General features: G+C 68.2%; 49 protein-coding genes and 2 pseudogenes (1 of these 51 running past the window's edge). 25 read left to right on the plus strand and 26 right to left on the minus strand.

What is annotated here, in order from left to right; all coding sequences use genetic code 11:
- The 4 genes from GGQ63_RS21845 to GGQ63_RS10355 form a co-directional block, all read left to right on the plus strand.
- On the plus strand, positions 1-215 hold a 215-nt coding region (locus GGQ63_RS21845; RefSeq protein WP_210308467.1), incomplete at its 5' end, for a hypothetical protein.
- Positions 216-256: 41 nt separating this feature from the next.
- Positions 257-2,530 (plus strand): AAA family ATPase, encoded by a 2,274-nt coding sequence (locus GGQ63_RS10345; RefSeq protein WP_183855465.1) that lies wholly within the window; start codon positions 257-259, stop codon positions 2,528-2,530.
- Positions 2,527-4,377 (plus strand): UvrD-helicase domain-containing protein, encoded by a 1,851-nt coding sequence (locus GGQ63_RS10350; RefSeq protein ID WP_183855466.1) that lies wholly within the window; start codon positions 2,527-2,529, stop codon positions 4,375-4,377. Before GGQ63_RS10345 ends, GGQ63_RS10350 begins: the two co-directional genes overlap by 4 nt.
- 70 nt (positions 4,378-4,447) lie before the next feature.
- Positions 4,448-5,728, plus strand: coding sequence for a hypothetical protein (locus tag GGQ63_RS10355; protein WP_183855467.1), 1,281 nt, complete (start codon positions 4,448-4,450; stop codon positions 5,726-5,728).
- A 168-nt stretch (positions 5,729-5,896) separates the two neighbouring features.
- Here GGQ63_RS10355 and GGQ63_RS10360 read toward each other — a convergent pair whose 3' ends face one another.
- The 7 genes from GGQ63_RS10360 to GGQ63_RS10390 all read right to left on the minus strand — a co-directional run bounded on the left by GGQ63_RS10360 (position 5,897) and on the right by GGQ63_RS10390 (position 14,683).
- Positions 5,897-7,660 carry an ABC-three component system protein gene (locus tag GGQ63_RS10360; protein ID WP_183855469.1) on the minus strand — a complete coding sequence of 588 codons (1,764 nt, stop codon included), beginning with the start codon at positions 7,658-7,660 and terminating at the stop codon, positions 5,897-5,899.
- Complete coding sequence (locus GGQ63_RS10365; RefSeq protein WP_114076052.1) at positions 7,657-7,902, minus strand: ABC-three component system middle component 6; 246 nt, start codon at positions 7,900-7,902, stop codon at positions 7,657-7,659. Before GGQ63_RS10365 ends, GGQ63_RS10360 begins: the two co-directional genes overlap by 4 nt.
- Positions 7,899-8,813: an ABC-three component system protein gene (locus GGQ63_RS10370; RefSeq protein ID WP_183855471.1), complete on the minus strand. Its 915-nt coding sequence runs from the start codon at positions 8,811-8,813 to the stop codon at positions 7,899-7,901. The genes GGQ63_RS10365 and GGQ63_RS10370 overlap by 4 nt, the downstream gene beginning before the upstream one ends.
- Complete coding sequence (locus GGQ63_RS10375; protein ID WP_183855473.1) at positions 8,806-9,186, minus strand: XRE family transcriptional regulator; 381 nt, start codon at positions 9,184-9,186, stop codon at positions 8,806-8,808. The genes GGQ63_RS10370 and GGQ63_RS10375 overlap by 8 nt, the downstream gene beginning before the upstream one ends.
- Before the next feature lie 576 nt (positions 9,187-9,762).
- The gene (locus GGQ63_RS10380; RefSeq protein WP_183855475.1) at positions 9,763-10,299 is read right to left on the minus strand and encodes a GNAT family N-acetyltransferase; all 537 of its coding nucleotides are present in this window, start codon (positions 10,297-10,299) and stop codon (positions 9,763-9,765) included.
- A 77-nt stretch (positions 10,300-10,376) separates the two neighbouring features.
- On the minus strand, positions 10,377-13,487 hold the full coding sequence (locus GGQ63_RS10385; RefSeq protein WP_183855477.1) for a multidrug efflux RND transporter permease subunit: 3,111 nt from the start codon (positions 13,485-13,487) through the stop codon (positions 10,377-10,379).
- Positions 13,488-13,498: 11 nt separating this feature from the next.
- Positions 13,499-14,683, minus strand: a complete 1,185-nt coding sequence (locus tag GGQ63_RS10390; RefSeq protein WP_183855479.1) for an efflux RND transporter periplasmic adaptor subunit — start codon at positions 14,681-14,683, stop codon at positions 13,499-13,501.
- 160 nt (positions 14,684-14,843) lie between these two features.
- Between GGQ63_RS10390 and GGQ63_RS10395 the strand changes: the two genes are divergently transcribed.
- Both GGQ63_RS10395 and GGQ63_RS10400 read left to right on the plus strand, forming a co-directional pair.
- Complete coding sequence (locus GGQ63_RS10395; protein ID WP_183855481.1) at positions 14,844-15,527, plus strand: response regulator; 684 nt, start codon at positions 14,844-14,846, stop codon at positions 15,525-15,527.
- Between the two features lie 2 nt (positions 15,528-15,529).
- Positions 15,530-16,603, plus strand: a complete 1,074-nt coding sequence (locus GGQ63_RS10400; RefSeq protein WP_183856156.1) for an ATP-binding protein — start codon at positions 15,530-15,532, stop codon at positions 16,601-16,603.
- Positions 16,604-16,641: 38 nt separating this feature from the next.
- Here GGQ63_RS10400 and GGQ63_RS22220 read toward each other — a convergent pair whose 3' ends face one another.
- Positions 16,642-16,773 (minus strand): hypothetical protein, encoded by a 132-nt coding sequence (locus GGQ63_RS22220; protein WP_281380137.1) that lies wholly within the window; start codon positions 16,771-16,773, stop codon positions 16,642-16,644.
- 160 nt (positions 16,774-16,933) lie between these two features.
- On the opposite strand from GGQ63_RS22220, the pseudogene GGQ63_RS10405 reads away from it, so the two are divergent.
- A pseudogene (locus GGQ63_RS10405) lies at positions 16,934-17,113 on the plus strand (helix-turn-helix domain-containing protein); the annotation flags it as partial.
- Here GGQ63_RS10405 and GGQ63_RS10410 read toward each other — a convergent pair.
- Positions 17,112-17,243 (minus strand): annotated as a pseudogene (locus tag GGQ63_RS10410) (transposase); the annotation flags it as partial. The pseudogenes GGQ63_RS10405 and GGQ63_RS10410 overlap by 2 nt on opposite strands.
- Positions 17,244-17,646: 403 nt before the next feature.
- Here GGQ63_RS10410 and GGQ63_RS10415 point away from each other — a divergent pair.
- Genes GGQ63_RS10415 through GGQ63_RS10430 form a run of 4 tightly spaced genes read left to right on the plus strand, consistent with a single transcriptional unit; the run spans position 17,647 to position 21,126 of the window.
- Complete coding sequence (locus GGQ63_RS10415; protein ID WP_246429742.1) at positions 17,647-18,528, plus strand: metal ABC transporter substrate-binding protein; 882 nt, start codon at positions 17,647-17,649, stop codon at positions 18,526-18,528.
- Positions 18,525-19,436 (plus strand): manganese/iron ABC transporter ATP-binding protein, encoded by a 912-nt coding sequence (locus GGQ63_RS10420; RefSeq protein WP_183855485.1) that lies wholly within the window; start codon positions 18,525-18,527, stop codon positions 19,434-19,436. Before GGQ63_RS10415 ends, GGQ63_RS10420 begins: the two co-directional genes overlap by 4 nt.
- Positions 19,433-20,290 carry a metal ABC transporter permease gene (locus tag GGQ63_RS10425; RefSeq protein WP_183855487.1) on the plus strand — a complete coding sequence of 286 codons (858 nt, stop codon included), beginning with the start codon at positions 19,433-19,435 and terminating at the stop codon, positions 20,288-20,290. Before GGQ63_RS10420 ends, GGQ63_RS10425 begins: the two co-directional genes overlap by 4 nt.
- Entirely contained in the window at positions 20,287-21,126 is an 840-nt protein-coding gene (locus tag GGQ63_RS10430; RefSeq protein ID WP_183855489.1) for a metal ABC transporter permease, read from the plus strand. The genes GGQ63_RS10425 and GGQ63_RS10430 overlap by 4 nt, the downstream gene beginning before the upstream one ends.
- Here GGQ63_RS10430 and GGQ63_RS10435 read toward each other — a convergent pair.
- Both GGQ63_RS10435 and GGQ63_RS10440 read right to left on the minus strand, forming a co-directional pair.
- Positions 21,123-21,623, minus strand: coding sequence for a GNAT family N-acetyltransferase (locus GGQ63_RS10435; RefSeq protein ID WP_183856159.1), 501 nt, complete (start codon positions 21,621-21,623; stop codon positions 21,123-21,125). The two genes, GGQ63_RS10430 and GGQ63_RS10435, sit on opposite strands and share 4 nt — an antisense overlap.
- Before the next feature lie 20 nt (positions 21,624-21,643).
- On the minus strand, positions 21,644-22,198 hold the full coding sequence (locus tag GGQ63_RS10440) for a GNAT family N-acetyltransferase (protein ID WP_183855491.1): 555 nt from the start codon (positions 22,196-22,198) through the stop codon (positions 21,644-21,646).
- A gap of 110 nt (positions 22,199-22,308) precedes the next feature.
- Between GGQ63_RS10440 and GGQ63_RS10445 the strand changes: the two genes are divergently transcribed.
- The 4 genes from GGQ63_RS10445 (at position 22,309) to amaB (ending at position 27,466) form a co-directional block, all read left to right on the plus strand.
- Positions 22,309-23,235 carry a LysR family transcriptional regulator gene (locus tag GGQ63_RS10445; protein WP_183855493.1) on the plus strand — a complete coding sequence of 309 codons (927 nt, stop codon included), beginning with the start codon at positions 22,309-22,311 and terminating at the stop codon, positions 23,233-23,235.
- 54 nt (positions 23,236-23,289) lie between these two features.
- Positions 23,290-25,095: a translation elongation factor 4 gene (gene lepA / locus GGQ63_RS10450; protein WP_183855494.1), complete on the plus strand. Its 1,806-nt coding sequence runs from the start codon at positions 23,290-23,292 to the stop codon at positions 25,093-25,095.
- Between the two features lie 157 nt (positions 25,096-25,252).
- On the plus strand, positions 25,253-25,792 hold the full coding sequence (locus GGQ63_RS10455; RefSeq protein WP_183855496.1) for a DUF2231 domain-containing protein: 540 nt from the start codon (positions 25,253-25,255) through the stop codon (positions 25,790-25,792).
- A gap of 123 nt (positions 25,793-25,915) precedes the next feature.
- Positions 25,916-27,466 carry an L-piperidine-6-carboxylate dehydrogenase gene (gene amaB, locus GGQ63_RS10460; RefSeq protein WP_183855499.1) on the plus strand — a complete coding sequence of 517 codons (1,551 nt, stop codon included), beginning with the start codon at positions 25,916-25,918 and terminating at the stop codon, positions 27,464-27,466.
- Positions 27,467-27,488: 22 nt separating this feature from the next.
- On the opposite strand, the gene GGQ63_RS10465 is transcribed toward amaB, so the two are convergent.
- From GGQ63_RS10465 to efeU, 6 genes are all read right to left on the minus strand, one after another.
- Entirely contained in the window at positions 27,489-28,442 is a 954-nt protein-coding gene (locus tag GGQ63_RS10465) for a fumarylacetoacetate hydrolase family protein (RefSeq protein ID WP_183855501.1), read from the minus strand.
- Positions 28,439-29,362 carry an NAD-dependent epimerase/dehydratase family protein gene (locus GGQ63_RS10470; protein WP_183855503.1) on the minus strand — a complete coding sequence of 308 codons (924 nt, stop codon included), beginning with the start codon at positions 29,360-29,362 and terminating at the stop codon, positions 28,439-28,441. The genes GGQ63_RS10465 and GGQ63_RS10470 overlap by 4 nt, the downstream gene beginning before the upstream one ends.
- A complete protein-coding gene (locus GGQ63_RS10475; protein WP_183855505.1) occupies positions 29,359-30,330 on the minus strand; it encodes an acetamidase/formamidase family protein in 972 nt (323 codons plus the stop codon). The genes GGQ63_RS10470 and GGQ63_RS10475 overlap by 4 nt, the downstream gene beginning before the upstream one ends.
- Before the next feature lie 239 nt (positions 30,331-30,569).
- Positions 30,570-31,832, minus strand: coding sequence for a Dyp-type peroxidase (locus GGQ63_RS10480; RefSeq protein ID WP_183855507.1), 1,263 nt, complete (start codon positions 31,830-31,832; stop codon positions 30,570-30,572).
- Complete coding sequence (gene efeO, locus GGQ63_RS10485) at positions 31,832-33,088, minus strand: iron uptake system protein EfeO (protein ID WP_183855509.1); 1,257 nt, start codon at positions 33,086-33,088, stop codon at positions 31,832-31,834. The genes GGQ63_RS10480 and efeO overlap by 1 nt, the downstream gene beginning before the upstream one ends.
- On the minus strand, positions 33,078-34,733 hold the full coding sequence (gene efeU / locus GGQ63_RS10490; protein WP_183855511.1) for an iron uptake transporter permease EfeU: 1,656 nt from the start codon (positions 34,731-34,733) through the stop codon (positions 33,078-33,080). The genes efeO and efeU overlap by 11 nt, the downstream gene beginning before the upstream one ends.
- A gap of 634 nt (positions 34,734-35,367) precedes the next feature.
- Here efeU and GGQ63_RS10495 point away from each other — a divergent pair.
- The 8 genes from GGQ63_RS10495 (at position 35,368) to GGQ63_RS10530 (ending at position 43,833) form a co-directional block, all read left to right on the plus strand.
- A complete protein-coding gene (locus GGQ63_RS10495; RefSeq protein WP_183855513.1) occupies positions 35,368-36,153 on the plus strand; it encodes a UTRA domain-containing protein in 786 nt (261 codons plus the stop codon).
- Positions 36,150-37,058, plus strand: coding sequence for a carbohydrate kinase family protein (locus GGQ63_RS10500; RefSeq protein WP_183855516.1), 909 nt, complete (start codon positions 36,150-36,152; stop codon positions 37,056-37,058). The genes GGQ63_RS10495 and GGQ63_RS10500 overlap by 4 nt, the downstream gene beginning before the upstream one ends.
- A 49-nt stretch (positions 37,059-37,107) precedes the next feature.
- Complete coding sequence (locus tag GGQ63_RS10505) at positions 37,108-38,268, plus strand: SIS domain-containing protein (protein ID WP_183855517.1); 1,161 nt, start codon at positions 37,108-37,110, stop codon at positions 38,266-38,268.
- Entirely contained in the window at positions 38,265-39,071 is an 807-nt protein-coding gene (locus GGQ63_RS10510) for a BtpA/SgcQ family protein (protein WP_183855519.1), read from the plus strand. Before GGQ63_RS10505 ends, GGQ63_RS10510 begins: the two co-directional genes overlap by 4 nt.
- A gap of 61 nt (positions 39,072-39,132) precedes the next feature.
- On the plus strand, positions 39,133-40,188 hold the full coding sequence (locus tag GGQ63_RS10515; RefSeq protein ID WP_183855522.1) for a BMP family lipoprotein: 1,056 nt from the start codon (positions 39,133-39,135) through the stop codon (positions 40,186-40,188).
- 63 nt (positions 40,189-40,251) lie between these two features.
- A complete protein-coding gene (locus tag GGQ63_RS10520) occupies positions 40,252-41,820 on the plus strand; it encodes an ABC transporter ATP-binding protein (protein ID WP_183855524.1) in 1,569 nt (522 codons plus the stop codon).
- Positions 41,810-42,910 carry an ABC transporter permease gene (locus GGQ63_RS10525; RefSeq protein WP_183855526.1) on the plus strand — a complete coding sequence of 367 codons (1,101 nt, stop codon included), beginning with the start codon at positions 41,810-41,812 and terminating at the stop codon, positions 42,908-42,910. Before GGQ63_RS10520 ends, GGQ63_RS10525 begins: the two co-directional genes overlap by 11 nt.
- Positions 42,911-42,912: 2 nt before the next feature.
- Positions 42,913-43,833, plus strand: coding sequence for an ABC transporter permease (locus tag GGQ63_RS10530; protein WP_183855528.1), 921 nt, complete (start codon positions 42,913-42,915; stop codon positions 43,831-43,833).
- 64 nt (positions 43,834-43,897) lie between these two features.
- Here the strand turns inward: GGQ63_RS10530 and GGQ63_RS10535 are convergent, their stop codons facing one another.
- From GGQ63_RS10535 to atzD, 7 genes are all read right to left on the minus strand, one after another.
- Positions 43,898-44,797: an allantoinase PuuE gene (locus GGQ63_RS10535; RefSeq protein ID WP_183855530.1), complete on the minus strand. Its 900-nt coding sequence runs from the start codon at positions 44,795-44,797 to the stop codon at positions 43,898-43,900.
- Complete coding sequence (locus GGQ63_RS10540; RefSeq protein ID WP_183855533.1) at positions 44,797-45,711, minus strand: carbohydrate kinase family protein; 915 nt, start codon at positions 45,709-45,711, stop codon at positions 44,797-44,799. The genes GGQ63_RS10535 and GGQ63_RS10540 overlap by 1 nt, the downstream gene beginning before the upstream one ends.
- The gene (locus GGQ63_RS10545) at positions 45,708-46,895 is read right to left on the minus strand and encodes an SIS domain-containing protein (RefSeq protein ID WP_183855535.1); all 1,188 of its coding nucleotides are present in this window, start codon (positions 46,893-46,895) and stop codon (positions 45,708-45,710) included. The genes GGQ63_RS10540 and GGQ63_RS10545 overlap by 4 nt, the downstream gene beginning before the upstream one ends.
- Positions 46,896-46,964: 69 nt before the next feature.
- Entirely contained in the window at positions 46,965-47,873 is a 909-nt protein-coding gene (locus GGQ63_RS10550) for an NAD-dependent epimerase/dehydratase family protein (protein WP_183855537.1), read from the minus strand.
- Positions 47,870-49,264, minus strand: coding sequence for an amidase (locus GGQ63_RS10555; protein WP_183855539.1), 1,395 nt, complete (start codon positions 49,262-49,264; stop codon positions 47,870-47,872). Before GGQ63_RS10555 ends, GGQ63_RS10550 begins: the two co-directional genes overlap by 4 nt.
- Positions 49,261-50,463, minus strand: coding sequence for an FAD-dependent oxidoreductase (locus GGQ63_RS10560; protein WP_183855541.1), 1,203 nt, complete (start codon positions 50,461-50,463; stop codon positions 49,261-49,263). The genes GGQ63_RS10555 and GGQ63_RS10560 overlap by 4 nt, the downstream gene beginning before the upstream one ends.
- A 7-nt stretch (positions 50,464-50,470) precedes the next feature.
- A complete protein-coding gene (gene atzD / locus GGQ63_RS10565; RefSeq protein ID WP_183855543.1) occupies positions 50,471-51,577 on the minus strand; it encodes a cyanuric acid amidohydrolase in 1,107 nt (368 codons plus the stop codon).
- Positions 51,578-51,702: 125 nt separating this feature from the next.
- Here atzD and GGQ63_RS10570 point away from each other — a divergent pair, with 125 nt between their 5' ends.
- Positions 51,703-52,506 (plus strand): SDR family NAD(P)-dependent oxidoreductase, encoded by an 804-nt coding sequence (locus GGQ63_RS10570; protein WP_183855545.1) that lies wholly within the window; start codon positions 51,703-51,705, stop codon positions 52,504-52,506.
- Between the two features lie 35 nt (positions 52,507-52,541).
- Here the strand turns inward: GGQ63_RS10570 and GGQ63_RS10575 are convergent, their stop codons facing one another.
- Positions 52,542-53,789 carry a flavin monoamine oxidase family protein gene (locus GGQ63_RS10575; protein ID WP_183855547.1) on the minus strand — a complete coding sequence of 416 codons (1,248 nt, stop codon included), beginning with the start codon at positions 53,787-53,789 and terminating at the stop codon, positions 52,542-52,544.
- Complete coding sequence (locus tag GGQ63_RS10580) at positions 53,790-55,058, minus strand: DUF763 domain-containing protein (RefSeq protein ID WP_183855549.1); 1,269 nt, start codon at positions 55,056-55,058, stop codon at positions 53,790-53,792.
- Between the two features lie 120 nt (positions 55,059-55,178).
- Here GGQ63_RS10580 and atzF point away from each other — a divergent pair, with 120 nt between their 5' ends.
- Positions 55,179-56,420 carry the 5' portion of an allophanate hydrolase gene (atzF, locus tag GGQ63_RS10585; protein WP_183855552.1) on the plus strand. 573 nt of this gene lie beyond the right edge of the window, so 1,242 of the gene's 1,815 nt are visible here — the first part of the coding sequence; its start codon is at positions 55,179-55,181; the stop codon falls past the right edge of the window.

Raw genomic sequence — 56,420 nt, forward strand, 5'->3', positions numbered from 1 at the left:
CCTTGAACTCCCGCGAAAACTTCCGTCGCTGCATCTGCCACCTCCGGCTTCATGAAACACCCAATCTCGGTGTCCACGAAACCGGCAGCAGGCCACAGCGCCCCCAAGCAGCCGGCCCGGCCGGAGCAAAGCGGGAGCCGGAAATAGGGCTGGATCAGGATGTACAAAACCGCCAAATCTGCAAAACGCACATTGTGATTGCTGCCTTTAGTTGATTGCGCAAATCTTCAACATTAAGATGTGCGAGGGAGGCAACATGCACATCTCACAAATTGAAATCGGAAATTTTCGAAAACTTGTGGCTGCTCGGATCGCATTCGCGCCTGAGAAGACTGTATTCGTTGGCGCGAACAATAGCGGCAAGACTTCCGCGATGACCGCGCTTCGCCGTTTCCTTGTCGATTCGCGTAGCTTTACGATCAATGACTTCTCTCTTGCCCACTGGCAGGCGCTGAACGCCGAGGGAGAGGCTTGGGAGGTTGCTATCAAGTCCGACGCAGCCCTTCCGATACCGAACCTCCTGAATTTTCTTCCACAGTTGGACGTCTGGTTACAGGTCGGAAAGGGAGAGATGCACTACGTGCAAAAGCTCCTCCCGACTCTGGATTGGAAGTCTGGCCTCCTCGGCGTGCGGCTGCGGTACGAGCCCGATGAGCCGGTCAAATTCCAGCAGGAGTACATCGCAGCTAGGACGAAAGCCGCGAACACCACAGCCGCCGCAATCAAGGCTGCGGAAGGGAAAGGTGATGCGCCTCAACTCGAACTCTGGCCGTTGAACCTGGTCGACTTCCTTGACCGGCGTGTGCGGTCCTTTTTCAAGGTGAAGGCCTACCTATTGGACCCTGCTAAACTGGTAGACCCCAAGGATGGTCTGGCTGAGATGCAGGTCCTTCCAGAGGGGTTGGAACCCGTTGAGGGAAATCCGCTTGATGGCCTCATTCAGATTGACGAGATCAGCGCGCAGCGAGGCTTTGGCTCCCCTGCGACGCCGCGCGTCCAGCGTGATGAAGCCGGCGCAGAAGCCAGGAGTGGACGCCGCCTCTCGACGCAACTGCGCTCATATTACGACAATCATCTCGACTGGCAGGACACGCCGGAACTATCCGACATCAAGGCCATGGAAGCGCTGGACAAAGCTCGTAAAGCCTTCGATGAAAGGCTGTCCGAGTCGTTCGACAAGGCACTGAAGGAGCTTCAAAAGCTTGGCTATCCAGGCATCTCTGACCCGAAGCTCAAAATCGCAACCAAGCTCAAATTGCAGGACGGCTTGAGCCACGACTCGGCGGTTCAGTATGAAATTCCGGCTGCGGCAGGTGGGCACGTGCATCGACTGCCCGAAGACTCCAACGGGCTTGGTTATCAGAACCTTGTTTCGATGGTTTTTGCTCTGATGAGCTATCGTGATGCCTGGATGCGCGTGGGGAAAGCAGCGGCGTCAGGCGAAGATGCCAAGCCTCCTCCACCGTTGCATCTTATGTTGGTGGAAGAGCCCGAAGCCTATCTTCATGCACAGGTGCAACAGGTCTTTATCAGGCACGCTTACGATGTCTTGCGAAACGATCCGACGCTTGGGAAGTCAGCCAACTTCTGCACGCAGCTCGTCGTGAGCACGCACTCCAGCCACGTCGCCCATGCCTGCGATTTTGCTGCGCTACGCTACTTTCGGCGTCTTCCGCCTACAGATAAGCGCAAAACTCCAACCGCGTGCGTGGTCAATCTTTCGTCAGTGTTCGGTAAGCCCGATCAGACGGCCAAGTTCGTCGCGCGCTACCTCAAGGCTACGCATTGCGATCTGTTTTTCGCTGACGCAGCCATATTTGTCGAGGGTAGCGCGGAGCGGGTTCTGGTGCCGCATTTCGTCGAGCAGGTCGATAAGTTCGAGTACCTGCGGAGTTGCTACACCACCTGGCTCGAAGTAGGCGGGAGCCACGCGCATCGGTTCAAAAGCCTCGTGGAGACGCTTGGTCTTACAACACTAATCATCACTGATCTCGACGCCAAGGACCCCAATACCAACAAGATCGAGAAGCCGATGCTGGGCAAAGGTCTTGAGGCCCGTAATGAAACACTGCGGACCTGGGTACCAAAGCAGACGTCAGTAGATGCACTCATGAAGCTTGAGGAGAAGGATAAGGCGCTAGTCTATCCTAATGGATATGCCGTGCGTGCTGCCTACCAAACAAGCGCGAAATTAAGGATTGGAACGACTGACGTTGACGTTCACGCGAACACCTTTGAGGATGCGCTATTTTATCGGAATTTCGACTTCTTTAAGGGGAGGACGGCCACGGGCCTTGCTGGGAGGTTCCAGAAGATCGCCGACGATGCGAAGGATGTCGCCGACCTCGCAGGGAGGGTGACGCTCGCAATTGACGATGGAGACAAGGCCGAATTCGCCTTGGAACTGTTGTTCAGCGATGATGTCGAGAAGCTCTGCATCCCCGCCTATATCGAACACGGACTCCTTTGGCTGAAAGAACAGCTTGAGCGCAAGGAGGCGGACCTTGCTCCGAAGGCTGGCGCAGCATGACTGAGGTGGTCCCGATAACGAATGACGATCTCGATCTTCACGTAGACGAGGAGATCAAGAAGTATCTTGATCCCAAGGCACCAAAGAGCTTCTTCCTATTTGCTGGAGCCGGCTCGGGTAAGACGCGTTCGCTCGTAGCCGCGCTCGATCATCTGCGCGGCACGATGGGAAAGAGTTTGAGAATGCGCGGCCAGAAGGTCGCGGTCATTACCTACACGAAAGCGGCGCGCGATGAGATTATCCGCCGAACGCAGTTCGATCCTGTCATTGCCGTCTCGACGATCCACAGCTTCGCATGGTCGCTAATCGAAGGGTTCAACCACGATATCAGAGAGTGGCTGCGTGTCACGCTGAACGACGACATTCTGGATCTGCAAGCAAAGGAGGCGAAGGGGCGCGCAGGCACCAAGGCGTCTGCGGAGCGCCTCGCCGATATCGCTTCCAAGCAAAGACGCCTTGCTCGGCTCGATACCACTAAGAAATTCGTCTACAGCCCAGACAGCGACAACCGTGGACGGGACTCGCTCAACCACGCGGAAGTGCTCAAACTCGCTGGCGACTTTTTGCAGACCAAGCCAACGCTGCGGCAGATTCTGCGCGACGGCTATCCGTACATTTTGGTCGATGAGAGCCAGGACACCAATCGACATATCCTAGAAGCCCTGTTTGCCTTCCAGGCCGTGCACAAGGACGAAGTCGTCGTCGGCCTTTTCGGAGATATGATGCAGCGCATCTACGGTGATGGCCAGCCGGGTCTCGGCGAAAACCTGCCGACGGATTGGGCTACGCCTACAAAAAGGCTAAACTTCCGATGCCCGCAGCGCGTTATCGAACTCATCAACAAAGTCCGCGAGGCCACCGATAAGCAGGCCCAAATTCCTTGCAGCACAGCTAAGGAAGGACACGTCCGGATGTTCGTGTTTCCCTCTGAAGGGACGGATAAGGCCGCAGCAGAGCAAGCGATCTGCGCGCATATGGCGCGTCTAACCACAGATGACGATTGGTTGAATGAGGATGCAGTCAAGGTCCTTATCCTGGAGCACCGCATGGCGGCACTTCGGATGGGCTTCGATGATCTACTGGCGGCCCTATATCCGGTTACACAGTTTCGAACTGCGCTCCTCGATGGGTCACTTCCGGTAGTCAATTTCTTCCTAAACCTGATTCTTCCGCTTTGGGACGCCAAAGATGACAAGTTTGGCGTCGCGCGGGTCATTCGCGCGGCATCACCACTAGCCAGCGTGAGCGCGTTAAAGGACGCCGAGGACCAGTTTGAGCAACTTGCGAAGGCACAGGCCGGGGTCGATGCGCTTGTCGGGCTGCTTGATGGGAACCCGGCGGTGACGTTTCGCGACGTTGCCAGAAACGTCGCTGAAACTGGACTATTCACAATACCAGACCTTCTCAAGGTAGCGCTGGCTGGTGCCAACATTAAGGTAACCGACGAGGACGAAGAGGAAGAACGGACCGATCGCGACAAAGGCATTGAGGCGTTTCTGGCTGTACCCTTTCGACAAGTACGAGCTTACGCCAAATACGTGGGCGGCAAGGCCCGCTTCGATACTCATCAGGGGGTAAAGGGCCTCGAATTTCCACGAGTGATGGTTATCATGGATGACCACGAAGCGCGCGGCTTCCTGTTCAAATACGATAAGCTCTTCGGCGGCGGAGCAGAAGACAATCAGACAGCTTCAACGCGTCGGCTTTTTTACGTCACGTGCAGCCGCGCGGAACGATCCCTTGCCTTGGTTGCCTACGCTGAAAACCCTGAGCGCGTCAAAAATCAGCTTCTGGCGAATGGCTGGTTCAAACCAGAAGAAATAATTTTTGGCTTACCGCAATTGTGAGGCTTCGTGGTTGCCACTTCACAGGATACGCGTGGAAGTGCGCAGAGCCGTCGCATAGGGAGGACCGGGCTTGGCGGACGAAGAGAATGGTGAAGAGAGGTCTTGGCTCATCCCGAGCGAAATTCCCTTTGACGAGTTGAAGGGTCATGCGCTTGAAGAGTGCCTATTCTGGCTTTTAGACGGTATCGGCGCGCGTGACCTCACGTGGCGCGTTGGTAGTGCGGGGGCCGGCGCTGCCGATAGCGGCCGCGACCTTGAGGCGCGCTTCCATGTCCCGGATGCGACTGGAGAGATTGTTCCGCGCCAATGGTGGGTGGAATGCAAAGGGCGGGCCGGCACGCTCGAAACGGAGGCGGTAAAAACGTCTTGTAACAATGTGGTCGCGAATGCTTCTGTCGATTGCCTCGTCATCGCCACCAACACGACCTTCACAAACCCAACGCGCGACTGGGTCGAGAAATGGCAGGATAGGTTCCCTAGACCTCGAATATTGTTGTGGGATCGGGTCGTTCTTGAGCGTATGTTGGCTCAGCAGCCTGCTACGGTGCTGCGGTTGTTCGAAGGCGGGCTAAGTTCGGCTGGTCATCTCCGGGCAATTCGCGACCGTTTTTGGAACCTGATTGAGTACAGTTCAATCGAGCGCATCAAACGGATCTGGAGCGAGCGCGATACACTCCAACTCGGCGTGATGGAGCGTTTTGCACTGATCGCGAATGAATTCGCCCACGGCAGTATCGACGAACGGCCTTGGCTCGGGATTTGTCCGGCGAAGGACATATTGGAAACGTTTCAATATGGCATGTTCAACCTAATCTACCTGTACGCACGGGTAATGAAGACAGGGAGCGACCAAGGGCCAATCATCAAGACGCTCGCCTATCTTCTGCTATCGACATTGCGCGACTTCCACCCTGACCTGATCCGTGAGATTTTCAGAATTACGCTACGAACCGACAGCGATGAGCCGATGCCCGATCCCGCTGTCGAGTTTTTTGTCATGCCGATTCTCGACAGCCTGCAAACAGAATTGCAGCTTGTTTGTAGTAGCGATTGCGAGCGTTTTTCACGACGCGATAGCTTCAAGTATTGGGAAGGCCGCGCCCCCTTCGAAAGCTACTGGTCACGGTTCGGAACACGCGGCATCGCTCCCAAATCTAACAATGGCAGTTATCATCGCCTTGAGTGCACTAGCAAACCGTGTCGAATTGGTTTCGATCTGAGTGATGAATCGGGATGCCCGCTTTATCAGGTGCAGGCAGAAATGGAGACCTTAGATACCTTCCTGGGCACCGTTGCAAGCGTCATCAGACGCAGGGTGCCCAGGCAGAGCACATTCTGCGTCAACCAATAGTCTCCTCCGCGTCTGGTGCAACGCGACGAACGCCAAGAAATCGGACTCGGTTACCGTCAACCGCATTACTGAAAAAGCGTAAGCACCCAGAGCAGGAAGGCACTTCCGGATTAAAATGCAGGCTATAGGGTTTTCGCGGTTAGACTAATCCGCTCGCGCCTCAATAATTTACTCGAACCGCAGGCCGAACAGTCCTCCGGTATCGGTGGCGTCGGTCAGCTTCGTCTCCATGACGTGGGAGCGAATATCGAAGCCCGGCTTGAAGCCCTCGCGCGGCAGCGCGTCGGAGTTCATCGTGACGACATACTGAAATCCGGCCACCTCGGCCCGTTCAGCGCCGAGTTGCAGCGCCTTGGCGACCTGGCGCTCGTCCACGCCGTCGAACAGATGGCTGTCATGGATCAGGAAGCCGGGGCCGCGGCCGTTCTTCAGGCTGATTTCGGTCAACATGAGATCGAAGCAGAAGATCTGCATGTTAGTGATGCCTTTGCTTCGCTGCCCATCGATATGGACCTCGAATTGGGGGCCGCTCCCGGTCTCGGAAATCGTCAGGCTGCCGGCTTTTTCATAAAGGGATTCTGAGAGCGACTCGAATGAAAGGATAGCTTCGCGGATGATGTCGGCCCGCTCGTGGATGTCGTCGCGCAGCGCCTTGGTCAGGTTGGCGCGCTCAATGTCGAGTTCAGCCTTGGTACTCTCGATCCGCTCGGCGGTTTCGAGGCGTTGTCGAAGCCCCTCCACCTCGGCTTCAGCCCGGCCCGCTTCCTCGCGTAGGGAGGTGTAGTGCTCCAACGCGCCGCCGGAACGTAGCACGCCCATGATCTGTCTCCGACGTCGGTCGCGCTCTGCGGTGCGCTGATCGCGCTCGGCAACACGGGCCTCGGCCGATGCGATCTCGGCACTGAGATGCGCACGTCGGTTCTCGATGATGGTCCGATGGAAACGCTCCACTTCGTCGAAACGCCGCCGTACCATGTCGGGTAAGACGACGCCTGCCTCGGCATAGAGCTTTGTGACATCGCCGAGATCGGGCGCATCCTCCTCCGAGAGCGAAGCGCGTAGTTGTTGTAGGAGATCACCGTCGATCACATTCTCGACGTTCATGTCGTCGATCTCGCGCGTGATCTCGTTCGCCTCTCGCTCAAGGGCCTTATATTCCGGCACCACCTCAAAGGTCTCAAGCTGCTGACGCAGCCGCGCGGCGCGCGCCTCGGCGATGGTCAGCTTCGTTCTGAGATCGGCCGCCTTGCCGAAGAACCGGCCAAGGTCGCCGCTGCGGGCGGCCTTGCGCAGTTCCTGCGCCACCTTCTCCTGCGCGCGCAGCTCCTGAAAGCGGCCGGGGATGCTCCAGTCGAGGCCTAGCAGGTAGCAGATTGACACCTGCTGATCCCATGCCTGTTGCATCCCCGAATGCTGCATCGGCTGCTGGAAGCCGCCGCTGTTCTGACGGCGGACGAAATAGGAGAAGAGCGAGCGGAACGACGGCTGGAAACGCTCGGCTTCGTCCCCGACCGAAATCGGCAAGCCGAACCAGAGCTGGCCGAGGTTGGCCTTCCAGTTCTCATTCGACAGCTCGAACAGCCCCGCGCGGCTGTCGAACTGTGGCGGGATCGGCCAGTTCTCGACCGGGCCGTTGACCACGATCCGGCTCGGCTTGGCACCGCTGCGCGCCGCCGAGATCGCATTTTCCGCGATATCGACGTCGATGTCGAACGTCCAGGCCGTCAGCGCGTCGGAACGGAATATGCTGTCCTTGCGGGCGTCGGCGCCGAACAGGAAATGGACCAGTTCGATGAAGCTGGTCTTGCCGGCGCCATTTCTCGATTGGCGATCGTTCGCACCTTCGCTCTTGTCGGCCAGTAAAATGTTCAGGCCGGGCTTGAAGATCAGCGTCTTAAACGATGCAAGGTCGCTACCGAAGCGGCGGATCATGGCTGAACCCTCCGCACTAGGCCGCGGTCGAAATCAACCGCTCCGATCGTGAAGAGCAGGTCGAGCGACAGGATGAACCACTGGTAGTCGATCGGGGCGTTGGGCGCATGGAGCGAGCGGCGACCGCGCATCTCGTCCCACAGTCGCGACATGGTCATCGGCCGCTTCAGGATATCGAGAACTTCGGCGCCGACGCCGATGAGCGCGCGATCGGGACGGACGTGTTTCGTCGGGAGGATCATGACGCCTCCACAGCAATGATGATCGGGTCTTCGAAGATGTCGCAGCTATCGAAAAAATAGGCGAGTACCGCCAGCGCCGCGCCTTGCCTCATCGGCTCGCCGTTGAAGCCCGCGTAATCCTGAAGATGCTTGAAGATCGTATCGGCCGGAAGGTCGAAAGCCTTCAACTCGGCATAGCGCAGCCGAAACGCCTCGGCGATGCGCTCGCCTAAATCGGGACGCGGGCTTTTGCGAAAAAAGGTGTCTACGAGCGCAGACTTCCGACGGCCGATACGCAGGAAAAGGCCAGATTCCTCCGACAGGGCGTTCTTTTCGAGCTTTTCCGGTGACGGTGGCGTCAAAGGTGGATCAATCGGGCTGGGTTCCTGCCGCTGGAGCGCCTCGATGATCGGCACCAGATCGGACATGACGAGACGGTCCACGATCGCGATTGACGCAGCGGGACCGAAGAGCGCTTGAAGCGCCGACAGATCGAGCTTCATCGCGAGATCGAGCAGTTCCGGCTCGGACCAAGTTGCGATCTGAAGGGGCGCATGGGCCTGGCGAAGCCCGTCGAGATGTTGAACCGCGTTTGGTGGAAGTCCGCGCCCGTCATTATGGACGAACACCCACTCCTGCATGTTGCCGGCCCAATGCGCGCGAGCACCGTGGAAGTCTGCATCGACCTTGGCGATGAGGTCGGCTTCCTTCATGGCATCCGGTGCGTAGCACTGGAACACGGAGCCGGAGCTGATCCGGCGGCCGTCGCATTTCAAGTCCCCATAGGGACCATAGGGGCGGACTTCCTCGAAATCGGGGCCGAAAGCGTGGCCCGCCAGAAGCACGAACCAGTCCTGAAAGGCTGTGCCTCTCTTCGTATGAAACGCCAGACGGAAGCGGTCGACGTAGATGGATCGTTGCAGCTCATCCATGACGCCGCCTTGGCGATGGATCACCGCTCTTCTTCTGGGCTGGCACTACTCCGACGGGCGCAAGATCACCCAGATGATGGATCCGCAACGCCGGCCTTTTCGGCAGCTTCACGGTCAGCTCCAGCTCACCGCCGACCGCTTCCACATAATTGCGTAGCGTGGACAGATGCATGTCGGTCTGCTTCTCGATCTTCGAGACCGAGGGCTGGGTGATGTTGAGGGCAGAGGCGATGTCCGCCTGCGCCTTTCCCGCGATCTGGCGCAGCTCGCGCAAGCCCTCAACGTGCTGCTTCGATGCGTCACGGTGCGCTTCGATCGCGACCTGCTCGTCAGGAAGACGGGCGGCGATGATGTCGTCGAGGCTCCGGCCCATCCTACTTGTCCTTCCTCGATAAAAATTGACGGTACAAGTCAATGCCTTTCAATCGTGATCGACCACGAATTGATTCCGCCATCGGCGCATCCATGCATATAGCCCTGAGGCTATGTTGGGGTCAACGGGAGAAATGACTTTGGATCGGTTAGCGGGGCGTGCTGGGCCGACCTCGTCTTAAAGGAGGGCTATAGCGTAGACGTAGTTCTCATCTTCACCCGGCGCGGCGCGCCAAATACCGCCGATGACCCTCCACGGTACGCTACAGCCGCCGCGACTACTCCCGTGCCAGGAGTGGGAGATAGCCCGCGTGTGAAGAAGCCCAGAAGACGGTGTGCGTGGCGGTAGGAAAGTTCGAATCGCTCCAGGTCGAAGTGCCACAAGAATAAGAGCAGGCCGATATGCTCGGAATGTGCCCGCACCGTCGCTGAGGAGTCCTTCTCTGCATCGCGCGGAAGCAGTCGTATCGACGGCAATGCGGCGAGGCTTGGCAAGAAGCTGTCCGGTGATGGTTGCTCAACGGCAATCCAGGCTCGCTCCGCCGGTCGCAGAGGGCTGAACGAGGGCGACAAGATATCACGGAAAGCGCTTCTCGAACCGGAACATGCCATCGTCGCCCGGCAGGTGGGGCTCGGGTGGGCCGTGCGGATCGGGGTGGCCGGCGTGGTGGTATTCCACGATGTGGAAGCCGCAGACGTTGACGTAGAAATGAATGTTGCGCTTCTCGAAGTAGGGCGTGTGGGTGATCCAGACCTGCGTATCCGGATACGCCGCCTCGATGGCGGCCCAGGCTTTGCGCCCGATGCCGCGGCCAAGTTGGTCTGCGCGCACGAAGAAGAAGTCGAGCGCGTTGCCCTGCGTCTCGGTGTCGATCGACACCACGGCGCCGCCGACCCATCGGCCGTCTTCGAGAATGCGGTGAACGACGGCGTTCGGCGCCGCCAGGGAGGCCGCCACGTCGTCGTCGGACGGAATGGGCCCATCATCGACCGACCCGAAGGTTTCCGTGACGGCGACCGCGAAAGCGTCCTGAAGATCCCTTCGGAAGCGCGGCAGGTCTGCCTCGGTCACCCTGTCCAGCGTCACGTGGCCCGCTGTGGGGGCGGCTTTCATGGCTTTTCTCCAGAACAGATGTCGAAGATGGCAGGGGAAGGATCCCGTGAGGGGTAGGTCGGGGCTCGAGCACGCTTTCACGTGGTAACCGTCTCGGCCGTTCGCTTCGTCTTCCATTCCGCCAGCCGCATGATGAGCGTGAAGAAGACCGGCACGAAGAGCACCGCGAGGACCGTGGCCGAAATCATGCCGCCGAAGAGCCCTGTACCCAGCGCGTTCTGCATCTCCGAGCTCGGACCCTTGGCGATGACCAGAGGCACGATGCCGAGCGTGAAGGCGAGCGAGGTCATCACGATCGGCCGCAGGCGCAGGCGCGACGCCTCGACGGCGGCGTCGCGCAGGCTCCTGCCTTCAGTGTGGAGCTTGCGCGCGAACTCCACGATCAGTACCGCGTTCTTGGCCGACAGGCCGATCAGCGTGATGAGGCCGACCTTGAAGAACACGTCGTTGTCGAGACCGCGCAGGTGGACGGCAAGGACCGCCCCGATGATACCGAGCGGCACGACGAGCATGACGGACAGCGGAATGGCCCAGCTCTCGTAAAGCGCCGCCAGTACCAGGAACACCACCAGGAAGGAGAAGGCGACCAGGATCGGCGCCTGCGTGCCGGCCTGGCGCTCCTGGAACGACTGCCCCGTCCATTCGACGCCATAACCGCCCGGCAACTTCGAGGCCAGGCGCTCGATCTCGGTCATCGCAGCACCACTCGACACGCCCGAGGCGGCAGCGCCGGATAGGCTCAGCGAGGGATAGCCGTTGTAGCGGTTGAGCTGGAGAGGACTGACCGACCAGTCCGGCGTGACCACTTCAGCCAGCGGAACCATGCCGCCCCTGTCGTTGCGCACATGAAGCTCGAGTACGTCTTCGACCTGCATGCGATCCTTGGCTTCGGCCTGTATGATGACCTGCTGAAGCCGCCCCGCACGCGGGAAGTCGTTGATGTAGGTCGAGCCCATCGCGGCGGCCAGCGTGTCGCTGATCGTCGAGAAGCCGACGCCCAGCGCCCCGGCCTTGGCACGGTCGACATGAAGGCGAACGCTCGGGCCGCCCGGGAGCCCGTCGACGCGGACGTTCTGCAGGAGCTTGCTGCCCCCCGCCAGCCTGACGAGTTCGTCGGCGGCCTTCTGCAGCGCCTCGGCCCCGTTGCTGCCGCGATCGATCAGGCGCATCGCAAAGCCGGACGTGGTGCCGAGTTCCTCGATGGCCGGCGGCTTCATGACGAGGATTTCGCCCTCCGTCGTGTCCTGCATCGCCACGGTCGCAGCCTCTACTTCGGCGTCGGTGCTGCCGGTCCGCTCGCTCCAGTCGCGCAACGTCGTGAACGCCATGGCGGTGTTCGCGCCCGATCCGGAGAAGCCGAAGCCCATGATGGACAGGTTGTTCTCGATGTCGGGACGCGACGCGACATGGCGGTCGAAGCTCTCCACGATCGCGCGGGTGCGCTCGGCTGTCGCGTCGGCCGGAAGTGTAAACGAGGTCATGAACGTTCCCTGGTCTTCGTCCGGCACGAAGGCGGTGGGCAGCGAACTGGAGCCGAAGGCCAGCGCGCCGACGATCGCTGCGTACACGAGCATGACCCGAGCGCCTCGTTTCACCAGTGCACCGACCCAAGCCGTATAGCGGCCCGTCAGCCGGTCGAAGCCCCGGTTGAAGGATGCGAAGAGCCCTTTCCGCTCGCGATGCGGCGCGACCGGCTTCAGGATCGTGGCGCAGAGCGCAGGTGTCAGGCTGAGCGCGAGGAAGGCGGAGAACAGGATCGAGACCGCCAGCGAGACCGTGAACTGGCGGTAGATCGCGCCGACCGAGCCCGTCGCCAGGCCCATCGGCAGGAACACCGCGGTCAGCACCAGCGTGATGCCGATGACGGCGCCCGTGATTTCGCGCATGGCGCGGCGCGTGGCCTCCCGTGGCGAGAGCCCCTCGGTCGCCATCAGCCGCTCGACGTTCTCCACGACGACGATCGCGTCGTCCACGATGATCCCGATGGCGAGCACCATGCCGAACATCGTCAACGCATTGATCGAGTAGCCGATCATCCACATCACCGCAAAGGTGCCGAGCAGTGTGATCGGAGCGATGATCGCCGGAATCAGCGTATAGCGGATGTTCTGAAGGAAGAGCAGCATGATGAGGAACACCAGCACCATCGCCTCGACCAGGGTCTGGACGACCTTGGTGATGGAAACCTTCACGAAGGGCGCAGTGTCGTAGGAAACGGCGTAGGTGACGCCGGACGGCATCGAGGACGCCAGCTCGGCCAGCCGGGCGCGTACACCCTCGGACGTGCTGACCGCATTGGCACCCGGTGCGAGCTGGATCGCTGCCGCGGTCGCCTGCTCGCCGCCATCGAAGATCGAGAAGCCGGAGGACTGGGCTCCGACCTCGATCCGGGAGACATCGCCCAGCGTCAACTTCGAACCGTCCGGATTTGAGCGCAGCACCACCGCTGCGAACTGCTCCGGCGTCTCGAGCTGACCGCTGACGCTGAGCGGCACGCTGATCCTCTGTCCGGGGAGAGCCGGCTCCTCGCCGAGTCGTCCCGGAGCCACCTGGATGTTCTGCGTCTGGATGGCCTGGATGATCTCGGCCATGGACAGCGAGTAGGAGGTCAGCAGAGCGGGATCGACCCCGACCCGCATCGCGGCCTCCGAGCCGAACGACTGCACACGGCCGACGCCTGGCACGCGCTTCAGCTCCGGCGCGAGGCTGCGGGCGAGATAGTCGTCGAGGGCCAGAGGATCGACCGCGCCGTCGGCCGACCGCAGCGAGACGATCATGAGGAAGCCGGAGGATGCGGCTTCCACCGACAGGCCACCGCGACGCACCTGTTCCGGCAGTCGCGACTCGACCGACTTCAGACGGTTCTGCACGTCGACCTGAGCAAGCTCAGGGTCGGTCCCCGGCTTGAAGGTCACCGTGATGCTGGCATTCCCCGAGGCGTCTGCCGAGGATTCGAAGTAGAGGACGTTCTTGACTGCCGACAGCTCGCGCTCGATCGGGGCAGTCACGCTGTCGGTGACGGTCTGCGCGCTCGCGCCGACATAGCTCGCATTGATGCTGACGCTGGGCGGCGCGATCACGGGGAAGCGAGAAACGGGCAGCTGCGGGATCGCGACGATGCCGGCGAGCGCGATGAAGATGGCGATGACCCAGGCGAAGACGGGGCGGTCGATGAAGAATTGGGGCATGGATGCGTGCTCTACTTTGCGTCCGTCCCAACGGCCGGCTGGTACGCCACCGTCTGGAGCCTCGTTCCGTCCGTCGCGCGATCCTGACCACGGACCACGATCTCGTCGCCCGCGCCGATGCCGGACAGAATCACGTATTGCCGCTCGACCAGCGGACCCAGTTCGACATTGCGGCGCGATGCCGTCCTGTCGGCCCCGACGACCATCAGCTGCGGCCGGCCGGAGCTGTCACGCACGACGGCTTCCTGCGGCACCGTCAGGGCGTTGGGATGCACCGAGCGGGGGAGCCTCGCGCGAAGGTACATGCCGGGCAGCAGTTGATCATAAGGGTTCGGCACCTCGACACGGATCGTGATGCTGCCTGTTCCCGGATCGACGGCGCTGTCGGAGAAACGGATGGTGCCCTGATACTCGTAGGGCTTGCCCGTGATGGTCAGAATGTCGACGGGCATCCTGCCCGCCTCGTCCCCCTGTCCGTTCGCGACGGCCTCTTCCAGCATCTCGCGGCGCATCGACGGCTGGCGGACATCGAGGAAGAGGCGATCCAGCTGCTGGACGACCGCCATGGGGTTGGTGGCCCCTGCGGTGGCGAGCCCGCCTTCGGTGATGAGGGCCTGTCCGATCCGGCCGGCGATCGGGCTGGTGACGGTGGCATGCGCCAGCTCGAGCTTGCGCCGGGTCAGGTTTGCCCGCGCCTCCGCCACACTCGCGCGTGATTGCGCGAGCGCCGCCTTCGCATCTCCCAGCGCGGCGGCGGTCGCGGTCCGGCTTTCGGCCAGGGCCTTGATACGATCGTGCTTGAGGGAGGCATTGAGCTCGTCTGCCTCGGCGCGCGCCAGCACCGCCGACGCGGCCTCGACGTCGGCGGCGAATGGCGCGGGATCGATCTCGAACAGAGGCTGCTCGGCAGAGACCTCCGAGCCCTCCTTGAAGAGCACCTTGCGGACGATCCCGCTGACCTGCGGACGTATCTCGGCGGTGCGCAACGCGGCAACGCGGCCGGGCAACTCGTCATAGACGACGACACGGCGCGGCCGCACGGTCAGGGTCGCGACGCGGGCCTCTGTCGTTTCGGTCTGTTCCTGCGCGCCTGCAGCCTGGGGCGTTGCCTCCTGCGCATTGTCGGAACAGGCTGCGAGAGCCAGCAAGGCAGTGCCGAGAACTGCGCGGGTGAAGTGGCTGCTGGCAAGTATCATCGGACGTCCTTCAAGACCATCGATCGCGCGAAGGCGACGAGGCTCATATCAACCTCGACCGTTGGCGCACCGTGTAGGTTTTGTGGAGGTTTGATGGACGAGAGGCCGGAGCTCTCGACGGCCGTCGCTGCGGATGGCATCCCTCGGGCTGGAGAACGCCATGGCTGCCCTTGTCCTGATTGCCGAAGACGACGACGAGATCGCCTCCATACTGGACGCCTATCTCCAGCGGGAAGGGTTCAGGACCGTGCTTGCCCGCGACGGCCGCGCCGCGCTCGATCTGCACCTCGCCTTGAAACCCGACCTCGTCCTGCTGGACGTGACCATGCCGCGCCTGGACGGCTGGGAGGTCCTCGCGGAACTGCGCCGGCGCGGCACCACCCCAGCCATCATGATCACAGCGCTCGACAAGGACATCGACCGCCTTCAGGGTCTGCGCATCGGCGCCGACGATTACGTCGTCAAGCCGTTCAACCCCATCGAGGTGGTGGCGCGCGCCAAGGCCGTGCTCCGGCGCTCGGGGCTGGCGACGGCCGGCGGCGTTCTGCGTGTGGGCGATCTCTCCATCGATCTCGACGGCTATCAGGCGAGCTTGGGGACCGGCAGCGAGGCTAAGCCGCTGGCCCTGACCCTCACCGAGTTTCGCATCCTTGCCCACATGGCGCGCAACCCCGGCAAGGTGTTTACGCGCAGCGAGCTCGTCGATGCTTGCCTCCCCGGATCGGACGCCCTCGACCGGACCGTAGATAGCCATCTCAGCAAGCTGCGGAAGAAGCTCGAACAAGCAGGAGCACACGGGCTCCTGCCCGGCGTTCGCGGCATCGGCTACAGATTGTCGACGTGAAGATGGAAACGCGCGCGGGACTGAGCCGCCAGATACTCATCGCCATGTCGGCGATCACGATTCTGGCTGGTGTGCTGGTGTTTTTCGGATCCTACCTCGTCTACTCGGCCATCGTCGCCGTCTACCCACTGCCGGAGACGGATGAATGGCTGACCTCTCTCGACCTGGTGATCTTCGCCGCCTTGATCCTCGGCACGCTCCCGATCGCCGCTCTGGTGGCGCTGCGCCTTGCCCGCCGCATCCTCGATCCGCTGGAATCACTCGCCCGGAGCGCTCGTCAGATCGCCGCCGGCGACCTGTCGGCCCGGGCTGCGGCAAGCGACAAGGCGCTGGGCGAAACGGCCTCGCTCGTCGGCGATTTCAACACGATGGCGCAACGGCTGCAGGACATGGCGGCCGATATGGCACTGTGGAATGCGACGATCGCACATGAATTGCGCACGCCGCTGACCATCCTCAAGGGGCGGCTCCAGGGGATCATCGACGGCGTGTTCGAGCCGGACGAGCGCACGCTGCGCCGGCTCATACTGCAGGTCGACGGCCTGGCGCGGCTGGTCGAGGACCTGCGAACAGTGACACTTGCCGATAGTGGGCATCTTGACCTTCGGATCGTGCCGACCCGTCTCGATCGGGAGCTCGAGGAACTCGCCGAGCTGATGGCGCCCGATCTCGCTTCCGACGGCTTCCATCTGACGCTCGAACTCGACGACATCGTCGTCGACGCGGATGCGACTCGCGTGCGTCAGGCGGTTCTCGCCCTGATCTCGAATGCGCGTCGCCACGCCATTCGCGGCGCGATCACAATAAGCCTGAAGGCAGTGGATGGGACGGCCGTGCTCGCCATCTCCGACGAAGGACCCGGCATCGACCGCAACCTCGCCGGGCGGGCATTCGAGCCGTTCGTACGCGGCGATCCCGACCGTGCGAAGGAAACGGGAGGAAACGGGCTCGGTCTCTCCGTCGTGCGCGCGATCATGGAAGCCCACGGTGGAAGCCTTCGGTACCGGACCGCGCCGGGCGGCGGCGCACTCTTCGAGATGGGCTTCGGAGCCTCAGCCGTGCCCCGCGCACGGTAGCGCCGGCGGTTCGGCAAACCGGGGAGCAACATCCGGCGTCAACGCAGCCGGGAGTTTTCGTCCAAGCGTGTGACGCCGCCATATTTGTGATGATTGTTGACGAGGTTGGAAATCAGGACCGCGAAGACAGCGACGACCGTACAGACCATGATGAAATTCCGGGCGATCATTGAGGGCCTCCTTTCGGGAAGCTACCTACCGCCCAGAGATCGAGGGAATGTGGAGGGCCTGTGCAGAGTTAGTGCAAGACCCGATCTGACGGAATCGCGAGGGGATCCCGAATCGGCTGTCAGCTGATTCAGACTGTCTGCCGGAGGGAGGCCGGCGGATATGTCGAAAGCCCTGTCTGTCGACCTTCGGGTCCGGGTTTTGGCGGCGGTTGCGGCGGGTGCCAGTCACCGCGAGGCTGCGGGGCGCTTCGGGGTGAGTGCGGCCAGCGTGAGCCGTTGGCGGGCGAGGGAACGCGAACAAGGGGCTCCGAGCCCGAAGGCGCTGGGCGGCGACCGGCGCTGAGACCGACGAAGCGCCGGAACGAAAGCCGGTCGCACAGTGCGTCCTCGAGCGCCTCGTCCGAGAGACCATACCAGCGCTGCAGCAGCAGCGCCTTGAACATCGCGAGCGGTGGATAGGGCGGACGGCCGAGCGCCCACGCCGCGGCGGACGCAACAGCGCAGCGATCTCATCCCACCCGATCAGCCCGTCGATCTCCGCCAGCTGGTCCTTCCGCCGCGAACCAGACCCAGAAACCACGTGATCCGCAAAGCTCAACTGACCGGACATGATCGACCCTCCGATCGACCAGGCGAATCACCAATCCGGTCCTTTCGCAATGGTCCCGCAGGCGGGAGAGGGGACGGCTTGCCGTGCCCGATCTCATGCCGGTGCGCGCGCCCCCTCTCGACATCGGCCCGATCGTCTCTATATTTCTGTATTGCAACTCATTCGCAATTGCATGGTCGGCACGTCATCGGACGTCCGCCGGAGGGCACGACGGGAGGGATCGTATGGGATGGACCGGAAGAAGGGCGTCGGGCGTCGGGGCGATGGGTGTGCTCCTCGCCCTCCTCGCCACCGCGCTGCCGGCCGGCGCCGCGGAGAAGTTCAAGGCGGTGACCACTTTCACCGTGATCGCCGACATGGCGCGCAACGTCGCGGGCGACGCCGCGGTGGTCGAGTCGATCACCCGGCCCGGCGCCGAGATCCACAACTACCAGCCGACGCCGGGCGACATCCGCCGGGCGCAAGGGGCGCAGCTGATCCTCTGGAACGGGCTGAACCTCGAACTCTGGTTCGAACGCTTCTTCGAGAACCTCTCCGACGTGCCGGGCGTCGTCGTCACCGACCGCATTGTACCGATCGGTATCGCGGAAGGCCCCTATAGCGGCAAGCCGAACCCGCACGCCTGGATGTCGCCGGAGAATGCGCTCCTCTATGTCGACGCCATCCGCGACGCCTTCGTGCAATACGACCCCGCCAACGCGGCCACCTATGAGGCGAACGCCGCCGCCTACAAGGCGGAGATCGAAGCGGCCGTCGCGCCGATCCGCGCGGCGCTCGAGCGCATCCCGCCCGACAAGCGCTGGCTCGTCACGAGCGAGGGGGCCTTCTCCTATCTGGCGCGCGATTTCGGGCTGAAGGAGCTCTTTCTCTGGCCGATCAACGCCGACCAGCAAGGGACGCCGCAGCAGGTCCGCAGGGTGATCGACGCCGTTACGGCGAACGGGATTCCGACCGTCTTCAGCGAGAGCACGGTGTCGGACAAGCCGGCTCGGCAGGTGGCGCGCGAGACCGGGGCGCTCTATGGCGGCGTGCTCTATGTCGATTCGCTGAGCGAGCCGGACGGCCCGGTGCCGAGCTATCTCGCTCTCCTCAGTGTCACCGCCGCGACGATCGCCGACGGTCTCGCGAAAGGGCTCGCCCGATGAGGCCGGGACCCGCCGGTGCCGCCTCGGCGGCAGGGTCGGAAGCGGCCGGCGCCGGACTTTTCGTCGAGGGGGCGACGGTCACCTACCGCAACGGCCACACGGCGCTGCGCGATGCGACCTTCGCGATCCCGCGCGGCACGATCACCGCGCTCGTCGGCGTCAACGGCTCGGGCAAGTCGACGCTCTTCAAGGCCATCATGGGCTTCGTCCGGCTCGCCCGCGGTTCGATCAGGGTGCTCGGCATGCCGGTCGAGGAGGCGCTCCGCCGCAGCCTCGTCGCCTATGTGCCGCAGGCGGAGGAGGTCGACTGGAACTTTCCCGTTCTCGTCGAGGACGTCGTGATGATGGGGCGCTACGGCCATATGGGGCCGCTGCGCATCCCGAAGGCGGCCGACCGCGCGGCGGTCGCCGACGCGCTCGCCCGCGTCGGCATGACCGAATACCGCAAGCGCCAGATCGGCGAATTGTCGGGCGGGCAGAAGAAGCGGGTCTTCCTCGCCCGCGCCCTCGCGCAGGACGGCCGCGTCATCCTGCTCGACGAGCCCTTCACCGGCGTCGACGTCACCACCGAGGAGCAGATCGTCGCCCTCCTCGAGGCGCTGCGCGAGGAGGGGCGGGTGATGCTCGTCTCGACCCACAATCTCGGCTCGGTGCCGGAATTCTGCGACCGTGTCGTGCTTCTGCGGAACACCGTGCTCGCCCATGGGCCGACGGCGGAGACCTTCACCCCGGCCAATCTCGAGAGGACGTTCGGCGGCGCGCTGCGCCATTTCGTGTTCGGCGGCGCCGGTCTCCACGCCGACGACGACAGGCGGCGGGTCGCCGTCGTCACCGACGACGAGCGGCCGCTCGTCTTCTACGGCGAAGAAGGCGCGATGACGCCGCAGGCGCGGGAGCCGGATCGATGAGCCTGCTCGCCGAGCCGTTCGGCTATGACTACATGGTGAACGCGATGTGGGTCTCGGCGCTCGTCGGGGCCGTCTGCGCCTTCCTCTCCTGCTATCTGATGCTGAAGGGCTGGTCGCTGATCGGCGACGCGCTCTCGCACGCGATCGTGCCCGGCGTCGCCGGCGCCTACATGCTCGGCCTGCCCTTCGCGCTCGGCGCCTTCTTCTCGGGCGGTCTCGCGGCCGCGGCGATGCTCTTCCTCAACCAGCGGACCCGGCTGCGCGAGGATGCGATCATCGGCCTGATCTTCTCGTCCTTTTTCGGGCTCGGCCTCTTCATGGCGTCGCTGTCGCCGATGGCGGTCGACATCCGCACCATCGTGCTCGGCAACATCCTCGCGATCACGCCCGAGGACACGCTGCAGCTCGCCCTCATCGGCTTCGTCTCGCTCGCGGTGCTGCTCGCCAAGTGGAAGGACCTGATGGTGGTGTTCTTCGACGAGAACCATGCGCGCTCGATCGGGCTCCGCCCCGGCCTGCTGCGGGTGGTCTTCTTCACCCTCCTCTCCGCCTCGACGGTGGCGGCGCTGCAGACGGTCGGCGCTTTCCTCGTCATCTGCCTCGTCGTCACGCCGGGGGCGACCGCCTATCTCCTCACCGACCGCTTCCCGCGCCTCCTCGCCATCGCGGTGGCGATCGGCGCCGGGACGAGCTTCGTCGGGGCCTATGCGAGCTATTTCCTCGACGGCGCCACCGGCGGCGTCATCGTCGTGCTGCAGACGGCGCTCTTCCTCGCCGCCTTCCTGCTGGCGCCCAAGCACGGCCTCGTCGCGGCCCGGCGGCGGGCCGCCCGGGCGCTCGAGGCCGCGCGATGATCGAGACCCTCCTCGCGCCGTTCCAGTTCGATTTCATGGTCCGGGCGCTGATCGTCGCGGTGCTCGTCGCGGTGCCGATGGCGCTCCTCTCCTGCTTCGTCGTCCTCAAGGGCTGGTCGCTGATGGGCGACGCGATCAGCCACGCCGTCTTCCCCGGCGTGATCCTCGCCTACATGATCGGCCTGCCCTATGCGCTCGGCGCCTTCGTCGCCGGCATGGCCTGCGCGGTCGCCACCGGCTTTCTCGGCGACAACAGCCGGATCAAGCGCGACACCGCGATGGGTGTCGTCTTCTCCGGCATGTTCGGCCTCGGCCTCGTCCTCTATGTGAAGATCGAATCGACCGTCCATCTCGACCACATCCTGTTCGGCGACATGCTCGGCATTTCCTGGCGTGCCGTCGGCGAGGCGGCGGCGGTCGCGCTTCTCGTCGCCGCGGTCATCGGCCTCAAATGGCGGGACTTCCTGCTGCACGCCTTCGACCCGGCGCAGGCCCGTGCCGTCGGGCTGCGGGTCGGCCTGCTCCACTACGGCCTGCTCGGCCTGATCTCGCTCACGATCGTCGGCGCGCTGCAGGCGGTCGGCCTGATCCTCTCGGTGGCGCTCCTGATCGCGCCGGGGGCGATCGCCTTCCTGCTCACCCGGACCTTCGCGGCGATGCTCGTCGCGGCGGTGGCGATCGCCGTTCTGGGCGCCTTCACCGGCGTCTACGCGGCCTTCTTCATCGACAGCGCGCCGGCGCCGACCATCGTGCTCGTCTACGCCGCCTTCTTTCTCCTCGCCTTTCTGCGCACCATCCGCCGCACCGCGCGGGCGCAGGCCGCTCCGGACGCTTAAGCGAGGCGGCGCTGCATGAAGACGAGGTCGAGGAAGCGGCCGAACTTGTAGCCGAGCTCGGGCATGCGCGCCGTCTCGACGAAGCCGTGCCGCGCGTGCAGGCGCAGCGACACCGCGTTCGAGGCGTCGATGCCGGCGACCATCACGTGCTTGCCGGCGGCGATGCCGGCCTCGACGAGCGCGCCGAGGAGCAGCGAGCCGGCACCCTTGCCGCGGGCGTCGGCCGCGACATAGACGGAGTTCTCGACCGTGAAGCGATAGCCCTGGAAGGGCCGGTAATCGCCGAAGCTCGCATAGCCGATCACCCGGCCTTCATCCTCGGCGACGAGCACCGGATAGCCGAGCGCCCGGCGCTGCTCGTACCAGGCGCGGCGGTTGTCGAGATCGGCCGGATCGTCGTTCCAGATCGCCGTCGTGTTCAAGACCGCGTCGTTGTAGATGGCCAGGATGGCGGGAAGGTCCGCCTCGGTCGCGTCCCGGATCGTCGTTCCGGGCATCGTCGTGCCGGGTCTCGTGGTCATGGGGCGATCCGCTTGTAGAAGAAGGTGGCGGCCGAGAGCACGCCATCGGTCGACAGCGAATGGTCCGGCATGGTGCCGAGCTCGATCCAGCCGCAACCGCGATAGAGCGCCTCGCCGGCGCTGCCGGTCGCGGTGTCGAGCATCAGCATGGTGCGGCCGGCGGCGCGCGCCGCCGCCTCGGCGGTGTCGAGCAGCGCCCGGCCGAGGCCGCGCCGGCGCAGCCGCGAATGGACGAGCATCTTGCCGATCTCCGCCCTGTGCGGTCCGTTCGGCTGCGGCGCGAAGGTGAGCACCACCGAGCCGACGATCGCCCCGGCCTCGTCGCGGGCGACGAAGATCTGCCGCATGCCGTCGGCGACCGCCGGAATCTGCCCGGCCCAGAAGGCCGCCGCCTCCGCCATGGTGAGGCCGGCGAGGAAATTGACCGAGGCGCCATGGTCGACCGCATCGGCGAGCAGCGCGGCGAGCCCGCCGAGCGCGGCCTGCGCGCCCACCTCGTCGAGCCGTTCGATCGTCACCGCGCCCGCGCTTCGTTCCGCCGCCGCGCCCATGCCTCACCTCGCCCCTTGCGACACGGCGGAGCATCGCCTCATCCGATCGGATCTGTCAATCTGGAGTGGGGGCCGATAAGGCTTTGCGAAGAATGACATAAAGAAAAGCGATGGATATCGAACAACTGCGCACCTTCGACCGGATCGTCCGCGACGGCAGCTTCACCAAGGCGGCGGCGCGGCTTTCGGTCACCCAGGCGACCGTCTCGATGCGGGTGCGGGCGCTCGAGGCGGCGCTCGGCGGCACGCTCTTCGAGCGCGGCCGGACGGTGCGGCTGACCGAGCGCGGCGCGACCTTCCTGCCCTATGCGCGGCGCGTGCTCGCCACCGTGATCGAGGGCGAGGATGCGCTGCGCGCCGTCGATCGCGGCCGGATCGCCTTCGCGACGCTCAGAAGCGTCGTCGCCACGCTCGCCGCCGCGCCGGTCGCCGAACTCGCCCGCGCGCATCCGCTCGTCGAACTGACCGTCGAGGAGGGGCGCCACCGCGACATCGCCGAATGGCTGCACGACCGCCGGCTCGATCTCGCGGTGATGGGCTGGCCCAATCTCGACCCGCTGCTCGATTTCCTCGAGCCGCTCGCCATCTTCCGCGAGCGGGTGGTGCTCGCCGCGGCGCCTGCCGTCGCCGCGGCGATCGGGCCGCAGCCGACGCTCGACCGGATCTTCGGCATCGTGCCGCATTTCCTCACCTTCTTCTGGTGGCAGGTGACGCCCGAGCCGATCCTCGCGCTGCGGCGCCGCGCCCGCGCCTCGAGCCGGATGCTGTTCGAGCCGGGCCTCGCGCTGATCGAGGCCGGCCTCGCCGTCGGCCACCTGCTCGAGCCGCAGGCGCGCGCCGCGATCGAGGCGGGGCGGCTCGTCGATCTCGCCCCGGTCGACATGCCGCCCGTGCACCGCGATTCGGCGCTCGTCGCCGGCATGCCCGGCGCGCTCGAGCGGCCGCTCGTCGCCGAACTCGCCGGCCTCGTCGTCGCGCGCGCCCGCGCGCTCGGCACGCTCGCCGCCGAGCCGCGAAAACCCGCCGCGGCGGCCTGATTCCGGCCCCTCCCGCCCTTCCGCCGGGAAAACCGGAATGCTAGAGAGCGCGCCATGACCACCGCGCCGCAAAAAAACATCCGCAACTTCTCGATCGTCGCCCATATCGATCATGGCAAGTCGACGCTCGCCGACCGCCTGATCCAGGCGACGGGCGGCCTTTCCGACCGCGAGATGAAGGATCAGGTGCTCGATTCGATGGACATCGAGCGCGAGCGCGGCATCACCATCAAGGCGCAGACGGTCCGCCTCGCCTATACGGCGAAGGACGGCGAGACCTATACGCTCAACCTGATGGACACGCCGGGCCATGTCGACTTCGCCTACGAGGTCTCCCGGTCGCTCGCCGCCTGCGAGGGCTCGCTCCTCGTCGTCGATGCGAGCCAGGGCGTCGAGGCGCAGACGCTCGCCAATGTCTATCAGGCGATCGACAACAATCACGAGATCGTGCCGATCCTCAACAAGATCGATCTGCCGGCGGCCGAGCCCGACCGCATCAAGCAGCAGATCGAGGAGGTGATCGGCATCGACGCCTCGAACGCCGTGCCGATCTCGGCGAAGACCGGGCTCAACATCGACCTCGTGCTGGAGGCGATCGTCGAGCGGCTGCCGCCGCCCAACGGCGATCCGGACGCGCCCCTCAAGGCGATGCTGGTCGACAGCTGGTACGACACCTATCTCGGCGTCGTCGTGCTGGTGCGCATCATCGACGGCCATCTGAGGAAGGGCGACCGTATCCGCATGATGGGCTCGGGCGCCGCCTATGACGTCGAGCGGGTCGGCTGGTTCACCCCGAAGATGGTGTCGTCGGAGGCGCTCGGCCCCGGCGAGATCGGCTTCTTCACCGGCTCGATCAAGGAGGTCGCCGATACAAGGGTCGGCGACACGATCACCGACGACCGCCGCCCGACCGATGCCGCGCTGCCGGGCTTCCGGCCGGCGCAGCCGGTGGTGTTCTGCGGCCTGTTCCCCGTCGACGCGGCGGAGTTCGAGGATCTGCGCGCCGCGATGGGCAAGCTCCGGCTCAACGACGCCTCGTTCTCCTTCGAGATGGAGACCTCTGCGGCGCTCGGCTTCGGCTTCCGCTGCGGCTTCCTCGGCCTCCTCCATCTGGAGATCATCCAGGAGCGGCTGGAGCGCGAGTTCAATCTCGACCTGATCGCCACCGCGCCCTCGGTCGTCTACCGCATCCGGCTGACGAGCGGCGACGAGATCGAGCTGCACAATCCGGCCGACATGCCGGACGTCGTCAAGATCGACACCATCTCCGAGCCGTGGATCCGCGCCACCATCCTGACGCCGGACGAATATCTCGGCGCCATCCTCAAGCTCTGCCAGGACCGCCGCGGCATCCAGGCCGATCTCTCCTATGTCGGCAACCGGGCGATGGTGATCTATGACCTGCCGCTCAACGAGGTGGTGTTCGACTTCTACGACCGGCTGAAGTCGGTGTCGAAGGGCTACGCCTCCTTCGACTACCAGCTGACGGACTATCGCGAGGGCGACCTCGTCAAGATGCAGATCCTCGTCAACGCCGAGCCGGTCGACGCGCTCTCGATGCTCGTCCACAAGACGCAGGCGGAGCGCCGCGGCCGGGCAATGTGCGAGAAGCTCAAGGACCTGATCCCGCAGCATCTCTTCGTCATCCCGATCCAGGCGGCGATCGGCGGCAAGATCATCGCCCGCGAGACGGTGCGGGCGCTCCGGAAGGACGTGACGGCGAAGTGCTATGGCGGCGACGTCACCCGCAAGCGCAAGCTTCTCGAGAAGCAGAAGGAAGGCAAGAAGCGGATGCGCCAGTTCGGCAAGGTGGAGATTCCGCAGGAAGCCTTCATCGCCGCGCTGAAGATGGACGAGTGAGCCGGGCCCTCGCGGCCGGTCCGCGGCGACGCTGAGGGTCGCCGGGCACCCCCTCCCACGACTACGCCTGGCGCGGCGCCGGCCCACCGGCGTCCCCGGGAACCCTCGCGGAGCCCGCCGGTTCGGCCGGTGGACGCCTGTCGCGAAGGAGAGAAACGTGGGTCGCTCTTATCCCAATGGCAGCGGGTCGGCTGCCGCCCTGTTCGGCCATCCGCTGCATCCGCTCATCGTGCCGATCCCGATCGGGGCCTTCGCGCTCGCCTTCGTCTCCGATCTCTTCGGCATTACGACCGGCGGGCCGCTCTGGGCCGGGATCTCGTTCTTCCTGCTCGCCGCGGGGCTGATCGGCGGCCTTCTCGCCGCGGTCTTCGGCATCGTCGAGATGATGGGCGTGCGGCGGGCGCGCACCATGGGCATCGGCTGGGCGCACGGGGCGGTCAATGTTCTGATGCTCGCCGTCGCGTTCTTCAGCTTGCTGCTGCGGCGCGAGGGTTGGGGCACCGACAATCCGCCCGTCCTGATGCCGCATGTGATCAGTTCCGGCGTTGCCTTCCTGCTGCTCCTCGTCGCCGGCTGGCTCGGCGGCGAGCTGAGCTACCGGCACGGCGTCGGCGTGTCCGAGGCGGTCGGTTCCGATCGCGAGGACGGCGACCTCGAGCTGACCCCCGCCGGCCGGCCGGACATCGGCAAGCGGTAGGGGCATCTCGCCGCCGGGCCGATCTTGCGGGGCTTGCCTCACCCTCCTTCCCCGGCCTAGGTCATGGGCATGACCGCCGCGCCCCGGTGCGGCTCGACCGGATTTTGCTCAGGATCTTCGTCCATGACGGCCCCCGCCCTCGCTTCCGCCGCCGCAACCGACTCGCTCGCCGCCGAGGTCGCGCGCATCCTCACCGCGCTCGGCGCCGCGCCGGAGCGTTTCACGGACGGCGCGCGGATCGTCCGCTCGCCGATCGACGGATCGGAGATCGGCCGCGTCGCCGACGCCTCGCCCGACGAGGTGGCCGCCGCGATCGGCCGGGCGCGGGCGGCCTTCCTCGCCTGGCGCGCCGTTCCGGCGCCGCGGCGCGGCGAGTTCGTCCGCCGCCTCGGCGAGGCGCTCCGCGCCGCGAAGGACGATCTCGGCCGGCTGGTCTCGATCGAGGCCGGCAAGATCGTCTCCGAGGGCCTCGGCGAGGTGCAGGAGATGATCGACATCTGCGATTTCGCCGTCGGCCTGTCGCGCCAGCTCTACGGCCTCACCATGGGCTCGGAGCGCGCCGACCACCGGCTGCAGGAACAGTGGCATCCGGCGGGCGTCGTCGGCGTGATCAGCGCCTTCAACTTCCCTGTCGCGGTGTGGAGCTGGAACGCCGCGCTCGCTTTCGTCTGCGGCGACAGCGTGGTGTGGAAGCCGTCGGAGAAGACGCCGCTCACCGCGCTCGCCGTTTCGGCGCTGGTCGACCGGGTGATCGCCGATTTTCCCGAGGCGCCGGCCGGCCTTTCCGAACTCGTGCTCGGGGCGCGCGACACCGGAGCGGCGCTCGTCGGCGATGCCCGCGTGCCCGTCGTCTCGGCGACCGGCTCGACCGCCATGGGCCGGATCGTCGGCCGCGCGGTGGCGGACCGCTTCGGCCGGGCGATTCTCGAGCTCGGCGGCAACAATGCCTCGATCGTCGCGCCCTCGGCCGATCTCGACCTGGCGCTGCGCGCCATCGCCTTCGGCGCGATGGGCACGGCCGGCCAGCGCTGCACAACGCTGCGGCGGCTGATCGTGCACGAGAGCGTCTATGACCGGCTGGTGCCGCGGCTGATCGAGGTCTATCGCTCGGTGCGGATCGGCGATCCGCTCGAGGAGGGCGTGCTCGTCGGCCCGCTGATCGACGCGGCGGCGATCGCCGGCATGGAGAAGGCGCTCGCCGCGGCCTCGGCCGCCGGCGGAACGGTGCATGGCGGCGGCCGCGCCGCGGTCGCCGGCCTCGAGGGCGGCCATTATGTCCGCCCGGCGCTCGTCGAGATGCCGGCGCAGACGGGGCCGGTGATCGAGGAGACCTTCGCGCCGATCCTCTATGTGCTGCGCTATTCGACCTTCGAGGAGGCGATCGCGCTGCAGAACGGGGTGCCGCAGGGCCTCTCCTCCTCGATCTTCACCACCGACATGCGCGAGGCGGACCGCTTCCTCTCGGCGCTCGGCTCGGATTGCGGCATCGCCAATGTGAACATGGGCACATCGGGCGCCGAGATCGGCGGCGCCTTCGGCGGCGAGAAGGAGACCGGCGGCGGCCGGGAATCCGGCTCCGACGCCTGGAAGGCCTATATGCGGCGGATGACGAGCGCGATCAATTACGGCTCCGCCATGCCGCTCGCGCAAGGCGTGCGCTTCGACGTCGGCTGAGATTCGCGCCGCGCGCGCCCGGTCAGCCGGGCGCGATGCGGTTCACGAGCGTGCCGATCCTCTCGACCGTCAGCGCGACCGTATCGCCGCGTTCGAGATAGCGGCCGAGTTCGAGGCCGCAGCCGGCCGGCGCCGTGCCGAAGCCGATCAGTTCCCCCGGAAAGAGCCGTTCGTCGCGCGACAGATGGGCGAGGAGGTCGGCCGGGGCGTGCAGCATGCCGTCGAGCCGGGAGCGGGCGATGGTCTCGCCATTGATCGCCACCGAGACGGCGAGGCCGCGCGGATCGCCGATCTCGTCGGCCGTGACGATCCACGGCCCGAGCGCGTTCGCGCCGTCGAAGCTCTTCGATTTCGACGGGCCGAAGCCGGCCCGCGTCTCGTCGAGCTGCAGGTCGCGGGCGGAGAAATCGTTGTAGATCGTGTAGCCGAAGATGTGGCGGGCCGCCGCGTCGGGGGCGATGTCGCGGCCGCCGCGGCCGATCACGAGGCCGAGTTCGAGCTCGTAGTCGATGACGCGGCTCGCGCCCGGCCAGGCGATCGCGGCGCCGTGGCCGACCACGTTCATGCGGTTCTGGAAGTAGAAGACCGGCCGCTCGGCGAAGGCGGCGGGCACGGCGTCGAGCGGCTGCGCGTCCGGCTCGCCGGCGAGCCGCCGCATGCCGGCCGGCGCATGGCGCACATGCTGCGCGAAGAGCGCGCATTCGCGGATCTGGGTCGGCTGCGGCAAGGGCGCGAGAAAGCGGAACGCGCCGAGCGGCCGGGAAAGGCTCTCATCCCCGGCCTGCGCCGCGAGAAGCCCCGCGGCGACCGAAAGCGCTTCCGGGCCGGCCGCGACGAGATCGAGCATGGTGGCGTAGAGGGAGGGATCGGCGCCCGCGCGCCGTGCCGCCGCGGCGAGATCGAAGGCGCGGCGGTCGCCGTCATGGATCGCCGCGACGAAGGGCGCGCCGTCGGCCGCGAGCGTCGCGAGCTTCATGCCGGGATCGCCTCCGGCTCCGGCATCGCCGCGGCATAGGCGGCGAAGCCTTCTGAAAGCGGCAGGCGCGGCCGCCAGCCGAGCGCGGCGGCGATGCGGGCGAGCGAAAAGTCCTCCTGTACCTCGGGCGCCGGGTCGCGGCCCTCGACGAGCTCGATCCGCGCCGCGGGCAGGACGCGGCGGGCGATCGCCGCGACCTCCGGCATGGTGAGCCGTTCGCCCGAGGTCACGTTGAGCGCCCCGAAAGGAAGGGCGGGGGCGTCGAGCGCGGCGAGGATCGCGCCGGCGACGTCGTCGACATGGATGAAGTGGTAGGGGAAGGCGGGATCGCAGGGGATCACCGTCGGGCGGCCCGCGGCGGCGTCGCGGATGATCTCGCGCAGGAAGCAATTGGCGCGCCGATGGGGTCCGTAGACGCGGGTGATGCGCAGGCTGACGCCCGGCACGCCGTAATCGCGCGCGAAGCACTCGACGAGCGCCTCGCCCGCGACTTTCGAGGCGGCATAGGCGGTGGCGGGATGGGGCGCCCGCTCCTCGTCGATCAGGCCGGCGCCGACATCGCCATAGACGACGTGCGAGGAGCAGAAGACGAAGCGGCCGATGCCCTGCCGGCGGGCGATGTCGAGGAGCCGGGCCGTCGCCGTCACATTGACGTCGACGATCGCGAGCGGCGTGTCGCGCGCCATCACCGGCGAGGACACCGCGCCGGCATGGACGATGGCGTCGACCGGCCCGGCGGCGAGATGCGCCTCGAGCGCGTCCATCTGCGCGAAGGAGAGCCGCACCAGCCCGGGATCGTCCCGGCCGAAATCCGTCATGTCGACCGCGAGCGCCCGGTCGCCGCGCGCGGCGAGGGCGCGGCGGACCGCGAGGCCGACCAGGCCGGCGCCGCCGGTGACGAGGACGCGCCGACCGCTCATCGCAGCGCCGGGGTCAAAAGGTCTTTGGCGAGCAGGCCGTGCACGCCCTTCTCGCCGTTGACCACCTGGGTGACGTGGAAGTCGGCGGCGAGCGAGCAGAGCTGGTAGGCCTCGCGGCGCGACAGGGTGGTCCGCTCGGTGACCATGTCGATCATCGCCCGCACCGCCCGGCGCATCGCCTCGTCGAGATCCTCGTCCATGCCCATGCTGAGCAGATGGGTCGGCGTCTCGCCGCGCGGAAAGCCGAGGAGGGGCGCATCGCCGGTCTTCTTGTGCAGGATGAAGGTGAAGGTGCCGTTGAGGCCGGTCTCGACCGCGGTGACGCAGACCTCGCCATGCCCCTGCGCGCCATGGCCGTCGCCGACCGAGAACAGCGCGCCCTCCGCCCAGACCGGCAGGAAGAGGGTGGCGCCGGGGCCGAGGTCCTTGTTGTCGAGATTGCCGCCGTGCAGCCGCGGCTCGCGCGAGGAGAGCTCGCCGTAATGCGGCGGCGGCGCGACGCCCATCACGCCGAAGAAGGGCGAAAGCGGCAGCGCGCCGCCCCAGGGGAGGGTGGCGACGCGGCGGGCGCGGTCGATCGGCAGATGGTCGAGCACGCGCTGCGGCATGACGAAATCATCCGGCAGCGTGCCCTCGAAGGGCTCGACGACGTTGAAGGCCCAGTCGGTGCCGAGCTCGACGGCGTCGATGCGCACTTCGAGCATGTCGCCCGGCTCGGCCCCCTCGATCGCCACCGGCCCGGTCAGGAGATGGCCGAAGCGCACCGGCAGGTTTGCCGCGTGGATCGCCCGGTGGGCGGCCGAGACGGTCATGCCGGACCCTTCCGGCGGCAGCAGCGCGGGGAGGCCGGTCAGGCACTCGATCGTCACGCTGTCGCCGGAGGCGACGGTCAAGGCCGGCGGGATCGACGCGGCGAAGCGGCCCCACTGCACGGTTTCGGGTGTCGCGGCGAGGTGGTGATGGGCCATGGCGGCATCCCGTGAGGAGAACAGAGGTCCGACGTCTCGACAGGTTCAGCCGTGCCGTGCCGCCTGTCAAGCGCGGTGAGGCCGAGCGGCAGCGGGCGGCAGGGCGCGGGCCGGCAGAGGCCACCGCCCTCGGTTCGAGGAGCGGTGATCGCCTCACGCGTGCCGCTGCCGGCGTCGGCCGCCCGGTATCCTCCGGGCGTGGGCGCTGAGCCTCGGCCGAGGCTTGGCCGGCGCGGCGCTCAGGCGAAGAGCGGGGCGCCGATATAGGAGCCCTCGGGGGCCGCCGGCGGCACGAAGAAGATCGCCGAGCCGATATGGCTCACATATTCGCTCAGCCGGTCGGCGGCGCCGAGGCGGGCCTGGATCCGTTCGAAATGGGCGGGATCGTTCTGGTAGGAGATGAAGAGGAGCCCCGCGTCGAGCTGGCCGAGGGCGTTGATGCCGTCGGTATAATTGTAGGAGCGGCGGAGAATCTTGACGCCGTCATTGTTCTCCGGCGCCGCGAGCGCGACATGCGAGGCGGGCGGGATCACCGGCGCGCCGGCGGCGTCGCGGAGCGCGAAGTCGGGCGTGTCGAACTCGTCTCTGCCCGATAGCGGCGCACCGGACTGTTTGAACCGGCCGAACACCGCGTTCTGGTCGCCGATCCGGTCGGTGTCCCAGTTCTCGATGTGCATCTCGATCTTGCGCACCACCTGATAGCTGCCGCCGCGGATCCCCTGCGGCCCGTCGCCGATCCACACGAAGCGGTCGAAATCGGCGTCGCCGCGGATGTTGCGCGTGCCGTCCTTGTAGCCGAAGAGGTTGCGTGGCGTCGTCTGGCCCGGGCCTGCCGAGGCGCGGCCGAAGCCGAGCACGGCGAAGCGGGTCGCCGCCGTGCCGGTCGTCCGGGCGATGCGGGCGAGATCGCGCACCGCGTGATAGGCGACCTGCGGATCGTCGGCGCAGGCCTGGACCGACAGGTCGCCGCCGGAAAATTCCGGCTTCAGCGCGTCGCTCGGCAGCGGCGCGAGCGGCCGCAGGCCCGCCGGCCGCTGCGCCGCGAGGCCATAGCGATCGGAAAACACCGCCGGGCCGAGCCCGAAGGTCACGGTGAGCGCGGCCGGGCCGAGGCCGAGCGCCTCGCCGGTGTCGAGGCCGACCGCATCCGGCCGGGCCGGCTCGATCCGGCCGATCGCGCCGCCCTTCATCATCTGCGCCGCCGCCGCCGACCAGCGTGCGAGGAGGTGCTGCAGGTCGGCGCGCTGCGGCGAGACGAGATCGAAGGTCATGAAGACGATGTGGCGCTGCGGCGGCGTGCGGATGCCCGCCTGTTCCGCGGTGCCGTAGAAGGGATAGGTCCGCGCCAGATCGACGAGGTCTTCGGCGTCCGGTGGTGCAGCCGCAGCGGCGGGCGAGGCCGTCGTTGCCGCGAGCGTGGCGCCCACCGTGCCGGCCGCGGCGCCGAACAGCAGGCCGCGACGGGAGAGGGCGGGACGGGCGGGGCGGGATGTCTCGGTCATCAGTTCGCCGTCGCGACTTTTTCGGCGATGCGGGCGAGCGGCTCCTGCAGCGCGGCGATCGTCCGGCTGAGCTTCGGCGCCTCGGCGTCCCGGAGCGCCGCGGTGTAGGTCGCATAGCCGCCCGGCGTCTGCGGGTCGCGATAGGCGGCGAGTGCGGTCTTCACGGCGGCGAAGGCGGCCTTCACCCGCGCGGCGAGGTCGGGGTCGATCCGCTCGAGCCCGGGCTCGAGGAAGGCGAAGGCCTGTTCTGCGCCTTCGACATTGCCGGCGAAATCGACGAGGTCGATGTGGCTGTAGGATTCTTCCTCGCCGCTGACCTTGTTGGTCTGCACCTCCTCGAGCAGGCTCGCGGCGCCGTTCGCAAGATCTTCGGGCTTGTAGGCGAGCGTCTTCACCCGGGTGCGCAGCAGCTCGACATTCCGTTCGAGTTCGACGCCGAGCGCCTTCGTCGATGCGGTGATCGCGCCGCTCTCGAAGAGATCCCGCTCGATGGCGTGGAAGCCGTGCCAGCCGACCGCGGGATCGAGGTTCGAGGCGCGCATGTCGACGAGATAATCGAGATTGCCCGCATTGTCGGTGAGCGCATGGCCGTCGAGCACGAAGCCGTCGACATCCGATTCGATGCGTTCGTAGAAGGGGCGGGCGAGCGCGTAGTCGCGCCGGGCGGCGGCGAGGTCGCCGGCGTCGATGTCGGCGCGCAGCCGCCCGACCGCGGTCGCCATCGCGTCGACGATGCCGTCGACATAGTGGGCGTAGCCCGCGGCGCCTTCGGCGAGCAGGGCTGCGGTGTCGCTCGTCGCCGTTGCGGCCGCCGCGCCGGTCACGGTGAAGGCCTGCATCTCCTGCGCCGCGCCGGGGCAATAGATGGCGTAGCCGCCGCCGCCGAGCGTTACGGTGAAGGCGACGGTCGGCAGGCCCGGCGCGAGATTCTCCTTCTCGCCGAGAATGCGGTCGTCGCCGAGCAGTTCGAGTTCGACGAGGCCCGGGGCGCTCCTGTTGGTGACCGAGAAGGTGACCGGACCGGCCGGCGCGCTCGCATGGTCGAGGACGCAGCGCCCACCTTCGTCTCCGAGGAGGGTGATCGCCACCTGCGCGACGCCGTCCTTGACCGGCGCGGCATCGGTCTCCGCCCGCGCGGCGGGGGAGAGGGCGACGAGCGCGGCGAGACCGGCCGCGGCGGCGAGCGCCGGGTGGCGGCGCACAGGGCGCAGGGTGGCCGGCGTCGTCGCCGCGATGTTCCGGGTCTCAGGTCGCATGGGGGGCTCCTTGCGGGCGGGAAGGTGTCTCGCCGTTCCGGACCGGCGGACCGTTGCGTCCGGGACGGTGCGGGGCGGGGGCAGGGGTGGGCTCCGCGGCGCCGATGGCGCGGGCGCGGCGCCGTCCGCCGGCGACGGCGAGCGGCAGGGCGGCGAGGAAGAGGGCGGCCGGCAGCTCGACCGACCACAGCGTCCGCTCGGCCGCAGCGGCGGCCTTGCCCGCGAGCGCCGCGCGGGCGGCGTCGCGATAGGCGGGGTCGACATGCCAGGCAGCGGCCGCGTCGTCCGCGCCGGCCGCCAGCGTCACCGCGCGCGGCGTCTGCAGGCCGCCGCCGGACAGCGTCACCACCGTCCGGCCCGTCTCGTGCGCATCGAGGAGGAGGTCGCCTTCCGTCTCGACGGTGAGCCGGCGCTGCTCGGTCCAGCGCGCGGCGAACGGGCCGGGATTGCGGGAGGGGTTGAAGCCGACCGGCAGCCGCCCGCCGGCGAGCGCCGCGACCGCGTCGAGGGTGAGCAGGGCGGGGTGGTCCGTCTCCGGCGCGTCCCGGGCGATCGACCACACGGTCACCACGCGCCCGCCGCGCTGTTCGGTGCGGGCGGCATCGGCCGCGAGCGGGATCGCGGTCTCTGCGGCGGGCGGCAGGGAAACGACGAGCCGCGGCCCGCCCGCCATCTCGAAGGCAGCGCTGCCGCGCGGGCCACCGGTGCCCTCCACACCGGCGAGGAGCGGCGCGCGCGCCGGCACGGAGGGCGTCCCGACGGGCGCGAGCGTCGCGAGGCCGAGCGCGATTACGGTGAGGCCGGCGGCGCCCGCATGACGGAGCTGTGCGGCGCGGCGCGGCGCGGGCCGCAGGCGGGCCGGCCAGAAGAGGACGAGCGAGACCGGCACGAGATAGGCGAGCCAGCCCATCCCCTCGATCAGCCGGGGATCGGCCGGGATGCCGAGCACGCCGGTGACGAGCGCAGCGCGCACCGTCCCCGGCGCCACGAGCGCGGAGAGATCGAAGAGCCGCTGCTGGCCGCCGAGGAGCCAGCCGGCCTCGTGTGCCGAGCGGAGCGCGGTGACGACGAGGCCGGCCGCGACGAGGATCAGGAAGACGCCGGTCACCCGGAAGAAGCGGCCGAGAGGGATCCGCACGCCGCCGGCATAGATGCCCCAGCCGATCGCGCCGGCGAGGACGAGGCCGATGAGCGCGCCGGACGCCGCCCAGGCGGCCGATTGCGCCGCGGAGAGGGTGGCGAGGAGGAAGACGCTCGTCTCGAAGCCCTCGCGCAGCACGGCGAGGAAAGCCATGGCCGCGAGCGCGAAGGCGCCGTGCCGGCCGATCGCCGCCGCAGCGTCCGCCTCGATCCGCCGCTTCATGTCGCGGGCATGGCCGTTCATCCAGACGATCATGCCGGTGACGAAGACGACGGCGATGGCGCCGATCACCGCCTCCATGCCCTCCTGCGCGGCCTGCGGCAGGCTTTCCTCGACGCGCTCCAGACCCAGGCCGACGGCGAGCGAGAGGAGGAGCGCGAGGCCGACGCCGGCCCACATTGCGGCGAGGCCGCGGCCGTTGCGGCGCAGGAAGGCGGCGATGATGCCGACGATCAACGCCGCCTCGAGGCCTTCCCGCAAACCGATGACGAGGGTGGTGAGCATGCCGTTTCGCCCGTTGCCGTGGCGGCGCCGCGCCTCCTGCCGCAAGGACAGGCGAAGGCAGGCGCAGTCGTCGGCTGGTTTATAGGCCCGGTCCCGGCGGTCGGCAATCGCGGTTCTTTATATTCGTTCCAGGATACATTGTATATGCCGTCCAGAATACATAGAAACGGCGACATTTTGTCCGGAGAGACAAGAAATTCTCAGTCTATCGAAGTGCTCCGTGCCGGGGCGACGTTGGAGGCCGCGGCGGGTCGCTGCGGCGGCAGGACGATCGGGCGGCGGGGGAGGCGAATGACGCCCCGCCGGCCGGTGCGCGGGGGGAGGAAATACCGGCCGCGGCGGCCCGCGCGCGCGGCCGCAACAAGATCGTGCCGGCGCCGGCGCACTGACCTCCGCCTCACCATCGATTCACGGCATCGCCCGCCGCGGATGTCTTCGCGACGCCCGAGGGCTCGACCGCCTCGTGCACCCCCGCCATGGCGGAGCCGCTGTCGCGATGCGCGCCGTCGCCTCTTCGAACGCGCTGGACAAGCGAGAGAAAAGAGGTCAGACTTTTGACCTCTGTGGACTGATTGACGCGGTCCCGAGCGAGTGCGAGCCTTTGGGCATCGCAACCGATCGGTGAGGAAGAAACGTGGATTCGAGCCATTTTCAGGAGCTGGCGGCGAAGATCTGGGCGCCCGGTTCGCCGCGCGAGGATCTCGTCCAGCGCGTCGCCAACGCGCTGCGCGAGCAGATCCTGTCCGGCAAGCTGAAGGGCGGCGGCCGGCTGGCGCCCGAGGCCGTGCTCGCCCGCAATCTGTCGATCAGCCGGCCGACCCTGCGCGAGGCGATCCGCGTTCTCGCCCGCGAGGGCCTTCTCGATGTCCGGCACGGCGTCGGCACCTTCATCGCCAGCGAGCCGAAGCCGATCCTGGGCTCGCTCGAGATGATGCGCTCGATGACCGACCTGATCCGCTCGGTCGGCGGCGAGCCCTCCGTCGCCGATCTCGAGATCGATCTCGTCGCGGCTTCCCCGGCCGTCGCCGGAGCGCTCGGCCTCTCCGCCGGCAGCGAGGTGACCCACATCTCGCGCGTCCGGCTGATCGACGGCGCGCCGCTCGCCTTCTCGCACGAATATCTGTCGCTCGCCTCGCCGGAGGAGGATTTCCAGACCCTCTCGGCCTTTGACGGCTCCTCGCTCTACGAATTCCTGCGCACCGCCTGCGGCCATCCGATCTCGCACAGCCGGGTGCTGATCACCGCCGTCGCCGCCGATGCGGCGATCGCCAAGCGGCTGCAGTTGAAGCGGAACGCGCCGCTCCTTCTGGTGCGCGAGACGCATTTCGACCTCAACGGCCGGCCGGTTCTCTACGCGGTCAGCTACCACAATTCCGAAGTCGTCGAGTTCACCTCGCTGCGCACGGGGCGGCCGGCATGACCGCCTTCGCCACGCTCGGCAATGTGACGATCGACGATCTGGTCTTCCCGGACGGCTCCACCATGTGGCGGACGCCGGGCGGCAACGCGATCTATTCCGCGCTCGGCATTGCGCTGTGGGGCGAGCGGCCGGATGTGGTCGCGCCGGTCGGACCCGACTATCCGGTCGAGGCGCTCGCGGGGCGGGTCGACCTGTCGCGCTGCCGGCCGCTCGAGCGGACGCTGCGCAATTGGGGCCTCTACGAGGAGGACGGCACCCGCACCTTCACCTTCCGTTCGGCGAGCCGGAACTGGCATGCCTTCAGCCCGACGGCCGCCGATATCGACGGCGCGCGCTATGCCCATGCCCATCTCGCGCCGCTGCCCTGGGACCTTCATATCGCCTTTGCGGAGCATCTGCGCGCCGGCGGCGCGGCGGTGATCTCGGTCGATCCGGACGATCGCCATCTCGATGCGGTGCCTCCGGCCGATCTGAAGCGGCTGCTCGCGGCGATCGACCTCTTCCTGCCGAGCCTGCAGGATGTTGCCGCCCTGATGCCCGGCCGCTCTCCGGCCGATGCCATCCGGGCGCTGCGCGACATCGCCCCCGATCTGCCGCTGATCGCCGTCAAATGCGGCCAAGAGGGCGTGCTGCTGCATGCCGCCGGCGCCGCCGATCTGGTGCGGGTCGGCACCGCGGCGCAGACCGTCGTCGACACGACGGGCGCCGGCGACGCCTTTTCCGGCGGCGCGCTCTATGGCTTCGCCCGCACGCGCGACCCGGTCGAGGCGGCGCTCTTCGGCTCCGTCTCCGCCTCCTATGCGGTGGCGACCCACGGGCCGGACGGCCTCCTCGCCGCCGTGGCCGCGGAGGCCGAGGCGCGCCGCGCGCGGCTGCGTTCGACCGTCGAGACACGACCGATCTAGACCGCGGGTCCGCCGGCCGGCGAACCCGTTCGATGAAGGGAGAAACGAAGTGGACAACGAAAAGGCGGTGATGCTGCGCGAGATCGCGATGCAGCCGGCATTCGTGCGCGACAATCTCGACGGCATGCTCGACACGATGCGCGGCGTGCTGGCGGCGCGCGAGCCCGGCACGCTGCGGCACGGCTTCATGATCGGCTGCGGCGACAGCTATTTCGCCGCCATCGCGGTGCGCAGCTTCATGATGAAGGCGACCGGCCTGTTCGTCGAACCGGTCGAGGCGCTCGAATTCTCCCGCTATCTCGTCGAGGACCTGCCCGACGACAGCTTCGTCTTCGGCATCTCCAATTCCGGAACCGTGTCGCGCACCATCGAAGGCGTCCGCCTCGCCCGCGACCGGGGCGCCTGGACCTTCGCCGTGACCGTCTCCGCCGACAACAACCTCGCCAGGGCGGCCGAGACGCTGATCAAGGTCAATGCCACCCCGAACATCAAGATCCAGGCCGACGGCTCGCGCGTCGTGACGCCCGGCACGATCACCTATACCGGCAGCATGCTCGGCCTCTACGCCGCGGCGATCGCCTTCGGCGAGCGGGTCGGCCGGCTCGACGCCGCGCGCTCGGCCGCGCTGGTCGCGGAGATCCGCGCCGTCGCCGACGCGATGGCGGCGGCCGACGCGCCGACCGCGGCACGGGCCGCGGCGGTCGCGGCCTCCTTCGGGCGGGACCGGCAGACGGTCATCCTCGGCGGTGGCCCGAACTACGCCACGGCCCATTTCGGCGTCGCCAAATGGTTCGAATCGCTCACCCGCGCCGCGCATGTCTCGCAGCTCGAGGAATGGGCGCACGAGCAGTATTTCATGACCGACGAGACGGTCGACACCATCATCATCCTGCCGCCCGGCGCCGGTCACAATCGCGGTCTCGAACAGGCACAGGCGGCCCGCGACATGGGTTCGCGCGTCGTCATCATCGGCGCAGAGGACGATGCCGCGGCGGAAGCCGCCGCCGACATCTATTTCCCGATGCCGGCCGGCATTCCGGAATATCTGACGCCCTTCGTCTACAAGCTGCCCTTCGAATACCTCTCCTGCCGGATCGCCCACGAGCAGGGCATTCCCTTCCTCGGCTTCCACGACAGCCGCCGCCAGGAAGTGAACTTCCGCCAGATCTTCCATTCCTCGCAGACGATCGTCACGGCGGTCGGCCGATGACCCGCCTCGTCGACTTCATCCGCAAGGGCGGCAAGCCGGTCGTCGGCATGATCCAGCTCGGCCCGCTGCCGGAGAGCAGCCGCTGGCGCGGCGGGCGGATCGCGGACGTGCTCGAGCCGGCACTCGCCGAGGCGGAGCTCCTCGTCGAGAACGGCATCGACGCGCTGATGGTGCAGAATCTCGGCGACGTGCCGGTCGCCGCCCGGGTGACGCCGGTCCAGGCCGCCTGGATGACGCGGGTGGCGAGCGAGATCACCGCCCGTCACGACGTGCCGGTCGGGCTCAATTTCCTCGAGAACGATGCGGAGGCGATGTTCGCGGTCGCCTCGGCGGCGAACATCGATTTCGTCCGCATCAAGGTCTATGTCGGCGCGATGCTGACGCCCTTCGGCATCGAGGTGGCGGAGGCGCACACCGCGATCAAGCTGCGCACGCGCTGGAACGCCGAGCACGTGGCGATCTTCGCCGATGTGCACGACCGCACCGGCACGCCGCTCGTCTCGGGCGGCCTCGCGGAGGATCTCGACTTCGCCGTCCGTCTCGGCGCGGCCGATGGCCTCGTTCTCACCGGCAAGTCCTATGCCCAGACGCTCGATTATCTCGGCACCGCGCGCCGGGCGCTCGGTGCCGTGCCGATCCTCGTCGGCGGCAGCGTCAATGCCGGCAACTGGCACGAGGTCACCGCGCTCGCCGACGGGGCGATCGTCAGTTCCTCCCTCAAGACCACCGGTGCCGCGACCGGCACCTTCGACCCGGAGCGCGTCCGCGCCTTCATGGCGGCCGTGCGCGCCCCGGCCGCCTGACACCGAACAAAGACAACAAGAAACCGACTGCCTTCCAGAGATATCGAAGAAAGGGAACTCCATGCTGAAGTCGATCCTGAAGCTCGGCGCCGCCGCGGCGTTTGCGGCGGCCCTCCTCTCCTCCGGCGCGGCGCAGGCCAAGCTGCGCGTCGCGATGATCACCTCCGAATCCGGCCTCGGCGACCGGTCGTTCAACGACATGATGGTCGAGGGCATGAAGCGCGCCGAGAAGGACTTCGACGCCGAATATGTCGTCGTCCAGCCGCGCGCCGTTTCGGAGTTCCAGTCGGCGATCGCCCGCGCCGCGGCGCAGGGCTTCGACATCATCGTCGGCTCGTCCTTCGACATGATCAAGCCCATGCAGGAAGTGGCGAAGGCCTTCCCGGACCAGAAGTTCGGCCTCGTCGATGTCGGCCCCGATCCGCTCGGCCCGAACATCGTCTCGACCGTCACCAAGGATTGGGAAGGCTCCTTCCTCGTCGGCTGGATCGCGGCGAAGACGACGAAGACCGGCAAGATCGGCTTTGTCGGCGGCAAGGACATCCCGATCATCCACCGCTTCTTCGTCGGCTACTATTACGGGGCGAAGATGGCCAATCCGGCGACCGAGGTGTTCGAGAGCTATTCCGGCACCTTCACCGATCCGGCCGCCGGCAAGGAATACACGCTCGCCTTGATCAACCAGGGCTCCGACATCAACTTCGCGGTGGCGGGCGCGACGAGCGCCGGCGTCATCGACGCGGCGAAGGAGACCAAGACCTTCGCGATCGGCGTCGATTCCAACCAGAACTACATGGCGCCGGGCAATGTGCTCACCTCGATGGTGAAGCGCGTCGACAACCAGGCCTACGACATGGTGAAGTCGGTCTCGGACGGCACCTTCAAGGGTGGTGAGGTGAAGTATTACGGTCTCGCCGAGGACGGCGTCGCGGCCGCGATGGACGACAACAACAAGGGCCTGATCGCCGATGCCGTGCTCGCCGATGTCGACACGCTGAAGGCGAAGATCCTCTCCGGCGAGATCGTCGTGCCGAACTATTTCGACCTGACGCCGGGGCAGAAGGAGATGGGCACGCCGCCGATGGCGACGCCGCCCTCGGTCGCGAACGCGAAGTAATCCGCCCGAAGCTCGGCCCGGCCGCGGCGGCAACGCCGCGGCCGCACACGGGAGGACTCCGCCATGTCCGAGACCCCGCTCGACGTCGTGTCGATCAGCGGCGTCGTCAAGCGCTTCGGCGATTTCACGGCGATCCACGACGCCTCGCTCACCGTCCGCCGCGGCGAGGTGCACGCGATCGTCGGTGAGAACGGCGCCGGCAAGTCGACGCTGATGAACATTCTCTACGGCCTCCTGCCGCGCGACGCCGGCACGATCGAGCTGTTCGGACGGCCGGTCACCTTCTCGGGGCCCGCCGAGGCGATCGCCGCCGGCGTCGGCATGGTGCATCAGCATTTCAAGCTGGCGCCCTCCTTCACCGTCGCCGACAACATCATCCTCGGCTCGGAGCCGCTCGCCGGCTATGGCCGCATCGACCGGGCGAGGGCGGAGCGCGACACCGCCGCGATCAGCCGCCGCTTCGGGCTCGATCTCGATCCGCGCGCGGTCGTCGGCGCGCTGCCGGTCGGACTGCGCCAGCGCGTCGAGATCCTGAAGACGCTCTATCGCGAGGCGCAGATCCTCATCCTCGACGAGCCGACCGCCGTGCTCACCCCGCAGGAGACGCGCGAACTCTTCGCCACCATGCGCACCCTCGCCGAGAGCGGCCATTCGATCGTCTTCATCACCCACAAGCTGCGCGAGGTGCTCGCCGTCTCGAACCGAATCTCGGTGATGCGGCAGGGCCGCATCGTCGCGACGCTCGACAATGAGGGCGTCACCGCGCAGGAGATCGCCGGCCTGATGGTCGGCCGCTCGGTGCTCCTGCGCGTCAAGAAGGCGAAGGCCGAGGCGCGCGACGAGGTGCTCCTCAAGGTCGACGGGCTGGAGGCGCGCGGCGAGCGCGGCGAGGCGGCCGTCGACGGGCTGTCCTTCGCGGTCCGCTCGGGAGAGATCGTCGGCCTCGCCGGTGTCCAGGGCAACGGCCAGGACGAGCTCGTCGAGTGCATTGCGGGCCTGCGCCGGCCGGTCGCCGGCTCGGTCGAGATCTGCGGCACGAAGGCGGTCGCCGATCCGCGGAGAAACCGCGCCGCCGGCCTCGCCTACGTCCCCGCCGATCGCGGCGGCGTCGGCCTGTCGCTCGCGAGCGGCATCTGGGAGAACCTCACCGTCGGCCATATCGAGGAATTCGGCCGCGGTCCGTTCCTCGCCATCAAGGCGGCACGGGCGCGCGCGGCCGAGCTGATCCGGCGCTTCGACGTGCGCGGCGCGACGCTCGACAAGCCGGCCGGCTCGCTCTCCGGCGGCAATCAGCAGAAGGTGCAGATCGCCCGCGAGCTGACCCGCGACGCGCGGCTCGTGATCGCCGAACAGCCCTCGCAAGGGGTCGACATCGGCGCGATCGAATCGATCCACCGCACGCTCGTCGAGATGCGCGACGCCGGACGCGCCGTGTTCGTCGTCTCGGCCGATCTCGACGAGATCTTTTCGCTCTCCGACCGCATCCTCGTCATCTATCGCGGCCGGATCGTCGCCGACCTCGTCGCCTCCGAGACCGATCCCGAAACGGTCGGCCGCTATATGGGCGGTCTCGAGGAGGCGCCGCCCGCAGCAGCCGCCAGCGTCAGCGAGGCCGCCGACCATGTCCACTGAGGCTCTCGACGCCGCGCCGTCCTTCCCGCTCGCCGGGCTCGTCAAACCGCTCGTCCAGCCGCTCGTCGCGGTGGCGATCGCCGTCCTCGTCGGCGGGCTCCTGGTGCTGGCGCTCGGCGAGAACCCGATCGAGGTCTATTCGATCCTCGTCCACGGCAGCCTCGTCGGCTGGCCGAACTTCCTCGTCACGCTGCAGATGATGAGCCCGCTGCTCTTCACCGGGCTCGCGGTGGCGATCTCCTTCCGCGCCGGGCTGTGGAACATCGGCGCCGAGGGGCAGATGATCATGGGGGCGCTCGCCGCCGGCATCGTCGGCTATGCGGTCGACCTGCCGACCGCGCTGCACATCCCGCTCGCGCTCATCGCCGCCTTTGCCGGCGGCCTCGCCTGGGCGCTGCTGCCGGCGCTGCTCAGGGTCTGGCTCAATCTCAACGAGCTCGTCGTCTGCCTGATGCTCAACCCGATCGCGCTCCTGCTGTCGGGCTATGTCTCGACCCACCTCCTGAAAGCGCCGGGACCGACCAACAAGCTGCCCGACATCGCCGACACCGCGGCGCTGCCGACCTTCTCGCTCTATTCGCAGGTCAATGCCGGCTTCGTCATCGGGCTCGTGCTCTGCCTGGTCTTCGCGGTGGTGAACGGCGGCACGAAGAAGGGCTTCGAGTGGAAGATCATGGGGCTCAACCCGCGCTTCGCCTATTACGGCGGAATCCGGGTGCCGCTGCAGGCGGTCCTCGTCATGATGCTCTCGGGCGGCATTGCGGGGCTCGGCGGGGCGGAACAGGTTCTCGGCGAATACCGCGCCTTCTACGACAATTTCTCGCCCGGCTACGGCTTCGACGGCATCGCCGTTGCGATGCTCGCCAATTTCCACCCGGTCGGCGTCGTGCTCGCCGCCTTCCTGTTCGGTGCGCTGAACGGCGGCAGCGCCGTGCTGCAGATGATGACCGGACTGTCGAAATACCTCGTCCAGGTGCTGCAGTTCATCATCGTCCTGATCCTCGCCGCCCAGTTCTCCTGGGCCTTTCTCGGGTCGCGCCGGAAGGCGCCGCCCGCGCATGCCGCCCCCGCCGCGCCGAAGGAGGAATAGCCATGGATGCCGATCTCGCCTTCTCCGCCATCCGCATCTCGACGCCGCTGATCTTCGCGGCGATGGGGGGCCTGCTCACCTATCAGGCCGGCATGCTCAACATCGCGCTCGACGGCTTCATGATCGTCGCCGCCTTCGCCGCCATCGCCATAGCCTATGCGACCGGCAGCCTGACCATCGCGGTCGCCGGCGGCGTCGCCTGCGCGGTGGTGATGGCGGGGCTGCTCGCCCTCTTCAACCTGCGCTTCCGGGCGCACATCTTCATCGCCGGCGTCGCCGTCACCTTCCTCGCCTATGGCCTCACCGCGCTCCTGCTGCGCGGCATTCTCGGCGAGGAGGGCGTGTTCTCCTCGAACACCATCCCGAACTTCCCGCCGATCGCCATCCCCTTCATCAAGGATATCCCGGTGCTCGGCCGGGTGCTGAGCGGCCACACCCTCCTCGTCTATGTCGCCTATCTCTGTGTTCCGGTGGTCGCCTGGTCGCTCTACCGGACCCGCTGGGGCCTGCGCGTCCGGGTCGTCGGCGAGGCGGAGGATGCCGCGCTCGCCGCCGGCATTCGCGTCGAGCGGATCAAGGTGCAGACCATGCTGCTGTCGGGTGTGTTCTGCGGCCTCGCCGGAGCCTATCTGTCGCTCGGCTATGTCTCGCTGTTCGCGAACAAGATGACCAATGAGCGGGGCCTGATCGCGCTCGCGGCGATCTTCTTCGCCAAGGGCCGGCCCTATCCGACCGCGCTCGTCGCGCTGCTTTTCGGGACGGCGACGGCGCTGTCGGTCCGCCTGCCGCAGATGACCGGCGCGGCGCCGCAGCTCTTGCAGCTCATCCCCTATGTCGTGACCGTGCTGGCGCTGATCGTCGTCGGCTTGCGCAACGCCCGCGGCCGCAACCGGCACGGCGCCTGGAAGTTCGACGTGACGTGAGACCCTTCTTCGTCGTCCCGGCTCCGGCCGGGACGACGAAGCGATACGCTGCCGGCGCTCCCGCTCAGGCCGGGTGGTGGTCGAGCCAGTGGCGGGCGATGTCGATGCGGCGCGCCACCCAGGCGTCCTTGTGGGCGGCGACATGGTCGAGCAGGCGGGCGAGGCCGCGGGCGCGCGCCGGATGGCCGATCAGCCGGCAGTGCAGGCCGACCGACATCATCTTCGGCTGGGTCGCACCCTCTTCGTAGAGCATGTCGAAGGCGTCGCGGTGGAAGGCGAAGTAATCCTCGCTCGTCGCGAACAGGCCGTTGGTGAATTTCGTGTCGTTGTTCGCCTGGCTGTAGGGGACGACGAGATGCGGCCGGCCGCCTTCTTCGACGTAATAGGGCAGTTCGTCGTTATAGGCGTCGCTGTCATAGAGAAAGCCGCCTTCCTCGCTGACGAGGCGGCGGGTGTTGATGCTCGGCCCGTAGCGGCAGTACCAGCCATAGGGCCGCTCGCCCATCGTCTTCGCGAGGCTCGCGACGGCCTTGCGGATATGGTCGCGCTCCTCGTCCTCGCTCAGCTTGTAGTGCTCGATCCAGCGCCAGCCATGGCAGCAGATATCGTGCCCCGCGGCCCTGATCGCTTCCGCCGCAGCGGGATTGCGCTCGAGCGCGAGGGCGCAGGCGAACACGGTGAGCTTCAGGCCGCGCTCGGAAAAGAGCCGCATGATCCGCCAGAAGCCGACCCGGCCGCCATATTCGAACATGGATTCGGCGGCGAGATCGCGGTCGCCGCGCTTCACGGGCGAGGCGGCCATCTCGGTCAGGAAGATGTCGGAATGCCCGTCGCCGTCCATAAAGGAGTATTCCGACCCTTCCTCATAGTTCAGGACGAAGTTGACGGCGACGCGGGCGCCGCCCGGCCATTTCGGATCGGGCGGGTTGGCGCCATAGCCGATCAGATCGCGTGCGAAGTCCATCAGCGCGTCTCCTTCCTGTCCTCGAGCCAGCGGTCGCGGATCGCCGCGGGGTCGGCGGCCATGATGCCGGCGGTGCCGTAATCGGCGATGGTGAAGGAGGCGGCGGCCGCGCCGGCATGCGCCGCGCCCTCGAGATCGTCCGGCGCGCCGACGAGGGCGGCCATGAAGGCGCCCGAAAAGCTGTCGCCGGCGCCCGTGGTGTCGACCGGCGCGGTGGGAAAGGCCGGCACCGTGAGATCGCGGCCGCTGCGGGCATCATGGATGAAGCAGCCCGCGGCGCCGAGCTTGACGACGACGAGGCGCGGGCCGAGTGCGGCGAGCTGCCGGGCGGCGGCCGGCCAGTCGGTGCTGCCGGTCAGGCGGCGCACCTCGACGGCGCTCGGCAGGAACACGTCGAGCCGGCCGAGCACGGCGCGGACCCGGTCCTCATTGCCGGGGATGTAGTCCTGCTGCGGATCGAGGGCGACGAGACCGGGAAGCGGCGCCAGATGACCGGCGAGCGCCTCGGTCGCCTGAAGGCTCATGGCGAGGATCAGGAAGGCCTCGGCGCTACGATAGGCGTCCGGGATGTCGGCGGGCAGCGGGGAGAGGTCGAGGAAATCTTCCTCCGTGTGGTGGAATGTCCAGGCCCGCTCGCCGTCGGGGAGGTATTCGACGGCGACGTGGAGCGTCGGCCGGGCGCGCGCCGGCAGGCCGGCGAGAGAGAAGCCCCGCTCCCGCAGGCGTGCGAGCGTCGTCTCCGGCAGGTCGTGACCGATGGGCGCGACGATCTCGGCCGTCGGCTCGATCGCCCGCGCGGCAAAGCCGGCATAGAGCGCGTCGCCGCCGCCCGCGCGGCGTTTCGTCGTGCCGTCCGGCAGGACGATGTCGTCCGAGGTGATGTTGCCGAGGCAGACGAGCCGCGGCGGTCTCATCCCGCCGCCTCGTCGGCGCGGGCGAATTTCGTCATCGCGACGTGATAGGCGAAGAGCTGGACCGGCACGGTGTAGACGAGCGGGGCGAGCCGCTCGAGCATCGGCGGCAGGAAGAGCACGGCGTCCGACAGCGCGTCGAAGGTCGGATCGCCCTCGGTCGCCACCGTATAGATCGTGCCGCCGGCCCGGCGCCCCTCTTCGGCCGTATCGCGCGCCCGCGGCACGGAGAGCCCGGCGGGCGCGATCAGCCAGAGTGGATCGCCGCGCTTCTGCGACTGGTAGTGGTGATATTCCTCGAGCGGGATGGCGAGCGCATGATCGGGCGTGCATTCCTTGATCTTCGCCGCGCCGAAGAAGGCCGAGGCGAAGGACGGGCCGCCGCCGCAGAACAGATAGATCGACCGCTCGGCCTCGCGCGCCGCGATCGTCGCGATCTCCGCCTCGTGCCGGGCGATCACGGCGGCGATCTGGTCCGGCACGGCATCGAGCGCACGGGTGAGCGCGTCGACGCGCGCCGGATCGCCGCCGCGCGCCGCGAGGACGGCGATGGCGAGCGCCGCGAGCAGGCCGAAGGCGGCCGTGCTCGCCTGGGTCGGCCAGCCCTTGCGCTCGGCATGGATCAGCAGCGCCTCGTCCGATTCGACCATCAGGGTCGAGCCCGGCGTGTTGGAGAGCGCGAGCGTGCGGGCGCCGAGCGCGCGGGCGCGCAGCATCGCCTCGACGGTGCGGGTGGTGGTGCCGGTCGAGGAGAGGGTGACGACGAGCGTGTCGGCATCGATCGGGGCGTGGAAGTAATAGGCGAGGTCGAGGGCCTGCATCGGCTCGCAGGCGACGCCGAAACCTTCTTCGAGGAGCACCCGCGCGGCCACCATCACCGCATAGGAATCGCCGCAGCCGGTCAGATAGATCCGCTTCGGCGGGCGCCTGGCGAGCGAGGCGGCGATCGCCGCGACCGCGTCGCGCTGCGTCTCGAGCGTCGTTCGCAGCCGCTCCGGCTGGCCCTCGATCTCGGTGCGGGTGATCTCGACCCGGCGGCGGCGGATCGGATTGAGCGGATCGTCGTTCGGCAGCGCCTTGATGCGCGCCGCCTCCTTCTCGAACAGGGCGCGGACGATGTCGCGCGAGCGCGCGTCGAGCGGGGAATCGGGGGCGAGCAGCGGCGTCGCGTGGTCGGCGAGGCTCATCGGGACGGGATCCTCATGGCGGCCCGGATCGCGCCGGGCCGGTGGGCGGAGAGGCGGGGACGGCGGCGCTCAGGCGGCCGCGCCGGCCTCGACATGGCGGCGATGGTCGGCGAGTCCGGCGGCGAGGTCGAAGCGGGCGCGCCAGCCGAGCTCGCGGGCGATCTTCGCGACGTCGAATTCGGTCTGTCTGTCCGGCACGTCGTCGGCGCCGGGCACGAGCCGGGGATCGGCGCCGGGAAGCGCGCCCCGCGCGATCGCCGCGATCTCGGGCATGGTGTGGGCGACGCCGGTGCCGACATTGTATTCGAAGTCGGGCAGGGTCGGCACTTCCAGCGCGGCGATCATCGCCTCGGCGACATCGTCGGCATAGACATAGTGATAGGGGAAGGCCGGGTCGCAGGGGATCTCGGTCGGCCGCCCGGCGAGCGCGTCGCGGACCAGATTGCCGAGATGGCAGTTGGCGCGGCGATAGGGGCCATAGACGCGGGCGATGCGGAGCGCGACGCCCGACAGGCCGTATTCCGCCGCGAAGCCGCGGATCAGCTGTTCGCCGGCGACCTTGGTCGCGCCATAGACCGAGGTCGGCCGGAGCGGCGTCGCCTCGGTGATCCGCGCCGGGCCGACATCGCCATAGACGCTGATCGAGGAGCAGAACACGAAGCGGCGCATGCCGGCGATGCGGGCGAGATCGAGCAGCATCGCCGTGCCGTCGATATTGACCTGCACGATCTCGACCGGCTGGCCCTTGAAGAGCATCGGACCCGAGATCGCGCCGCAATGGATGATCGCCTCGATGCCGTCGCGCGCGACGAGCGCCTCGAAGCCGGCGCGGTCGTCGAGCGGCAGCACGGCGAGATCGCGGTCGCCGCGGCCGTAATCGGTGACGTCGGTCGCGGTGACGCGATGGCCCCGGGCGGCGAGGAGCGGCCGGAGCGCCATGCCGAGAAGGCCGGCGCCGCCGGTGAGGAGCACGTTCATGCGGTCGTTCCCTTCTGCTGCCGTGGATCGAGGAGGCCGGCCGCGACGCGCAGCAGCCAGAGGTCCATGCCGTGCGGCGCGACGAGCTGCAGGCCGATGCCGCCCGCCTCGGCCGTCGTGCCGATCGGCACGGAGAGGGCGGGCAGGCCGGCGATGTTGACCCAGCCGGTGAAGACCGCATGGCCGCGCGGCCCGACCGGCCGGCCGTCGATCTCCGGCGGATAGGCGGTTTCTGCCGGCCAGGCGAGCGCCGCGGTGGTCGGCGTGACGAGGAGGTCGTAGTCGGAGAAGAAGCGGCCGAAGGCGGCACGGAGCGCCGCGGCATGGGCGAGCGCGGCGACGTGCTCGCCTGCGCCGCGCCGGGCGCCCGCCTCGGCGATCGCCCGGGCGTTCGGCCCGACGCGGTCGAGCGCCCCCGGAATGGTGCCGAGATGGGCGGCGAGGCCGATGCCGGCGACGGCGCCCCAGGCCGCGGCGGCGGCCTCCGCATCGAAGGGCGGCGCGACCGCGACGACCGTGTGCCCGGCTGCGCGCAGGCCTTCGATGGCGGTCTCCACTGCGTCGCGGATGGGCGCGTCGACCGGCGCGTCGCCGATCGTCGGCAGATGGGCGATGCGCAGCGGCATCGGCCGGTCCGGCGGTTCGGCGAGCGTGGCGAGCGTGCGCGGATCGCAGGCGTCCGGTCCCCGCAGCACGGCGAAGGCGCGGGCGACATCGTCGAGCGTCCGTCCGACCGGGCCGACCACCTCGAAATCGGAAAGCAGGGCGGGGAAGCCGCCGTCGCGCGCCACCTGGCCGATCGACGGCTTGAGCGCGAAGAGACCGCAATGGGCGGCGGGCCGGCGCAGCGACCCCCCGCCATCGGTGCCGATGGCGATCGGGCCGATGCCGGCGGCGACCGCCGCGGCGCCGCCGCCGGTCGAGCCGCCGGGCGTCCGGCCGGGCGCGATCGGATTGAAGGTGGTGCCGAGGAGGGCGTTGCGGGTGTAGCCCTCGAGGGTGAATTCCGGCACGTTGGTCTTGCCGAACAGCACTGCCCCGGCGGCGCGCAGCCGCGCGACCGGCGGTTCGTCCGCCTCCGGCACGAAATCCTCGTAGAGCCGGCTGCCCCAGCGGGCGGGCAGGCCGGCGAGGAAGAGATTGTCCTTGATCGAGACCGGAACGCCGTCGAGCGGCGAGGCGGGCTCGCCCGCTCGCCAGCGAGTGGCGGAGGCTCCCGCGGCGCGCCGCGCGCCCGCGCGGTCGAGGGCGACGACGGCATTGATCGCCGGATCGACCGCGTCGCGGCGGGCGAGCACCGCCTCGAGCACGTCGACCGGCGAGAAAGTCCCGGCGCGATAGCCCGCGGCGAGCGCGGCGGCGGAGAGCGCGAAGAGCGGGGGCTCGGTCATGCCGGTAACGGCACGTCGCGATAGAGCCGTTCGAGCTTCTCCATGAACGGCCGCTCCCTCTTCTTCAACGTCCCGGCGCGCGGATCGGCGCCGGCGAGCATCGTGTCGGTCGCCTCGCGCGAGAAATCGACGACGAAGCGGACGCGCGCCGCGCGCCGCGCGGCGACCCGGGCGGGCACCTCGGCGAGCGGCCTGCCCGTATCGAGCGCGGCGCGGATTTCCTCGACGGCGACGCAGGCGTCCTCGACGGCCTGGGTGGCGCCCTGACCGAGCGTCGGCACCATCGGATGGGCGGCGTCCCCGACGAGCAGCACGCCGGCGGCGCCGAAATGGATCGTGCCGTCCTGCAGCCGGGCCCAGTGGATTTCGTCGGTATGGCGTTCGATCGCCGCGACGAGGAAGCCCGCTTCGGCCGAGAGTGACCCGCTCTGCGGCGTATAGGCCGCGCGCAGCGCCTCCGGCCGTTTCATCGCCTCCGGCACGGGCGCGTCGGGGGGAATCGGGAAGGAGCCGGCGCAGTAGACGAAGCCGCCGGGTACCCGATAGGCGAGCAGCCGGTTCGGCCCGTTGAACCACTGGCCGTAATCGTCGATCGGGCAGTCTTCGCCGACCGGAAAGAGCAGGCGATAGAGGCAGACGCCGAGGAAGCGCGGCGCATCCTCGCCGAAAAAGCCGGTGCGCACGCGCGAATAGCGCCCGTCGGCACCGATCAGGAGGTCGATGCCGCTCATCGTCTCGACGTCGCTGCGGCAGCGGTCGCGCCAGGCGAGCATCGGCCGGCCGTCGCGGCCCGGCCCGGCGCAGACGAGTTCCGCGCCATAGATGACGCGATGGCCGAGGGGGACGCGCAGGAGCTGGTAGAGCTCGGCCCAGCGGATGCGGATGCCGGCGTGATCGGCGACGTCGGAAAGGTCGAGATCGAACAGCGGCGCGCCATCGGTGAGCGCGATCGTCCAGCGCCGCCAGGGCAGGCTCGCGCGCACGATCGCGGCCGCCCGCTCCGGCATGTGCGCGGCGAGGCAGGCGATCGCGTTGGGGCCGATGTTGAGGCCGGTGCCGGCCTCGGCATGGTCGACGGCCTGCGCGCGTTCGAGGCAGAGGATCTCGACGCGCGGATCGGCGCCGAGCGCATCGGCGATCAGGCTGCCGGCGATGCCGGCGCCGGCGACGACGATGCGGGGGCGGCCGGAGCGCGTCATCGCCGCCTCAGTGCCGCTCGGCGATCACGGCGATGGTGCCGCCGCCGTCCGGCCCCTGATGTTCGGCGCCGCCGGAGACGAACAGTGCCGTGTCGTTGAGCACGCTCGCGACGATCGCGCCGACCGCGCCGCGGATATGGCGCTGCTGGTCGATGTCGCCGTCATTGAGCATGGTGTGCGGCCGGCCCCGCACGAGGCCGTCGCGCGCCGCCTCGCATTTGACGAAGGCCGCCCGGATGCGCGCCGCCTCGTCCGCCGCGATCTGCACGCCGGGCGTGAAGCCGAGCGATCCGGCGAGCGCATGCACCGCGCCGATGTCGAGTGCATCCGCCATGGTGCGGTGGCCGATGGTGAGCGGGCCGGACCAGGCGGTGCTGAGGCCGACGACGATCACCTCGTTCGTCCGCACCTCGACCCCGGCCGAGATACTGGCGACCGCCGAGAAGAGCGAGAAATCCTTGAACACCGCGCTTTCCACGGCGCGCTCCGCCGGCACTTCGCCGAGGGCTCCGGCGACGCCGAGTGCCGAGGCGGCGCGGCCGAAGCCCATCAGCTTGCCGGGATTGTCGGTCGCGGCCGGGCGGCCGGCCGCGGCGCTCGCGACGATGTCGGCGAGCGTGAAGGCGGGGCCCTTCACCTGGACGAAATGCACGTCCGCCGGCGTGGCGATCTTCGCCTGCGCCATGGCCGCGTCGACCGCGGCGGCGGTCGCGTCGATCTGCGCCTGCCGGCCGATATCGGAAGGCGAAAGCTCCGGCGTGAAGGCGACGCCGACGGCGAGCGCCGGCACGCCGGGTTGAGCGGGCGCGGCATCGGCAACCACCGTGAAGACGCTGTAATGCGGCGACAGGACGCCCTCGACCCCGCCCGAGAAGACGAACGGCACGCGGGCGCGCACCGCGTCCGGCGTCTCGCCGGTGGCGCCGCCGATCAGGAGAGCGAGCGAAAGGGTGAGATAGCCCCGCGTGTAGTCGTTGACGAGGCCGTTGCCCGGCGTCTTGCCGATCACCGCGACGATCGTCGCCGGGTCGATCCGACCGGCCGCGATCGCCGCGGCGAGGCCGGAGACATCGCCGGGATCGGTGAGGCTGAAGCGGTGCACGTCGGCGCGCATGAGGTCCTCTCATCGGGCGGAACGGCGGCGACGCATGGAGCGAAGCCGGCGCTTGCCATCCAAGCCCATCAGAGGTCAGATGTCTATCCTATTCTCGCTTCGCATCTGCCCGCCGAGGAGGCTCCATGACGACCGCTCCCACATCCGCTCCGTCCTCTCCGCCGGCGCCCCCCTTCGCCGCTCCGTCCTTCGATTTCGCCGGGCGGATCGCCCTCGTCACCGGCGCCGGCAGCGGCATCGGCAAGGCGACGGCGCTCGGCCTCGCGAGGGGCGGCGCGACGGTCGTCTGCCTCGACGTCGTCGCGGCGGCCGAGACCGCGGCGGAGATCGAGCGCGCGGGCGGGCGGGCCGAGGCGGCCGCGCTCGACGTGCGGGACGCGGCCGGCTGGGAGGACGTCGCGAGCGGCGTGCTCGGCCGGCACGGCCGGATCGACATCCTCGTCGGCTCCGCCGGCATCGCGGTGCCCGGCGACCGGGCGGCGGAGGTGCCGGAGGCGGTATGGGACCGCATCCTCGACATCAACGCGAAGGGTGTCTGGCTCGGCATGCGCGCCGTGCTGCCGGCGATGGTCGCCGCGAGGCGCGGCAAGATCGTCAATGTCGCCTCGACCGCCGCGCATATCGGCCTGCGCGACGCCGCCGCCTACTGCGCCTCGAAGGGCGCGGTGCTCGCGCTCACCCGGCAGGCGGGCGTGCAATATGCCGCCGACAACATCCAGATCAATTCGGTGTCGCCCGGCACGACGATGACCGGGATCCAGCGCGACGTCACCGACGAGCAGCGCGCCGCCTTCCTGAAGCTGACGCCGATCGGCCGCTTCGCCGAGGCGGACGAGGTGGCGGCGGTGATCCTCTTCCTCTGCTCGGCCGGATCGTCCTTCATGGCCGGCGCCGATGTCGGTATAGACGGCGGCATGGTGGCGTTCTGACGCCTCCGGGCCGTCACGCCTCAGCCCTCGAGGCCTCACGCTCCGGCGCCGGCACGCATGGCGAGCAGCGCCTCGGCGGCGGCGAGGCCGGTGCGCAGCGCGCCGTGCGCGGTCGAGAAATCGTGCCGCGAACAGGCCTCGCCGGCAAAGAACAGCCGGCCGTCGACCGGCGCCGCGAGCCGGGCGCGGTCGTCCGCGCGGCCGGGCAGGGCATAGGAATAGGCGCCGCGGGCGAACGGATCGCGCCGCCAGCCGTGATGGGCGAGCGGCGCGATATGGCGCGCGAAATCGGCGCCGAACAGCCCGACGAGCTCGGCGCGGGCGAAGTCGACGAAGCCGGCCTCGCCCTCGTCCTCCAGCGCATCGGCGAGATCGCCGCCGAAATAGACCTCGATCTGCGGCCGGCCGAAGGGCCGCATATGATAGGAGGCGGTCTCCGTGCGGTCCGGCCGGCCGATCAGCCGGCTGTCCGGCGCGAAGGCCTGCGGCGCCTCGAGCGTCAGGAACAGCTTGTCGGCGAGGCCGAGCGGCAGGCCGCGGGCCGCCTCGACCTTGTCGGGCAGGGCGGGGCGGAAGCGGACCGCCTCTTCGGCGATCAGGCTCGCGGGCAGGGTGACGATCACCCGGTCGGCGAGGATCGGGCCGTCCGCCGTCTCGATCGTGAGCCGCCGGCCGGAATGGTCGATCGTCTCGACGGCCCGCCCCAGCGCGACCCGCAGAGAGGCGGCGTGCGCCGCGATCACCGCGCCATAGCCCGCCGGAATGCGCCAGTCGACCCCCTCGTCCACGTAGCGGTCGAGATCGCGGGCCGAGACGCGGGCGAGCGGCGCGCCGCTGTAATAGCCGCTCACCGCGTCGAGGAGCGCGTTCCACCGGCCGCCCCGTTCGAGGAAGGCGGCCGCCGGCCGGTCCGGCCCGGTCTCGCCGATCGTCGCGATGCCGGCATCGAAGGCCTCGAAGGCTTCGCCGAAGGCCTCCTGGTCGGCGAGGTTGAAGCCGGGCTGCGGCATCGGCCGGCTCCAGGGCGGCGGCGTCCGGTCGATCACGGCCCCCTGCGCTTCCGCGATCGCCACGAAGGGGTTGTGGTCCGCCGAGTGCAGCCAGCCGCAGCCGAGATCGATCGCGTGGCCTCGCCCGTCCGCGATGGTGTAGCCGCGGCCGCCGAGCCGGTCGCGCGCCTCGACCAGCAGCGTGTCGACGCCCGCTTCGTGCAGCCGGCGGGCCGCCGCGATGCCGGCCGCACCGCCGCCGATCACCACCACCTCGACGTCGCTTCCGCTCATTCAGCGCTCCTTCGCCTCCGTCGCGGGCGGCTTCTCCCAGCCGAACACGCTGCGGCCGCCATAGGCGTGCGAGCGGGCGCGTTCCTCGGCGATCACCGTCTCGACGGAAGGGCCGGCCCGCCGCTCGAGGGTGCGCGCCTGATCGTCGAGCCGTTTCAGGGCGGCGAGCCGCTCGTCGGCGCCGAGCCGGGCCTTGCCGACCGCGTCCTTGAGCACGCCGATCGTCTGGTCGTAGACCGCGATCGGGACCGGGAAGGGGTGCCGGTCCTTGCCGCCATGGGCGAATGAGAAGCGGGCCGGATCGGTGAAGCGGCAGGGCGCGCCGTGCACCACCTCGGCGACGAGGGCGAGCGCGCGCACCGTGCGGGCGCCGACGCCGGGGACGGCGAGGAGATCGGCGAAATCGGCCGGGCCGCGGTCGGCCGCCGCGGCGAGGCTGGCGGCGAGCCGCGGCGCCAGAACGTCCTCCGCCCGCACGTCGTGGTGCGCCGGCATGACGAGATGCGGCAGGACGAGCTGCGGCGAGGGCTCCCGCGCGGGCGCGGCCTTCGGAGCGAGCCGAGGTTCGAGCCGGCCGTATTCGCGGGCGATCCCCTCGGGCGACAGCGTCGCGAGCAGTTCGATCTGGCCGCGGCGCGAACGTTCGGCCCGCCGGTCCGTCAGATTGACGATCTCGCCCTGGCCCGGGCCGTCGATCGCGCTGTGCGGGGCGTCGACGAAGCTCGTCAGCCCCTCGGACAGCCAGTGATAGCGGCGCGCCTGGCGCCGCTCGTCGTTCATGCCCTGCTGGATCACCGCCCATTGGCCGTCATCGGCGACGATGAAGCCGTGCAGATAGAGATCGAAGCCGTCCTGCACCGCGGCGCTGTCGACCTTGGCGACCAGCCGGCTGGCGGCGGCGAGCGCGGCGCCGTCGAAGCCGACGCGCTCGCCGATCGCCGTCAGCTCGTCCGGCGTCTTGCGCGAATGGCGGCCGCGGCCGCCGCAGACATGCACGCCGAGTTCGCCCGACAGCGGCGTGAGGCCGCGCTTCAGCGCGCCGATCACGCTCGTCGTGATGCCGGAGGAATGCCAGTCCATCCCCATCACCGCGCCGAAGGACTGGAACCAGAAGGGATGCGCGAGCCGCCGCAGCAATTCGTCGCGGCCGTAATGATGCACGATGGCCTCGGCGATCACCGCGCCGAGCCGTGTCATGCGGTCCGCCAGCCAGGGCGGTACCCGGCCGCCGTGCAGCGGCAGATCGGCGCTTCCGGCCCGTCTCGCCATGGGAAAGCTCGTGCGGCCTCTTGGTCGTTTCGCAATGCAATGTAAGGATGATCGGCGCGGATCGCGAGCGCCCCGAGAGACGTGCGCGGCCGATCGAGGACGACGAGTGGAGAGCCCGACATGACGCTACCCCGCATTCTCGCATTCGATGCGCTGCGGGCGCTCTATGCCGACGGGCTGACCCCTGCCGCCCTTGTCGAGGCGCTGATCGAGCGGCTCGCGGCGATGACCGATCCGGCCGTCTTCATCAGCCGCGTGCCCGATGCGGCGCTGCGGGCCGCGGCGGCCGATCTCGTCGCCCGTGCCCCCGAGCCGAACAGCCTGCCGCTCTGGGGCCTGCCCTTCGCGGTCAAGGACAATATCGACGCCGCCGGTCTGCCGACCACGGCCGCCTGCCCCGCCTTCGCCTACCAGCCATCGGCCGACGCGACGGTCGTCGCACGGCTCGAGGCGGCCGGCGCGCTCCTCGTCGGCAAGACCAATCTCGACCAGTTCGCCACCGGCCTCAACGGCACGCGCTCGCCCTATGGGGCGCCGCGCTCGGTGTTCGACGAGGACTATGTCTCCGGCGGTTCCTCGTCGGGCTCCGCCGTCGCCGTGGCGGCCGGCGTCGCCGCCTTCGCGCTCGGCACCGATACGGCCGGCTCCGGCCGCGTGCCCGCCGCCTTCAACAACATCGTCGGTATCAAGCCTTCGCCCGGCCGCGTCTCGACCACGGGTCTCGTGCCGGCCTGCCGCTCGATCGACGTGGTCAGCGTTTTCGCCGCCCATGTCGCCGACGGTCTCGAGGCGCGGCGGGTGATGGAGGGCTTCGACGCGGCCGACATCTATGCCCGCCGGTTCGGGACGACGGCGCTGCCGGCCCGGCTGCGGCTCGGCGTGCCGGCTGCTGCCGAGCGTGAATTCTTCGGCAACGACGCCTATCGCTCGCTCTACGAGACGGCGATCGGGCGGGCGGCCGAGCTCGGCGCGGAGATCGTCGAGTTCGACTACCGGCCCTTCCGCGAGGCCGCGGCGCTGCTCTATGAGGGGCCTTTCGTCGCCGAGCGGCTCGCCGCGGTCGAAGCCTTCATGGCCGGGCACGAGGCGGAGATGGATCCGACCGTGCGCACCATCATCGCCGGCGCGCGCGGCATGAGCGCGGCGGATGCCTTCCGCGGCCTCTATGCGCTCGAGGGCCACCGCCGCCGCGCCGAGGCGGAATGGGCGAAGGTGGACGCGCTCCTCCTGCCGACCTCGCCCGACATCCAGACCGTCACCGCCATGATGGCGGACCCGATCGCCCTCAATGCCCGCTTCGGCCGGTTCACCAACTTCGCCAATTTCTTCGGCTGCGCCGCGATCGCCGTGCCGGCCGGGCTG

This window comes from Prosthecomicrobium pneumaticum, from assembly GCF_014199915.1.
Classification (GTDB): domain Bacteria; phylum Pseudomonadota; class Alphaproteobacteria; order Rhizobiales; family Kaistiaceae; genus Prosthecomicrobium; species Prosthecomicrobium pneumaticum.

Coding starts and splice junctions, on each gene's coding strand:
- GGQ63_RS10345 (WP_183855465.1), top strand. CDS start 257: ATGCACATCTCACAAATTGAAATCGGAAATTTTCGAAAACTTGTGGCT.
- GGQ63_RS10350 (WP_183855466.1), top strand. CDS start 2,527: ATGACTGAGGTGGTCCCGATAACGAATGACGATCTCGATCTTCACGTA.
- GGQ63_RS10360 (WP_183855469.1), bottom strand. CDS start 7,660: ATGATCCGCCGCTTCGGTAGCGACCTTGCATCGTTTAAGACGCTGATC.
- GGQ63_RS10365 (WP_114076052.1), bottom strand. CDS start 7,902: ATGATCCTCCCGACGAAACACGTCCGTCCCGATCGCGCGCTCATCGGC.
- GGQ63_RS10370 (WP_183855471.1), bottom strand. CDS start 8,813: ATGGATGAGCTGCAACGATCCATCTACGTCGACCGCTTCCGTCTGGCG.
- GGQ63_RS10375 (WP_183855473.1), bottom strand. CDS start 9,186: ATGGGCCGGAGCCTCGACGACATCATCGCCGCCCGTCTTCCTGACGAG.
- GGQ63_RS10380 (WP_183855475.1), bottom strand. CDS start 10,299: ATGAAAGCCGCCCCCACAGCGGGCCACGTGACGCTGGACAGGGTGACC.
- GGQ63_RS10385 (WP_183855477.1), bottom strand. CDS start 13,487: ATGCCCCAATTCTTCATCGACCGCCCCGTCTTCGCCTGGGTCATCGCC.
- GGQ63_RS10390 (WP_183855479.1), bottom strand. CDS start 14,683: ATGATACTTGCCAGCAGCCACTTCACCCGCGCAGTTCTCGGCACTGCC.
- GGQ63_RS10395 (WP_183855481.1), top strand. CDS start 14,844: ATGGCTGCCCTTGTCCTGATTGCCGAAGACGACGACGAGATCGCCTCC.
- GGQ63_RS10400 (WP_183856156.1), top strand. CDS start 15,530: ATGGAAACGCGCGCGGGACTGAGCCGCCAGATACTCATCGCCATGTCG.
- GGQ63_RS22220 (WP_281380137.1), bottom strand. CDS start 16,773: ATGATCGCCCGGAATTTCATCATGGTCTGTACGGTCGTCGCTGTCTTC.
- GGQ63_RS10415 (WP_246429742.1), top strand. CDS start 17,647: ATGGGTGTGCTCCTCGCCCTCCTCGCCACCGCGCTGCCGGCCGGCGCC.
- GGQ63_RS10420 (WP_183855485.1), top strand. CDS start 18,525: ATGAGGCCGGGACCCGCCGGTGCCGCCTCGGCGGCAGGGTCGGAAGCG.
- GGQ63_RS10425 (WP_183855487.1), top strand. CDS start 19,433: ATGAGCCTGCTCGCCGAGCCGTTCGGCTATGACTACATGGTGAACGCG.
- GGQ63_RS10430 (WP_183855489.1), top strand. CDS start 20,287: ATGATCGAGACCCTCCTCGCGCCGTTCCAGTTCGATTTCATGGTCCGG.
- GGQ63_RS10435 (WP_183856159.1), bottom strand. CDS start 21,623: ATGCCCGGAACGACGATCCGGGACGCGACCGAGGCGGACCTTCCCGCC.
- GGQ63_RS10440 (WP_183855491.1), bottom strand. CDS start 22,198: ATGGGCGCGGCGGCGGAACGAAGCGCGGGCGCGGTGACGATCGAACGG.
- GGQ63_RS10445 (WP_183855493.1), top strand. CDS start 22,309: ATGGATATCGAACAACTGCGCACCTTCGACCGGATCGTCCGCGACGGC.
- lepA (WP_183855494.1), top strand. CDS start 23,290: ATGACCACCGCGCCGCAAAAAAACATCCGCAACTTCTCGATCGTCGCC.
- amaB (WP_183855499.1), top strand. CDS start 25,916: ATGACGGCCCCCGCCCTCGCTTCCGCCGCCGCAACCGACTCGCTCGCC.
- GGQ63_RS10465 (WP_183855501.1), bottom strand. CDS start 28,442: ATGAAGCTCGCGACGCTCGCGGCCGACGGCGCGCCCTTCGTCGCGGCG.
- GGQ63_RS10470 (WP_183855503.1), bottom strand. CDS start 29,362: ATGAGCGGTCGGCGCGTCCTCGTCACCGGCGGCGCCGGCCTGGTCGGC.
- GGQ63_RS10475 (WP_183855505.1), bottom strand. CDS start 30,330: ATGGCCCATCACCACCTCGCCGCGACACCCGAAACCGTGCAGTGGGGC.
- GGQ63_RS10480 (WP_183855507.1), bottom strand. CDS start 31,832: ATGACCGAGACATCCCGCCCCGCCCGTCCCGCCCTCTCCCGTCGCGGC.
- efeO (WP_183855509.1), bottom strand. CDS start 33,088: ATGCGACCTGAGACCCGGAACATCGCGGCGACGACGCCGGCCACCCTG.
- efeU (WP_183855511.1), bottom strand. CDS start 34,733: ATGCTCACCACCCTCGTCATCGGTTTGCGGGAAGGCCTCGAGGCGGCG.
- GGQ63_RS10500 (WP_183855516.1), top strand. CDS start 36,150: ATGACCGCCTTCGCCACGCTCGGCAATGTGACGATCGACGATCTGGTC.
- GGQ63_RS10510 (WP_183855519.1), top strand. CDS start 38,265: ATGACCCGCCTCGTCGACTTCATCCGCAAGGGCGGCAAGCCGGTCGTC.
- GGQ63_RS10515 (WP_183855522.1), top strand. CDS start 39,133: ATGCTGAAGTCGATCCTGAAGCTCGGCGCCGCCGCGGCGTTTGCGGCG.
- GGQ63_RS10520 (WP_183855524.1), top strand. CDS start 40,252: ATGTCCGAGACCCCGCTCGACGTCGTGTCGATCAGCGGCGTCGTCAAG.
- GGQ63_RS10525 (WP_183855526.1), top strand. CDS start 41,810: ATGTCCACTGAGGCTCTCGACGCCGCGCCGTCCTTCCCGCTCGCCGGG.
- GGQ63_RS10530 (WP_183855528.1), top strand. CDS start 42,913: ATGGATGCCGATCTCGCCTTCTCCGCCATCCGCATCTCGACGCCGCTG.
- GGQ63_RS10535 (WP_183855530.1), bottom strand. CDS start 44,797: ATGGACTTCGCACGCGATCTGATCGGCTATGGCGCCAACCCGCCCGAT.
- GGQ63_RS10540 (WP_183855533.1), bottom strand. CDS start 45,711: ATGAGACCGCCGCGGCTCGTCTGCCTCGGCAACATCACCTCGGACGAC.
- GGQ63_RS10545 (WP_183855535.1), bottom strand. CDS start 46,895: ATGAGCCTCGCCGACCACGCGACGCCGCTGCTCGCCCCCGATTCCCCG.
- GGQ63_RS10550 (WP_183855537.1), bottom strand. CDS start 47,873: ATGAACGTGCTCCTCACCGGCGGCGCCGGCCTTCTCGGCATGGCGCTC.
- GGQ63_RS10555 (WP_183855539.1), bottom strand. CDS start 49,264: ATGACCGAGCCCCCGCTCTTCGCGCTCTCCGCCGCCGCGCTCGCCGCG.
- GGQ63_RS10560 (WP_183855541.1), bottom strand. CDS start 50,463: ATGACGCGCTCCGGCCGCCCCCGCATCGTCGTCGCCGGCGCCGGCATC.
- atzD (WP_183855543.1), bottom strand. CDS start 51,577: ATGCGCGCCGACGTGCACCGCTTCAGCCTCACCGATCCCGGCGATGTC.
- GGQ63_RS10570 (WP_183855545.1), top strand. CDS start 51,703: ATGACGACCGCTCCCACATCCGCTCCGTCCTCTCCGCCGGCGCCCCCC.
- GGQ63_RS10575 (WP_183855547.1), bottom strand. CDS start 53,789: ATGAGCGGAAGCGACGTCGAGGTGGTGGTGATCGGCGGCGGTGCGGCC.
- GGQ63_RS10580 (WP_183855549.1), bottom strand. CDS start 55,058: ATGGCGAGACGGGCCGGAAGCGCCGATCTGCCGCTGCACGGCGGCCGG.